Genomic DNA, 56,821 nt, shown 5'->3' with positions numbered 1-56,821 from the left:
GTTTACAGGTTGATAACTGTGTAATTACTGTGGCCGGAGACGTAAAGGAAACTAAAACTGTAGCGAAAGCTTCAACGGAATCAGCAGTTACGCCGGTTGCTGAAAAAGTAAAAGCTCCTGCAAAAAAAGTTGCTGTAGTAAAAGAAAAGACAATAGCGTCAAAAACGGCAGCTCCAAAAGCTATTTCAACTAAAACAAAGCCAGCCGATAAGAAACATGGCCAGATATAGAGTCAGTTAATACAAATATTTGCAGCCAGATTATGTTTCTATGTTAATTATCAAATAATTTTTATAAATCATAGGTCTCCGTTTTACGGGGACTTTTTTTATCGGTCAATAACCAATAAATTCGCCCTACAATTTCTTAATTTGATAACAATCTTAGATAAACAGCAATTACATCTTACTATTTTACGCCTGTCAAACCAGTTGATGGAAAATCATTTACACTTAAATGAACTGGTGTTTATAGGTTTACAGCCCCGCGGTGTGCAGGTAAGCAAAATGATGGTAGATAATATTCAGCAATTGTATCCGGGTGAAAAAGTTGCTTACGGAATATTAGACATAACTTTTTACCGGGATGATATCCGGCAGGAATTAAGGGTAGCAAGTAAAACGGAAATCCCTTTTTCAATTGAAGGAAAAAAAGTTATTTTAATCGACGATGTATTGTATACCGGACGAACCATCAGGGCTGCACTGGATGCACTGCAGGATTTTGGCCGTCCGCAAAAAGTTGAATTGTGCGTGTTGGTTGACAGAAGGTTCAACAGGGAATTGCCTATTCAACCTGATTATTTTGGCAAAGCCATTGATACTGTTTTTTCACAAAAAGTAAAAGTTGAGTGGGATAAAGAACAGGTTATTTTATATTAATAGAAGTTAAGCTGCCGTAATATTTTAAGCATATCGCCCTTAGCCAACGATGCTAAAAATTTTCTTTTGTTTTTCTTATAAAAAACTTATTCAGCAAATTTGTGTCATTCAATTCCTCTAATTGAAACAAATCTATTAGCTTTGACGCTTAATGCAACTATCTACCAAACATCTATTGGGCATTAAAGAGCTTACAACAGAAGACATCTCTCTTATTTTATCTACTGCAGCTCAGTTTAAAGAAGTTTTACAAAGGCCTGTAAAAAAGGTTCCTTCATTAAGAGATATTACCATCGTAAATCTTTTTTACGAAAGCAGCACCCGTACAAGAATATCTTTTGAATTGGCCGAAAAAAGGTTAAGCGCCGATACCATTAATTTTACTGCCTCAGGCTCGTCAGTATCTAAAGGTGAAACCTTGCTGGATACAGTAAATAATATTTTAAGTATGAAGGTTGACATGGTGGTAATGCGCCATAATGCAAGCGGAGCACCTCATTTTTTAGCAAAACATATACCGGCTGCCATTGTAAACGCGGGCGACGGAATTAATGAACATCCAACGCAAGCTTTGCTGGATGCATTTTCTATCAGAGATAAATTGGGTACACTGGAAGGAAAAAAAATTGTACTGGTGGGCGATATCATGCATTCAAGGGTGGCGTTGAGTAATATCTATCTTTTAAAAAAAATGGGTGCAGAGGTAATGGTAGCCGGTCCACCTACATTGATACCGAAATACATAGCCGAAGCCTTAAAGGTAAAAGTAGAATACAATCTTAAAAAAGCGCTGGCCTGGTGCGATGTAGCCAATGTGCTTCGCATACAACTGGAAAGACAGAACCAGGTTTTATTTTCGTCGCTTCGGGAGTACAATCTTGCTTATGGCGTAACTAAAAAATTACTGGATGAATTGCCAAAAGAAATTGTGATCATGCATCCGGGTCCCATCAACAGGGGCGTGGAAATTGACAGCGATGTTGCAGATAGTAAACAATCGATCATTTTGCAACAGGTAGAAAACGGAGTGGCAGTAAGAATGGCCGTACTATATCTTTTATCGCCTAAAAGCACCTTGATTAATTGATAATGGATTAATGGAAAATTGATAAGGATGCCAGTTTAAAAGGAGTTTAAATTTAATTAGTTTTAGCATTGAAAAATTAAAGTTCAATTTATTAAATCATCTATCAAACTTAGGATTTCCATTTTTTAATTTCTTATAGCATCGAAAAAAATTATCAACTATTAATTATTAATTAAAATGCGTATTTGCCTCTTTCCCGGAACCTTCGACCCTGTTACACTTGGCCATATTGATATTATCAACCGCGCCATACCTTTGTTTGATAAAGTAATAGTGGGCATCGGGCGCAATGTAAATAAAGTGCCGATGTTTAGTGAAGAGCAAAGGTTACAATGGGTAAAAGATATTTATAAAAATCAACCAACGGTAGATGCAGTAGTATATGATGGTTTAACAGTGAATTGCTGTAAAAGTGTAGGGGCCAATTTTATATTAAGAGGCATTCGTTATGTGAACGATTTTGAATACGAAAAGGCTATTGCAGATATGAACCGTAGCCTTGACGGTCATATTGAAACCGTGTTTCTTACCTGCCTTCCGCAGTTTACTTCTGTAGCATCTACCCTGGTAAGGGATGTATTTAAAAACGGGGGAGATGTATCACAATTTTTACCTGCGGAAGTTAACAAAACCATTGTAAAAAAATAACATGTTTCAATCAGTTAAAAATAAAACTATGGCTATCTGGTTTAATAAATCCTTAAAATTGGAGGGGCTGCTTGCTAGTGAACTGGGCCCAATGGATACTCTGCTGGGTATGGAGTATGCTGCAATAGGAGAGAACTACTTAAAAATAAAAATGCCGGTTGATGAGCGTACCAGGCAGCCATACGGATTGTTACATGGTGGGGCCAGTTGCACACTGGCTGAAACTACTGGCAGTATGGCGTCTTCGCTGGTAATTGATCCCGACAAATTTATTTGTGTGGGGCTGGAAATTAATGCCAACCATGTAAAAAGTGCACGTCAGGGACACGTTATTGCTACGGCTACCCCTTTACATCTGGGTACCAATACGCATGTGTGGGATGTAAAAATTCATGACGACGCCGAAAAACTGATCTGTGTGAGCCGTTTAACGGTAGCTATTTTAAAGAAAGCATTTTAAAAGGCAGATGGCTGATTTTTTTACGTGTGAAATTATAAATGAAAGCTAACACGGTTGTTTATTTTGAAATTATTTATGAATAACAGTTTCATCAAAAAATACCGAAACAATATCTTTAATTGAAGGATAGGTATTGCTCAATGGCTCCTGAATATTTTTAGGATGTACCCATTGAATGGCTGCTATATCTTCTTCTGTTTGTGGCACCAGTTTTTGTTTAGAAGAACAGGTCATGTAATACCAGTGAGTAGTTTTAATAAAATGTTTTCCATAAGCATTATAGGTATGATAGGTTTCACCTGTTTTATTTCGTACGGTTAAATGTGTAACACCTGTCTCTTCGATTACTTCCCTCATCGCACAGGTTTGCAAGTCTTCACCTTTTTCTACTTTTCCTTTCGGCAAATCCCATTTATTGAGCCTGTAAATAAACAGTAATTCCTTTTTACTATTTTGTACAATTCCGCCAGCTGCTTCAATTGGAGTAAAGTTTTTAAAAAAAGCCTTTTTTAAATCTTCCAGTTTATCATGTAACAGTACACCCGCATGAAAATCCGGTTTGTTTATTTCATGTAACAAAGATTTAATGGCTGGCCCCGAAAGTTCATCTACGAATATTGCATCCGGATGATGTAGAATTTCCTGCAACTCTTTGGTTAATTCATCGCAAAGAAAAACCGGTTTATCATCGAAGTAAATTTTGATATACATATAAAATCTGTTAAAAAGATGATGAAATCTGCAACCTGATTAAAGCAAATATCTTTTTTTAAGATAGGTTGCTGATAGCTTAACGCTTTGTTTTAATTTGCAGCATGACAAATGAAAAAGCCGTAGCGGAAAAGCTGTTACAAATTAATGCAATTAAATTGAGTCCACAACAACCCTTTACATGGGCAAGTGGATGGAAAAGTCCTATTTACTGCGATAACCGCCGGGTATTGTCCTTTCCTTTTATCAGAGATTTTATAAAAAGCGAAATGTGTAATGTAGTTTTTGAGCAGTTTCCTCAGGCAGAAATACTGGCAGGAGTGGCTACCGCAGGATTACCATGGGGAGCCATGGCTGCCGACCAATTAAAGCTGCCTTTTATTTATGTAAGGCCAAAACCTAAAGAGCATGGTTTAGGCAACCAGATTGAAGGTTTTTATGAAAAAGATCAAAAGGTACTGGTGATTGAAGATTTGATTTCTACCGGAAAAAGCAGTTTGGAAGTGGTAGAAGTTCTTCGTAAGGCTGGTGTTGAAGTGGTAGGCATGGTAAGCATTTTTACCTATAATTTTGATGTAGCGGCCAAAGCTTTTGCAGAGGCAGGAGTAAAATATCAGTCATTAACCAATTATGCTGCACTAATTGAACTGGCTGTTGAAAAAGGAATTGTTACCCCCGGTGAGCAAAACACTTTGTTAAACTGGCGTCAGGATCCTTCTAATTGGAAAGCAAATTAATAACTTTATAAAAATTTCATTATGAAAAAGATTACGCTAAGCCTGCTGGCTGTTATTGGTTTTGTAACCCTGAGTTTTGCCCAGCAAAAAGCAGTAGAAAAAGTAGTTATAAAAACGCCCACTGTACAGTGCGAACAATGTAAAGAACGTATTGAAAGTTACCTGAAACGGGAGCCAGGTATATCCGCCGTAAAAGTGGATTTTAAGAAAAAAACAACTACCATTACTTATTTAACGGACAGGAATAATATCGAACAATTAAAGACGGCAATTGCCAATGCAGGGTACGACGCAGATGATGTGTCGGCTGACGGGGAAGCATATAAAAAACTACCTAAATGTTGTAAAAAGCCTGCAGGAGCGATAAATACTAAAACTTCTGTACCTCAATAGAAAATACATTTTTTTTATATAACCACCTTTCGGTGGTTTTTTATGCCTAAAAAGCAGTGAACTGTTGCTTGCCTTCGTAATTAACAGTAATTGTTTTAAACACACTTAATTTTCCTACTCTTATGGTTCCGGTTATTTTTACCATTACCTCATTGGTTAAAAATGTAGCAAGACCATTCTTTAATAAATTCTTCATATCCACATCAATTTTAATGGGTATAGCAAATTCTTCCCTTTTCGGAATAGATACCTGGTACACTTGTTCGGTTCTTCCAAGGTAATTATTATTAATATAAACGTCCAGATCTGTCCGGTTTAGTTCCAGTCCAAAATTGTTTGGGTTGTAATAAATCAGATCCATTTTTAAGGAAGTAGCAGAAAAACCAATTTTCTCCACAACAAGATTTTTGAAATCACGGTATTCTAATTCTTTGGGTGCCGCACAGGAAATCAGCAAATTTGTCAGTAACAAAAAAGATAATAGGGTAAGTGTGTATTTATTAAACATACAAATGGTTGAACGATGAATTTGAGGTAAGATAGGACTATAACATAAAAAGTAAAAATTAATTTATGTTAAAAATTTACTAAGTAAATTAGTTATTTGATACGATCGAAACGATAAATCACTCAAAATTTATTACTACTAATAATAGTAAAAAAAAATAACAATAAATAATTAGTAATCATTAAATTACAATTATAAATGAAATATTAATTTTAGTAAAAAAAATACCTTTTTAGGTAATATTTAGTATAATATTAAATTTAAAAGATTAAAAAATTAAATATCTAATATTATGATGTAAATTACTGATAAAGAGCTAAATAAAAATTTTTGTTTTTATTGTACTTCAATAAAAAAATATGATATAATTTTAAATTATATCATCTTGGATAATTTTGTCTAAAAGAGATTTAAATTTTTAACTTGGGTACACTTAATCAAAAAAATATTAAACGCGTTCTACGACCGTTATTTTCATTTTACGGGATGAACATTTTTTTTCGCAATAAAATGCTATAATGGCAGTATCAAGAATGTGGGTTTTTGAAATCCCACTTGACGTTTTTCAAGGCTTGAAAAAATATTTTAACTTGTAAAATTGCAGACATAATAAAATTAGAAAATTTATCTATATATCATTTAATGCCTCCACCAAATGATACAAAATATTTAAGTAAAAACAACTAGCCTGTATTTATTACAGGTTAAATTATAGTAATTCGTTTCAATATTTTTATTAAGCAAATATTAAATTATTATATAACTTATTTTAAATTTGATGGGGTAAAGAAGTCAGAAATTGGGATTTTCAGAATTTTATAAATGCAGGTTTTTATTTAAATTTTTAAAATTTATACTTCTTCAAATGGCATATCTATAATCAAAAGATGATTTTACAAAATTTTGGATTTAACATTTTTTTTGAAATAATAAAACATATAAAATTTAATTTAATGTAAATAAATAGTATGCTTACCACTGAAATGAAATCCGGGTTTAGTAATCGAAATTAAAAACTTTCAGCAGGTGCAAATACTGAAAAGGAATAGCGGAACACAAAAATTTGCCTGAACCTGACCCATGCATTTTCAAAAAACAGCAGTGTTCTTTAAATAATTTTTCGAAAAAAATCTTCAAAATTCAAATAATCTGGGTGTGCGTAAAAGAGATATTTTAGTTCGAAATATACTTTATTGATTTCCAGTGTAGCTGTGGGAGCCAAAATATGTCGAAGATTTCTATTGAATATTTAAGAAGTATTGTCTTTAAAATTGCAGATGTTAATGATATCTTGCTACAGAATACTAATTTAAGAAGGTTAATAAAAATATTTTTCTATATAAATAAATCATCTGGCAAAATAATAAGGAACCTATTGCGTTTATATCACAACCTCAGGTAATAACCGCTTGTGCTTGGTAAACAAGATGTTTTCTTTGGGGGTTACAGAACCAAATTAGGTTCGTAAACGAAGACCCGATTTCTATCGGGTCTTTTGATTTTTATATTTATTGGTTTGTATATTTCTACCGGAAACGAAAGTAAATTGGATATAGTTATGTTGTAATTCTTTTTTTATGGTGGGTTCCTTTTAAACTGTTTTTCTGTTTGGCAGCTTTATATCTCTTTATAAAAAGCAACGGTTTAATATCTGTTTTGCCCTTCTCCTTGTTTAACTTAAAGTAGTAGGTATTTACTTCTTTTTTGCCTGATTGTTCTTCTTCCACTTTTACAAAAAGGGAAAGTATGCTATCTTTTTCATTACTGGAAACTGCCACAGGCATCCATTCTTCGGTATTACTTTTATCAGTTAGTACATCCTCATTAATCATTGCCAACACATAATCATCACTGTTGTTAACGGGGCGCTTTTTTATTGGTTTAGGCTTCAATATGCCTGCTTTTTTTAAAACCGGCACCCCCGTATTTTTTTTGAAAACCATCGCTGCTGAATATTCATTCCTGACTGCTGTGTTGTAACCTTCTTTAGAAATAACTCCCGTTTTTGTACTGATGACATAGATCGTTTTCTGTTGATTAACCTGGTTATTGATAAAGGAAGGTAGCAAACAAACTCCGGTTACCAGCAATACGGTTAAGCCATGAAGTTGAAATTTTTGTCGCCAATTTGTATTTGGCTGTAATTGGTGTGGAACGAATAACCGCTTTATCCGTTGCAATAATATCTTTTTGTTATTGGTGGCTGATAAAGCCAATACAAGTTGCCGATGCCGCTGCTCTTCCAATATTAGCAAGGCTTTTGCATATTCCAACCCGTTACATTTAAAGTTTAGTACCCAGTCATCACAGCAATTTTCTCTTTCTTTTTTTGCAATACTATGCAACCAATAAACAAACGGGTTAAAGAATAGGAGCAGTGCAATGATGGACTGTATAAAATTCAGTAAAAAGTCATTTCTTTTTATATGTGCCAATTCATGTAACAGAATGGTATTTACCTGCTCAATGCTTAAATGATTGATAACAGCAGCGGGTAAAAGTATGATTGGTTTAATAAAGCCTGTTACCGAGGGCACATCAATGTATTCGCTTAACCAAACCTGCACCTTTTTTTTAATACCAAGATGCAGTGCAGTATTCGCAACGAAAATTCTAATATCAACAGGGGCTTTTAATAAACCATTGGTACTAACAAATCTAAGCTGCAGGTAATGCCGAATAAACCGCAAGGTATAAAAAAGCAATATTCCTAAATATGCGAGAGCTACAAATGGTAAAGCTTTATTTACTTGTAGATATTGCATTATCCGGTATTGGTTAGGCGCTTTTTCTGCGTGTAGCAGTAAGCTATAATTTTGCACCGTAGTAAAACCAAACCAGCAGGCGCAAATATAAATCAGCAATAAACTGAGCTGGTATTTTACTACAGCGGGTAATTTTTTATTTAAATGAACAGTAGTATGGTAAAGTATCCATAGGGTAGCGGCTTGCCAAAAACTATTGATAATTGCCCATCCAATGGACTGTAAAAAATATGCGTTGTCAAAAAAGAAGGTTGCCATACACATCCGTTTATTAAATGCTGTTTAAATAATTTCTTATTTCTTCCAGTTCTTCTTTAGACGTTTTATGATTGCCTAATGCCTGTATAACCAATTGTGCAGAGGAGCCTGCGAAGAGTGATTCGATCATCTTATTCAAAAACAATTTCTGTGTTTTTTCTTTGCTTACTGCGGGTTTGTAAATATGCGTTTTATGGGTACTGTCGCGGGTAACCAGACATTTTTCAAACATTATCTGCATCAGCTTTAGCGTGGTAGTATAACCTGCATTTTTTACTTTTAGCAATTCTTCATGTACGTCTCTTACTGTAGCAGATTGCCGCTGCCATAACACTTGCAATATCTCGAGCTCGCCTTCGGTAGGTTTATTATTTTTTATTAAAGTCATAATACGATATTTTTCGTATGTAAATGTAAAAATTAATTGCTAAAAAAAATAAAATATTCGCAGAAGGAAAATATCAGGGATTAAGGATCCATATGGTGTATTTATTGGTTTAGCAGGCTTTCTATTAAATTAAAAAGCCCCGATGTTTATCATCAGGGCTTTTACAATTGGAGTTAGTTTTGGTAAACTATTTTTATAACTTTTATGTCAATTTCAATTAATGTTTTGTATTGTCACTATTCATTTTCATCATGGTTTCAATTTGCGCTTTTCTATTGGTTACAATTTTATCGTGGTGCAATTTGGCAAGAGTAGGAGCAATAACCAATGATACAATACTCATTAATTTAATCAAAATATTCATAGATGGACCAGAGGTATCTTTAAATGGATCGCCCACTGTGTCGCCTGTTACAGAAGCCTTGTGGGGATCAGATTTTTTATAGTACATGGTACCATTGATATCAACACCTTTTTCAAAAGATTTTTTGGCATTGTCCCAGGCACCACCGGCATTATTTTGAAAGATGCCCATTAATACACCACAAACGGTAGCACCTGCTAAAAATCCGCCCAACACTTCAGGTCCAAAAATGAAACCAATTAAAATCGGAGTTAGTAAGGCAATAGCTCCGGGCAACATCATTTTTTTAAGCGAGGCTTCTGTAGAAATAGCCACACATTTATCATACTCTGGTTTGCCGGTACCTTCCATAATGCCGGGAATAGTGCGAAACTGGCGGCGAACTTCTTCTACCATTGCCATGGCCGCTTCCCCCACCGCACGAATGGCCAGTGAAGAGAAGATGAACGGTATCATTCCTCCTACAAATAAACCTGCCAACACATCTGCATGATAAATATCAATGCCGTCAATACCGGCAATACCAACAAATGCTGCAAACAATGCCAGTGCAGTTAAAGCTGCGGAAGCAATGGCAAAACCTTTACCACTTGCGGCTGTGGTGTTACCCACCGCATCCAGGATATCTGTTTTTTCGCGAACGTCCGCAGGTAATTCACTCATTTCTGCAATGCCGCCTGCATTATCTGCAATAGGACCAAAAGCATCAATAGCCAGCTGCATAGCGGTTGTAGCCATCATTCCTGCAGCTGCAATGGCCACTCCATATAAACCTGCGCAGGCATACGATCCATAAATTCCGGCAGCTAAAACCAGTATGGGTAATAAGGTACTTTCCATACCAACTGCAAGTCCGCCAATAATATTGGTTGCATGACCTGTAGCCGATTGACGAATAATACTCATTACCGGCCGCTTTCCCATGGCGGTATAATATTCGGTAATGATGCTCATTAATGCACCAACACCCAACCCAACCATGATAGCGCCGAACACACCATTTTTTGTAAAATCATGACCGCGTAAAGTCATATGTTCCGGTAGTAAAAAATTAACGAGAAAATAGCAGCCAATGGCAGTTAAAACCATGGAACCCCAGTTACCCATGTTTAATGCATTTTGTACTTTATGTGTACTAAGCCCGGCATTTTCAGAAATACGGACAAAGAAGGTTCCGATAATAGAAAATATAATTCCCATTGCTGCAATCAGCATCGGTAATAAGATCGGCGATAGTCCGCCAAATGCATCACCTGTAGCAGAGGTTTCTCTACCCAAAACCATGGTGGCCAAAACGGTGGCAACATAGCTACCAAAAAGATCTGCACCCATGCCTGCAACATCACCTACATTATCACCTACATTGTCAGCAATGGTGGCCGGGTTTCGGGGATCATCTTCCGGAATGCCTGCTTCTACTTTACCCACAAGATCAGCTCCTACGTCTGCAGCTTTTGTATAAATGCCGCCACCTACCCGGGCAAACAAAGCAATCGATTCCGCACCCAAAGAAAAACCGGTTAATATTTCGATCGCCTTTTCAAGCGCCAATCTATATTCTTCTGAACCAACTGCATAGCCAGCTACAAAAGTGGTATATAAAATGATGAACAAACTTCCGAGACCTAATACCGCTAAACCAGCTACTCCCATACCCATTACACTACCGCCGGTAAAGGAAACAGACAAAGCTTTGCTTAAGCTTGTTCTTGCCGCCTGGGCTGTACGAACATTGGCTTTGGTAGCCACTTTCATACCAATGAAACCCGCCAGGGCACTAAAAAATGCACCTATTACAAATGCAAGCGCAATACTCCAGTGGCTGTTGGCATTGCTAAATCCCATAATAGCCAATAACAATGCACCGATGATTACAAAGTACATCAGAATTTTATACTCAGCTTTTAAAAAAGCCATAGCACCTTCAGCAATATAAGTGCTGATCTCCTTCATGCGTTCATTACCGGCATCTTGTTTAGATACCCAGGCAAACTTGATTAAAGTATACAAAAGGCCAACAATGCCCAATGCAGGAACTACGTAAAACAATTTGTCCATAATAAATATAATGTTAAAATTTGGAGGGCAAAAATAGGGGAATTGCTGCAAAAACAGTCAAAAATCACTAATTATTGAAAATAGATCGAATTTGTTCAATGTTGGTTTATTGCCCGGTTGCTGCAATATGTTTTGCCAAGATGAGATGGAATAAAATGCTAAATCTTTTCATAGTTGTAACTGTATTAACAACCGGCTAACAAACTGTAATTTTAATAACCTTACATTTGAATTACTATTAAAAAAAAATATAAATTATGAAAAAATTATTGATTGCATTCTGTATGATGTTGGGCGTTGCCAGTGTTGCCACTGCACAGCAAGCTGCACAAAAACCAGCGGCAACCAAGTCGCCCGCGATAAAAGCTGTAAAAAAAGATGCAGCATCTGCTAAAGTGGTTCAAATGGATAAAACCAAGCCGGTGACATCATCTGGTCTTAAAGCTGACGGTACTCCGGACATGAGGCTAAAAGAAAATAAAGCCAAAATAAAAGCGGCACCCGTTGCAGGCCCTACCAAAAAAGACGGTACACCTGATATGCGTTACAAAGCAAATAAAAAGAAAAATTAAAAAGCATTTACTAAATTAAAAAAGCACCAGCTAACAACTGGTGCTTTTTTAATTTTCAGGCATTCATGTAAATATGGTCTTAAACAAACTGTCGCCAGCCTGGCTAAGCAAATTCAATATTATTTCCTGCTATTAAATAAAGTATAAAACAAGCTGATCTGTATAACGCCATTCTTAAAATTGGGATTTATACCGTTGGCAGGTTTAAAATCACCTACTTTGGAAAGACCTGCGGTATAGCGTGCTCCTATGCCTAAGCCGATTTTGCTATGGTAACCTATACCCCCGGCAATAGATAAATCAGTAGTTTTCGCAAGACTGTCAATACTACTACTTGATTCACTGATTTTAAACCCAAGTTGCGGACCTGCTTCAATATAAAATCCACTGGTACTTCTTAATTTTAGCATTACAGGAACATTGATGTAATTGATAGTAAGATTTTCATTGTGGGTAGCATCCTGATATTTTGCGCCTTGTGAAGAAAATAATACTTCGGGCTGAATGGCGAAAGTATTACCAAGAAAAAAGCTAACAAAGCCGCCAGCATGAAATCCAACCAGTGAGTTGGTTTTTGCATTTTGCCAGTCGCTATGTCCTGTAAAATTACTAATGTTAACTCCGGCTTTTGCGCCAATTTCAAATTTTTGTGCAAAGGCGGTCGTCGTAAGAAACATTGCACTTATGATCATAATTTTTTTCATAAACAATTTTTTTAAGGTGTGAATTAAAGAGAAATAATGCTGTTTATAGCAGTCAATCAAAATTACTGCCAGAATAATTACAATAATTTTAAGCCATGTTAACGAAATGCAATCATTAAAAGTGAATTTTTTTTCCATAATGGGAATTTTTCGCCACCACAAATGTTTTTTCCGGTATTTTTTTGTAAACAAAATAGCGGGCATATTATCCGGATAGGAGGACTAAAAAATATCGGTTATTCAAAATGTGTGAAGTATACGCTATTAGTAATTATTAGCGTAATATCAATCCATTTTAATTTTGGTTGCAGGAATTGTAGTTGTAAACCCAATGATTGCAATAAAGGTAAGGACCAGCGCAAACCCGCAGCCTGTAATATTAAATATATCAATGGCTGCCCCGGTAAAAGTTCCAAAAATATCAAGGTGGAAGTAGCTGCCATGGCTGTTCAGGAGAAATAGCAATTGATATTTCGGTAAGCCCGAACGTTAACGCACTATCGAGTACACGCCAGCATCAACCAATTAAAAGCAATTGTAACCAATGATAAATAGAAAAGTTAGGGCTTTAAGAAATTCATTTTAGATAATGATTTCACTTATTTGTACCAATTGCTTAACCTCAAATTTGATAACCAATAAGTCAGCCACAAAGAGCCCTTTTGCCATTGAACAGATATAAGTAATATAGTTTATCGTTTTTAGGTAGCAAGGTGTTTTAAAAACTTTCTTGTAATTAACACCGCACCAGTCAAAACGCTCAAAAGGAAATCTGCCAGCGAAAGGCCGGTTTTTAAATCTGCGGGCAATGATCATCACTCCCTAAATCTGTATCGCTTAAATAAAGGTTGTTTTTGATGGCCGGGGCTTCAACCCGTCTATCAAGCAAACACAAACCTGGATATAAAAAAATAAACTTATCGCAATACGGTAAATACTAATAATAGAAACAGGAAGGGTTAAAGACATATCAGGTGACTATAATGAAATAAAAAGTCAGACAAACTGTTCCATCAACTGTTGTAGGTTATATGTTGCACTACACAACGATACAAGTTTGCTGATTACACCTTCCACCAATGCGTCCGGGCAACTGGCACCACTGGTTAATAAAATTTTTACCGGTTGTTTTGAAGGTAAAAAACCTGCAGTGGTAAACTGTTGCTTTGTATGCAAATTATAATGCATAATTTCTGTTGATGAAAGTATATTTTCTTCACTGCTTATGAAATAAGTGGGTAGTTTGTGTTCACACAATTCAACCAGGTGAGAAGTATTACTGCTGTTGTAGCCGCCCACTACGATGGCAAGGTGTGCCGGGGTTTGTAAAAGACCATATACTGCCGTCTGGTTATCGTTGGTGGCATAACATAAGGTGTCCTTTGTATCTGCAAAATAGGTTTCAACGGTAGCTTCTGTTAAACCATATTTTTTCATCACCACTTGTTTTAAAAAATCTGAAATAGCCTGTGTATCGCTGGCTAGCATAGTGGTTTGGTTTACCACACCAAAACGTTGCAAATCTTTTGTAATGTTAAAGCCTTCAGAAAAACGGCCCGCAAATTCTGTATAAAAACCGGCAGCAGGTTTTTGGCCGGTGATATACTCACTCAGCGAAATTGTTTCCTGCATATCATTTACAACAATAGTGGGTGTGTTAAAAGCTGCATGCGAAAAAGTTGCACGGGTTTCTTCATGGGCAGGTTTACCATGCACCACCACACTGTAATTTTTAGTGGCAATCTGTTCACTTCGGTTCCACACTTTTTCAACAAAAGGGCAGGTGGTATCATATTTTTCAACAGGAATGCCGATGGCTTTTAATTTTTCTTCAATAAGCAGTGTTGTGCCAAAGGCAGGAATGATCACGACGTCATCTTTTGTGAGCGTTTCAAAAGGCACTAGCTGTTTGCCCGTGGGATCTTGCAAAAACTCAACCCCTCTTTGCAGCAGGTCTGTATTTACCTGCGGATTATGAATCATTTCACTTAATAAATAAATTTTTTTACCGGGGTTTTCGTCAATGGTTCTAAAAGCTATATCAATCGCATTTTCAACGCCATAACAAAAACCAAAATGCCGGGCTAAATATATTTGCAGGTTGCCAAAATCGAGCAGGGAAGGAGTATAATCTTTTTTCATTTTATCCTGCTGCCTGCGCTTATTTTTTACAGCCGCAATTAAAGGGCTTCGGTAAATGATGGGAACATTAAATTGTTTCATTATTACAAAGGTACATTGTTTGTGAATTTTTTTACTCCGATAGCTTTTTTATGGCTCAGGTTTGCAGTGATGCGGGTGGGTTGTTTGTAAAGCGGTAATGGTTGTATTTTACTAATGGGGTATAATCATCATTCTGTCTTACTTTTGATTTGTAAAATTGCCTGTCTGAAAATATTTTTTGCCTGCCGGTATTTCTCCGGTTTTTATAACACAATACGAAATCAACTGTAAAAATAAACCGCCGATATGAGTTTTAAAAAAGCTGCCTGGATAAACAATACCGATGTTTATGAAGTGAATGTTCGGCAATATACACCTGAAGGTACTTTCAATGCTTTTGCAAAAGAGTTGCCAAGGCTTCAGCAAATGGGTGTATCTACCTTATGGTTTATGCCCATTACACCCATTGCCCAGCAAAATAAAAAAGGTAGTTTAGGCAGTCCGTATGCATGTAGTGATTATACCGCCATTAATCCCGAATTTGGTACCCTGAATGATTTTAAGAAATTGGTAAAACTGGCACAAGGCATGGGTTTTAACGTAATTATTGATTGGGTTGCTAACCACACCGGATGGGATCATGTGTGGACAGTAACCAATCCGGAATATTTTAAAAGAGCCGAAAATGGTGATTTTAAAATTGCCAGTGGAATGAGTGATATTATTGAACTGGATTATCAAAATCCGGCGTTAAGGAAAGCCATGATTGATGCCATGGAATTTTGGGTAAAAGAATGTGATATTGATGGATACCGCTGCGACCTTGCATTTTGGGTACAGCTTGATTTTTGGATGGAAGCCCGGGCAGCACTCGAAAAAACCAAAACACTTTTTTGGCTGGCAGAAAGTGACCCGTTGGATCATCCGGATTATTACCAGGCTTTTGATGCCTGTTACACCTGGACCTGGATGCATAAAACAGAAGAATTTTATAAACAAGGACAGGATAAATATTTGTTGGATGAAGTGGTGCACCGGTACGACACAAACGGGGGCCCGGATGCTATCCCGCTTTGGTTTACCAGCAACCATGATGAAAATACATGGAACGGTACGGAATATGAAAAGTATGGTGATGCTGCCAAAGCCCTTGCTGTATTTAGTTTTACAAGAAATGGACTGCCTTTAATTTACAGTGGCCAGGAATTACCCAATTATAAAAGATTACAATTTTTTGATAAAGACCAGATAGACTGGAATGGAAAATATGAACTGCATGATTTTTATAAAACTTTGCTCACTTTGCACAAAAATAATACAGCCTTACGTGCAGGGGATGCCGCAGTAACCACCTATAATTTATCCATGAATAACGGAGATAAAGTAATGGCTTACCTGCGAAAAAATGGACAAGCTGAAGTATTGGTTTTATTAAACTTTAGTAAAGAAGCTTTAAGCTGCAGTATATTGGATGAACACCTGAACGGTAAATTTATCAATGTATTTGATAAACACGAAGAAGACTTTACAGGATTAAAAATTGTTGAATTACAGCCATGGCAATACCTTGTATATGAAAAATAATTTTATAATAAACAGTATGAAAACGATTGTAAAATTGACCAGTTTAAGCCTTGTTGCCTATGTTGCTTTTTTTACTGCCACTGCTCAAAAAAGCGCAGTAATAAAGGTTATAAAAAGTGGTACAGAAAAGAAGGTGGAAGTATTTGCAGGCGGTAAAATATTTGCCAGTTTTTTATATCCGGATTCATTGGAGAAGCCCGTGTTGTTTAATATACATGCTGCCGACGGAACCATTGTTACCAGAGGCTTTCCTTTAAACCCACAACCCGGGGAGCCCAATGATCATCCCCACCACATGGGTATGTGGTTTACTTTTGAAAATGTAAACGGCCTCGATTTCTGGAATAATTCTTACGCAATACCGCCAGAAAAAAAACATTCCTACGGCTGGATAAAAACAGATCATATTATTGAAACAAGCAGCGGAACAAAAGGTATTCTAAGCTATCATGCCAACTGGACAAATCAGCAAAATGAGGTCTTGCTGGAAGAAACTACCCGTTTTGAATTCAGCGGTACAGATCATCAGCGCATCATTGACAGGGTAACAGTTTTAAAAGCCAATACCAACCTGCTTTTCGCAGATGCTAAAGATGGTCTATTAGGAATAAGAGTGGCTCATGCATTACAAATACCAACATCCAAAGACCAGCAATTTACGGATGATAAAGGAAACGCAACCGTTGTAAAAGGTGGTTCCGATGCGATTGCAAATGGCAACTTTATTTCCAGCGAAGGAAAGCTGGGGGACAGTGTATGGAGCACCAGGGGCAGGTGGTGTAAAATGTACGGCAGAATGGGGAAAGATTCAGTGAGTATTGTAGTGATTGATCATCCGCATAATCCCAACTATCCTACTTACTGGCATGCCCGTGGGTATGGATTATTTGCGGCTAATCCATTGGGAGAAAAAATATTTACCAATGGCCAAAAGGTTAAAAATCTTTCCATTAAAAAGGGGGATAGTGTGGCTTTTCGTTACCGGGTAATTATAGATGAAGGAATAAATTCGTTATCTCTTAAAGAAATAAATAAACAGGCAGATGAATTTGGGCGGCAAAAATAATGTAGCATTTATTTGCCTGCACTTATCGGAATGGTAAGTGCAATAAAATTTTTACCTGCAGTGTCTTTTCCAATCTGTAATTTCCCTTTTAATATTCCAATTCTGGTAATGGTATTGTTAAACAAAATGTCTTTTTCGCGGAATTCAAGAGAATCTGTTACACAGTCGTCAGTAAATACAACCGACAATGTTTTCGTTTTTTTTATCTTAATAGTTATGTTTTTTGCTCCGGAATTCAGGGCAATTTGTATCTGATTCTCTATAATTCTAAAAATAGTAAGGCCTGTATTGGTATCAAAACTCCCAAAATTTTTCGTGTAAAAAAATTGAATATTAATGTTATTGTCTTTACCAAACTGGATTGCCATATCCTGAATAATATCTATGTAATTGTCATTATCCATCGTGGTAGGAACAAGGGTTTTTGTCAAATCTCTTACCTCTCTGATTAATTCGGTAATATGCCCTTTACTTTTTTTCAAAAAATGTCCGGACATTTCTTTAGACTCTTCTGCAAACTCTATATATAATTTAATGGCTGCCAGTGTTTGTGCAAAATTTTCTTGTAATTCATTGGCAATATGGCTTTTTTCTTTATCATAATTTGTAAGGGTAAGTTGTGCAAATTGCTTTTCTGCTTCTATAAGTAACTTACTTCTGTCAATAATTAATTTATTTTTTAGTCTTAGCTCCAGCAGTTTACTTACCTGGCCTGCGATAATTTCTAAAGCATGTTGCTGTTGAACAGAAAAAATATGTTTGGCCTTTGTATCAATTACGCATACAGTACCCACAGCGAACCCTGCTTCACTAATGATGGGCACGCCTGCATAAAAAGAAACGGCTAAGTCGCCGGTAACAAGCGGATTATCAAAAAACCGCTCATCCTTGTGCATATCATTTACTACCATCACCTCATTTTTTAACATGGCGTGTGAACAAAAAGAAATGTTTCTGCCGCTTTCTTTTTCGGTTATATTTTTTTTTGCTTTAAACCATTGCCTGTCTTTATCAGTAAAAGATATCAGCGCAAAGGGGCAACCGCTGATATGTACTGCCAGTGTAGCAAGATCATTAAAATCCTTTTCTTCCGGGGTATCAAGTATTTCGTACGACAAAAGATTTTTAAGCCTTTGTTCTTCATTATCTGGTAATATAGCGAACTGCATATTTATATTAGTGCATTTTATGTAAATTCAATAATAATAATGGTTGTAATTAAAAGAAAAAGGGATAGAGAAATAATTGAACCATTTTTTGATTATGCAAATAAAAAGTAGTTTTTTTATTATCTGCAAGTTAGAACTCAGGAATAATGTATACACTTTTTTTGCTCCTGTTCTGTAGTAATAAAAATACTAAATCTACCGTCGTATTTTTACTAAAAAAATGTTATTGTATTTCAAAGGTGAACAACAAGTTGTAACAACTATTTACGCAGGTACCTCAAAATTTTCTATATTACTCATTAAAATTTGACCCAAAAATAAGTCAGGTACATCCGTGATTATTTTTTAAAGGAGTAAATCTGCCATAAAATGTTTAGAAATTTACCAGCCTTCAGTTATTTGTTGTTAACCTGTATTTTATTTTTCAGCTTTTTTATTTGTACCAGTTTTGCCTGGTTGCAACCATTACGAATGATTATAAAAACTAAAACATATTATCTTGCATCAACGGGCGATGATAAAAACAAGGGAACTATTAATAGTCCATGGAAGACGATTAAAAAAATAAATGAAGTACATTTATTACCTGGAGATAAAGTGTTATTTTTAGAAAACTTACAAGGGTGCAGGCACATGACAATGGGTTTGCAGGCATTGCGGTTTTAGGAGCCTGTCAATTAAAAGAAAGCTGTAACAATATTTATATCGGTTATTGCAATGTAATCAACAATCAAGGCAGCCCTGTAGTGTTAGACCTTTGTCTGTAAACAGTATTGGCGCTTGTTTTGCAAATGAATAGTGCTCCGGTAACTCCGCATCATAATTTTTTATGAGATAAGTGAATGCTTATTTTTTGATGTATACATTTTAAAAACAGCTCGGTAAAGTTATGTAGCAAAAGAGTGCGACGCCAATAAAGTTTAATTAAAAAATAAATGCCTGGCTAAAAAAATCAACTCAGCTATTTATACTCTCCAAAAACCTTTCTTAGTTCGTCAGAAATTTCGCCGAGGGTGCAATAATTTTCAACAGCGTTAATAACAAAAGGCATCAGGTTTGAATTATTTGTTGCGGCGGTATGTATTTGCAGCAAGCATTCCGCTACTTTTTGATTATCCCTTTTTGCCTTTAATAATTTTAATTTTTGGCATTGTACTTCCCTGATACTGTCGTCAATTCTAAAACCAGGCACGGTATTTTTTTCATCCACTTCAAACTTATTTACGCCTACAATTATTTTTTCACCGGTTTCTATCTGGCACTGGTATTCGTAGGCGCTCTTGGCAATTTCATCCTGCATAAACCCCTGTTCAATGGCATGTACACTGCCGCCGAGGGCATCAATTTTTTTAATTAATTTCCACGCTTCGGCTTCTACCTCACCGGTAAGGTTTTCTATAAAATAACTTCCTGCCAAAGGATCAACCGTGTCGGGAACTCCACTCTCAAATGCTACAATTTGCTGGGTACGCAGGGCTATTCTTGCGGCCTGTTCGGTGGGCAGGCTCAGCGCTTCATCGTACCCGTTGGTATGCAAGCTTTGTGTACCGCCCAACACTGCGGCCAGCGTTTGGATAGTTACCCTGGTAACATTGTTTAAAGGTTGCTGTGCGGTTAGCGTGGCTCCGCCGGTTTGCGTGTGAAAGCGCAGCATCATTGCTTTGGGATCTGTAGCGCCCAGGTCTTTCATTATTTGTGCCCACATTTTTCTTGCTGCCCTGAATTTGGCAACTTCTTCAAACAAATTATTATGTGCATTAAAAAAGAAGGAGAGGCGTTTGCCAAAAATATTAATATCCATACCTTTTTGCAAAGCAGCCTGCACGTATGCCTTGCCGTTACTAAGTGTAAACGCAATTTCCTGTACGGCGGTACTGCCTGCTTCACGGATATGGTAGCCGGAAATAGAGATGGTATTCCACTTGGGAATTTCTTTGGTACACCACTCAAAAATATCAGTGATGATGCGCATGGAAGGTTTTGGCGGATAGATGTATGTTCCTCTTGCGGCGTACTCTTTTAAAATGTCATTTTGGATAGTGCCGGAAATTTTCTGCAGATCGGCACCTTGTTTTTTTGCCAGTGCAACATAAAAAGCCAGCAAAATAAAACCGGTAGCATTGATGGTCATGGAGGTGGTAATGTCCTGTACTTTAATACCATCAAACAATCGTTCCATGTCTTCCAGCGAATCGATGGCTACGCCCACTTTTCCCACTTCACCGTCTGATAGTTCATGGTCACTGTCGTACCCAATTTGCGTGGGTAAATCGAACGCCACACTTAGTCCACTTACGCCTTGCGATAGTAAATAGTGGTATCTTTTATTGCTTTCTTCCGCAGTGCTAAAGCCTGCGTATTGCCGCATGGTCCATAGTTTGCCGCGATACATGTCGGGTTGAACGCCCCTTGTAAAAGGGAATTCACCCGGTAATTCGTTGTTTGGTTTTGCATCTGCGGATTGATATAATTCTTTTATTTCAATACCCGAATCAGTGAATATATTTTTTGTATCTTCCATACACAGGGTTTGAGAATTTTATAAGAAAAGTAATAATAATGATGTTATCAGATTAGTTTTTTAACCTCGTATTGAATGGCACTTAAAACAATGCTGCTCAGTTCAGCATTGTCTGCTGTGGTATATTGAAGTATGGTACGGCTAAAATCCAGCGCACTTGCATCGGGGGGCAGCGAAGCAGTAAGTTCATTGATGATGTAAATATTTTGTTCCTTTAAATTTGTTACCGCTTTCCATACTTCGGGGTTCACATAGTTTTGCTGGGTAATGTTGTGTTCATATTCGGTGCGGATGGTTTCTATTAAACCGGCAGCCAGTTCGGTAGCGGAATATTGTGTGTCGTGCATTCTTGTAACCAGATTTTTTAAAGACATCCGGTCAGCAAGTAGCGTAAGCCTTTCGTAAGCCTGTAAACGTAACAGGCTATTATCAGGTGCAGCAGGTCGTTTCAGGTCAACAGTAGCTTTAAGGCTTTTAAATTCAGACATTAAATACACCAGTATTCCCAGCAGCATTACCAGTACAATACCAAAAATGATCAGGATGGTTTGCATGTCCTGCATTGTTATTTCCAATAAAATCATTTGTTATTTTTCTACAAAAGTAAAGGAAACTACTGCCAAATATTTCCTGCTTTCGAAAAGCTTTGGCAATAAACGTTTTTTAAAATTAGTTACCTTTGTTTATAAATTATTTCAGATGGAAACTATTACAGCCATAGCGCAACCCGTAAGTTTTACCAGCAGTGCCATAAACGAAATCAGGCGACTGATGGGTGTGGAAGGATTTGACACTACCCATGTTTTAAGGGTAGGCGTAAAAGGCGGTGGTTGCAGTGGCATGACTTATATACTTGGCTTTGATGCACCTGCTGATAAGGATGGACATTTTGAAATTGAGGGAATTCCCTGTATTATGGAAAAAGCGCATGGGATTTATTTAACCGGTATGCAGGTTGACTGGCAGGGCGGTTTAAACAGCAGGGGCTTTACTTTTAATAATCCCAATGCCAGCAAAACCTGTGGATGTGGTACTTCGTTTGCTGTGTAATATTTAGCGGTTAATTTTAATCTACAACGAATATTTTATCATCCCTCACTCATGAAAGTATGATGGGCTTCGTTGTTATTAATTACCTGGTAAGGCATTTCTGTTGAAATTATATATTTTCTGCCACCCAGCTTTTTGTGCAAAAATAATTGGCTTTTATTGCACCAACGCTTCGCAAGAAAGCCTATAAAATATTCCACTATTTTTTATGCGGAAGGAGAAATATTTATTCTAGGGCTTTTAAGTTTCCTGAATAAAATATAAAATAAGCAGTGAATTTTCTTCTCTGCCAGATGATAATGTGGATGGATATAACACTGTTATTCTGTTGAACTAAACCCTAAAGAAAGTCTCAATACTATTGAATTTTAGAAAGCTTTCCACAAAGCTAAAAAAGTACAAGAGGGCGATGCAACAATGATCCACATTGCTTCTTAGCCCGGACAATAAATCTTAATGGCACAAAAAATAATTACAACGGCCAACCTTTACGCCAAATCTTCCACCCATTTATCCCGGTCTTCGGGGCTAAATTTCCAGGGGGCAAAATTATTTTCTATATTGCCAAACATGGTGTTCCATTCCTGTGGGGCATTACTGTCTTCCATAATGAGTGAGCGGCGCAATTGTACAATAATATCTAAGGGGCTGATACTTACGGGGCACGCTTCCACGCAGGCATTGCAGGTGGTGCAGGCACGCAGTTCCTCTACCGAAATATAATTGTTTAACAGCGTTTTTCCATCGGGCTTAAATTCCGTGTTGGCTGTAATATTTTTACCCACTTCGGTTAAGCGGTCACGGGTATCCATCATTATTTTTCGTGGGCTCAATAATTTGCCTGTGATGGTGGCAGGGCAGGCTGCGCTGCAGCGGCCACATTCGGTGCAACTATAGGCATCTAATAAATTTTTCCAGCTTAAGTCCTGCACATCTTTAGCGCCAAAGGTGGGCGTTTGTGCATTGCCGTCAGTGGGTGCCAGTTCGGGTTGCATCATGTAGGTTACTTCGTTTTGTACGCTGGGCATATTGGTCATTTTACCCGGCAGCGGCAGCCTTGCATAATAGGTATTGGGAAAGGCCAGCACAATGTGTAAATGTTTACTGTACGGTAAATAATTTAAAAAAGCGAGTATGCCAATAATGTGTATCCACCAGCATGTTCTTTCAATGCTCATTAAAGTAGTAGCAGAAAAACTGCTGAAGATGGGTGCCAGCAAACCGGAAAAAATAAAGTTACCGGTATTGTGATAATGCCCGCTGCCCTGCAGTTGCAATGCCCGGTCGGTGGCATTCATGGTGAGAAATAAACTCATCAAAATGATTTCGGCGATGAGGATATAGTTGGCATCGCTGTGTGGCCAGCCATCTAAATCTTTGCTAATAAAACGTTTGAGCTTTAAAATATTTCTGCGGCTTAGGAATACTACACAAACAATAATAACACCTGCTGCAAGTATTTCAAAAAAGTTAAGAAGAAAAGTATAGAAGCTTCCAAGGAAAGGAAAGAATAAACGATGTGTTCCAAAAATGCCGTCCAGCACAATCTCCAATACCTCCAGGTTGATGATGATAAAACCGGTATAAATCACCAGGTGCATCACTGCTACCAAAGGATTTTTAAACATTTTTTTTTGCCCCAATGCCAGCAGCAAAAGGTTTCTCCACCGTTCCGGTTTATTATCGTTGAGGTGTTCTGCAACGCCTAAAAAAATATTGCGGCGTATTTGCAAAATGTTTTTTGTAAACAACCAAACGGCTGCTGCAAGTATTGATACGAAAATAATTTGTGATACAATATACATGACTTTCATTTGTGTCGCTAAGGTAATTATCAAAAACCAACTACACTAATTATGTGTAATTATTGATTATTACTATACTTTCGTGCTACACAAATGGAGGTATCAGCATGGCAAATAAAAAATATATCCTTACAAAAGAAACAGCCGAAAAAAAACTTCGCCGTATGGCACTGGAAGTAGCAGAGCGTAATTATGGCGAGCAGCAATTGGTACTCGTAGGCATTAAAGACAGCGGCCTGATTATTGCCCACAAGATTAACCATTATTTAAAGGAAGTTTTTAAAGGCGAGGTAATTGTAACTGCTTTAATTATGGATAAAAAAAATCCATCCACCATTGTAATTGAGCCTGCCATTGACTTTAACGATAAAATTATTTTACTTATTGATGATGTTGCCAATACCGGCAAGGCAATGCTGTATGCGTTAAAACCTTTCCTGGAAACGCATCCTAAAAAAATACAAACCCTGGCGTTGGTAGAACGTACCCACAAATCGTTTCCCATTGATGTGGATTATGTTGGCCTGTCTTTTTCCACCACATTGGATGAACATATTTATGTTGAGGTGGAAGGCACCGAGGTTCTGGGGGCGTGGATGGCGGAACAAGCACTTGCCCAACAAATCATCCCCCGGGAGTAACAATTGTAGCATAAGCTAATTCGCTGTTTCATTCTTTTTTTGTGTCAACTTTTTTTTTGCTTTGGTTTTAAAAGTGAAGCGCATGCACTTTAAACTTTCCGTTGCTAAACTCCAGGCTGGGCGTGGGAAATTTGAAGGCACTGAATACAGTTAGCAAAAACCGGATTCCTTTTTTATTGGTTTTTATTTTAGTGAGGTCAATGTCAGGCGCAAAGTACCATTGGCGGTAGCGTTTAATATCGCTGCGGTCGAATGCGATGTTTCCTTCTTTATCTTTTGCCACATTATTTCTTGCGCCATACATACCTTCTGCGCCATAGCCCACTGCCACGCCTAACCAGGCGGGTAAATTGCTTTTAGGTAAAAAAGATTTCAGGTTGGCACTGGCCCAATAGGTTTGTGCATTGTAATCTTTAATCAGCCGTTGTGCAAGCGTTTTTCCATAGAGGTCATTGGCACGCTGGTTTAGTTGTACATCGCCATAATTATTTTTATGAAACGAAAATTTTATTTTTATTCGTTGGTCATCCCAGGCCAGCTCTTGTCCGACGAGTAAGGCACTGCCCGCAACATTCGCACTAAAATCTCCCCAGCTAAATCCCCATTCTGTACTAAACCCATCCATTACCTCAAGGGCAGTTTGGTACACTACACCGCTTAAACCTCCCAGCCAGATCCGCTTTTTACGATTAATGCCAGTCCAGCGCCACAGTTCCATACTGGTCCGGCTTTCAATATAGGCACTGTAAAAATGCCCCACTTTATCAACCTGCAGCCACTCTGCATTGTCATTAAAAAAATGAAAACTGCTGCGGGGATAATCTTTATACCACGCGGTATTTAAAGCCACCAGTATGGAGCCATATGCCGCAACATTGGCTATGGCAACCGCTTTTACTCTTTTTTTTATTTGCTGTGCCGTAAGCTGCGGTTGGTTTATCAATCGTACCGGCCCTTCATTTAATGTATCGTAAGCAGTAAGTTTTAAACTATCCTGCGAAAAAACCTGCAGTGAAACAACAAGGATGATAAAAAGGAGTAAGGTTAGTTTTTTCCCGATCGAATATTCATTGACTTTATGTTGTTCAAAAACCTGCCTGTCCCATAAAAAACATCTCATAAAACAAAAATAATATTATCTGACGTTAATGAGATACGAAACATTTATTTTTGAGGACTTAAAATAAGAAACCATGGATATAAATATTCAACACAAAATTGACGGCTGGTTATCCGGCAACTACGGGCAATCTGTAAAAGACGCCATCAATCAATTGCAAAAAGATAATCCGGATGAACTGGCGGATGCGTTTTATAAAAATCTTGAATTTGGCACGGGTGGCTTACGCGGCCTGATGGGCATTGGAACCAACCGCGTGAACAAGTATACCGTAGGCATGGCAACACAGGGTTACGCCAACTATTTAAAAAAATGTTTTGCAGGTGAAGTAAAAGTGGCCATTGCGCACGATTGCCGCAACAATAGTCGTTTTTTTGCTGAAACAACGGCCAATGTTTTTGCAGCCAATGGCATAAAAGTTTTTTTGTTTGAAGCCTTACGTCCCACGCCGGAGTTAAGTTTTGCTATCCGTAGTCTTGGTTGCAAGGGTGGCGTGGTTTGCACAGCTTCTCACAATCCAAAAGAATACAACGGGTACAAAGCATACTGGGATGATGGTGCACAAATGGTAACGCCGCACGATGAAAATGTAATTATTGAAGTAGATAAAATTACTACCGTAGATGAGGTAAAATGGAGTGGGGGCGAAGCCAATATCACTGTCATTGGCAAAGATATGGATGCAGCCTACCTCGCTATGGTAAAAGGTTTAAGCGTTTATCCCGAAGTGTGCGCTGCGCAACACGATCTTAAAATAGTGTATACACCCATCCATGGTACGGGTATTACTTTGGTGCCGCAGGTGCTGGCTGAATTTGGTTTTGATAATGTGCATATTGTAGAAGAACAAAGTACACCTGATGGTAATTTTCCAACTGTGGTATATCCCAATCCTGAAGAGAAAGAAGCCATGAGTATGGGGCTTGAAAAAGCCAAACAATTAGATGCAGATATTTTGCTGGGTACAGATCCTGACAGCGACCGTGTTGGCATTGGCGTTAAAAATACAAAAGGCGAATGGGTGTTAATGAATGGCAATCAAACAGCAGTGCTTGCATTTAATTATATGATTGAGGCCCGTAAAACAAGGGGCATCAATCAACCCAACGATATGGTGGTTAAAACTATTGTTACTACCGATATGATTGATGGTATTGCCAAAGCAAGTAATATTGCCTGCTACAATGTACTTACCGGTTTTAAATGGATCGCCTCTCTTATAAAAGAAAAAGAAGGTAAAGAAAATTACATAATTGGTGGCGAAGAAAGTTTTGGTTTGATGGTGGGAGATAAAGTAAGAGACAAGGATGCCATTAGTGCTGTTGCATTGTTGTGCGAAATGGCCGCTTATGAAAAGAGCAAGGGCCTTAGTTTATATGCCAAGATGATTGACCTTTATGTGCAGTTTGGATTGTATAAAGAAAACCTGGTAAGCATTACCAAAAAAGGAATGAATGGTGCAAAAGAAATTGCGGATATGATGGAAGGTTACCGAAGCAATCCACCTGCCACCATTGATGGCGTTGCAGTAGCGGATTTGCTGGACTATGAATTACAGGTAGGTAAAAATTTGCAGACAGGCGAAACTTATCCCATTAATTTACCTAAAAGCAATGTGCTGCAGTTTGTGCTGAATGATGGTACAAAAATTTCAGCAAGGCCCAGCGGTACCGAGCCTAAAATAAAATTTTATTTTAGCGTAAACACCCAACTTTCTGATGCTGCAGATTTTGAAGCAGCCAATCAATCGCTGGATGAAAAGATTAAAAGGATGATTGATGAAATGAAATTGAAATAGGTTTAATTTTTTTATTTTACCCGGGTGCCGAATTTTATTCCGGCACTTTTTATGGGTAAATAAAAAACGATCACCTTAACCAATTAAGTCTTTTTGTTTTATTGCTAAAAATTGGTGTAATTCGTGGCAGTTAAAACAGCTATGAGAAATTACGAAGATACTTACCGTCATAAAGGCCTGCGAAAAAAATTAATGGATGTTTTAAGAGATAAAGGCATTACAGATGAAACTGTACTTGCGGCGATGAACCAAATTCCCCGCCACTTTTTTTTAGACAGTGCCTTTGATGAAATTGCTTACGAAGACAGGGCTTTCCCGATCAGTGAAGGACAAACAATTTCACAACCTTATACTGTGGCTTATCAAACGCAATTATTGCAGGTAAAGCCGTTTGACAAGATACTGGAAATTGGTACGGGTAGTATTTACCAGGCAACAGTGCTGGCAGAAATGGGCGTAAAAGTGCTCACCATCGAGCGGCAAAAAGTATTATTTGAAAAAACAAAAACTTATATTTTTAAATCAAAGTATCCCAATCTTAAATTTTTTTTTGGTGATGGATATGAAGGCCTGCCAACATACGCTCCATTCGATAAAGTGATCATCACTGCGGCAGCGCCGGCGATACCACCTAAATTAATTGATCAGCTAAAGGCAGGTGGTAAAATGATTATACCGGTTAACGAAGGCGAACATCAACGCATGTTGCGGATAACAAAAAATGCAGATGGAAGCACCAGCGAAGAGGCATTTGATAATTTTTCTTTTGTACCTATGCTAAAAGGAAAGCAGGGATAATCTTATCATTAAAAATGCAATCTGTAAGATGAAATTTTTTGCAAAACTTGTTTTTATATGTAACTGTTGTTTTATAGTTGCGGTAATATTGCGCCTGGTAGAAAATGCGCATAAAAAAGAGGGCGTTTTTAACGGCAGCATAAAAATACAACCCCTGGAGAGCATGTTTGTTATACTGGGCTATGGAGCAATTTACATCAACTTTGTTTTCAATATTTTTTTACTGATTTCATTAGTATCCAGGGGTAAAAAAACTCCTTTGCCCTGGTTGTATGTGGTTAACTTTTTATTTCTGATTGTACAGATATATTATTTCTTTTTTAGCAATTATTAAGTAAAACAAAGCATATTACGCTGACTGCCAAATTATGTTGGTTTTTACTTCATTTTTTGCAGACTAGGCATCGGCTGCTGATGTTGATAATTTGTATGTTCAACTAAACCTGAAATTTTTCCAGGGGATTATCCTGGTTTCATTAATAACTTTGTAGAAAAATAAATTACAAAATATCCTTTCCATAAAACTTCTTACAAAATGATTTAAGCCGCCATAGGCAACGATACTGCCGAAATAATTTTGCATTCAATTATAACTCAACCCATGTGTGGTCTGCCAATAGTTTCACCGGAGCTATAAATTTTTTATATGGCCCGGCGCCACCACCAAATTCTTTCGCACTTATCATTGACAGAATATGCGTATCATCCGATTTTTGATACAAATAATAAGTATGGCCTATTACAGGCACAAAGCTTAGCCTGGCATTGTATATCAGCATACTTAACTCTTTGCGCATTTGTATTTCCTGCGCCTGAATAGCAAGTAATTCAATTTGTCTGCGTATCTGGCTAAGCTGCATGTTTGTTTGTTCTTCCATTGCAGTTAAAGCTTTGTGACGAATTACACCCGCTTCATTCGGTTTAATTACGGCTCCGCTTACCGAAGTAGAGTAGGGCATCACGCTTAATTGCTTATGGTAAATTTCTGTGTTGGTATAGGCGTTACCGTCTGGCATTGTACCACTGAGCACTGTTTTTAAATATCCGTTGGGCAATAGTTCGTTGTGTACCTTTAAAACAACCTGTTCGTTTTTGATAAATGATATTTCGAAATTAAGCGCATCTGAAAAACAGGTTTTGGTAAAATTTGCAAGGGCTGGTTCGTCGAACCGAAATTGATCTTCTTCCCCACTTAGTGTATAAGAAGAATTAAATGCTTCATTTTCCAGGGAAACCCAATTGATACTGACGTTAATTTGATTTTTATTTTCCGCACCCTCTATTTTGTATATGCCGGATTTTGGCCTGTCGCCAAATTCATATATTCCTTTCTCCGGAAACAGTTGCCACGACCCGATGAAATTGTAAGCTTGAATCATATTATGCTAGTACTATTTTTTAAAAAGAAACTTAATACAAATTCGAAAGGTGTTTTGTTTGTATCAATGCAAATTCAATGAAACCTGGTGTTGCAATGCCGTTGGATTATGTCTGCTATGAAAAAAAAAAGCATGGCTTTTGCCATGCTAAAAAATCTGAAAGAAATTATCGCTAATTAATAAATTATCAATTATAACGTCTTCTCATTTGTAAAGACGTTCGTTGCTTTTTTTTAAGATTCCACATGTCGATTGACCCAAACGTGCGGTTAAAATCTTCTTGTCTTGACTCTGTTGCAACTGCTTCATTTAATGATTCTTTCAGTTCACCATTTTTGATAGAGGCACCATTACCTGATGTATCACTTTTCATATCTCTAATTTTAAATTACTAAATAATATCGCCGGGATCAGTTTTTTAAAGCACTTTCCGGAGATTTTCCTTAGCAAGCAATAGTTAGAGGGACAGTTTAAATTACGTAATTACTGTTTTGCGCCGCAAAGATACGACACATTGTTTTATTACATTTCTTTATTTAATGTTTAACCGTTAAATTTCCTGTTAAAATATTACAAAAGCAATTTATGCAGAGCAGCGATATTCAATTTCAAAATCTCCATAATAAAATGCAAATTGTGTCTTCAAGTTTAACTAAAAACTAAAAAATAAAAAATGAAAACGATCGGACTGATTGGAGGAACATCCTGGTATTCTACCGTTGACTATTACCGTGTAATAAACGAAACTGTCAACAAGCAATTGGGAAGTAATGCTTCGGCAAAAATTTTACTGTACTCTGTAAACTTTGAGGAAATTGTAACACTTACAAAACAGGATAATTGGGCTGGTATTGAAAATATTTTAAGTACTGCTGCTAAAAAACTTGAAATAGCTGGCGCAGATTGTATGCTGCTTTGCGCCAATACCATGCACATTGTTGCAAGCCAGGTGCAGGCTGCCATTGGTGTGCCGCTTTTACACGTTGCAGAAGTAGTTGCGGGCGCACTTAACCGGCAACAAATAAAAACGGTGCTTTTACTAGGAACCAGATATACCATGCAAGGCGATTTTTATACATATTGCTTTCAAGAGCATGGCATTAAAATTGTCATTCCAAACAAAGCGGAAAGAGAATTGATCAACGATAGCATTTATAATGAACTGGGGAAAGGTATTTTATTAGAGCAAACAAAAAAAATGTACCTGGATGTAATAGAGAAAAATATTATCGAAGAAGGTATTGAGGGAGTCATTTTAGGGTGCACGGAAATTCCGTTGTTAATCAAACAGGTAGATTGTACAATACCGGTATTTGACTCAACATTGTTACATGCAACTGCCGCAGTTGATTTTGCTCTTAGTCTGTAAAGTTGTTACTTATCACCAAAATCTGTTAAATTTAATCAAATCAATACCTTTATAAAGTAAATTTTAAAGTGCAACGATGTTAAAAAAGGCTTTGCCGGTTATTTTTTCATTACTTGTTTTTTCTTTTTTTTCATCCGGTCTATTAGCCCAGGAAGTTAAGGAAAACAAGGATACTTTTTTTTTAGCTAAAAAGGGAGGCTTACTAGGCAAATTAGCAAAAAGCATTGCTACCGATCCTCCGGCAACGGATGCTGTTATGGTGGTAAATCCATTTATTATCCACACAGGTAAAATAATCCGGAATATTGAATTTCTGCGGCTGGGGTTTGAAAGAACCATTTTTGATACAACGATTATCAGAAATAATTTTGGTGCCATTGTAGCCAATGGTTTTCATAAAAAAACTATCCTTAAAACTTTACACAATAATTTATTTTTTAAAGAGGGTGATAAACTTCAACCTTATCTTTTGGCCGATAATGAGCGTAACCTCCGGCAGCAGGTGTACATACAGGATGCCCGTATTATTATTGACACCATTGCCGGTGTCAATGATTCGGTAGATGTAATTGTTATCACCAAAGATATCTTTCCTTTGGGTGGCAGTGTTGATATGGGCAGTGCTACAAAAATTGGTGTGCGGATAAAAAATGAAAATGTAGGTGGTTCCGGTTCCCAGCTTTCTTTTAGCAGTTTATATGACAGAGACCGTAATCCTGCATTCGGCTATGATGCAGGTTTTTTAAAGCGCAACATTATGGGGAGTTTTATCGACTGGAGTTTTGGATTTCAAAATTACAGAAATGCATTCAACAGTGGCAGGCCGGAGGAAACCTATTTATTTACTCATTTTGAAAAACCACTTGTAACACCCTATATTCCCTGGATAGGCGCGGCAGATATTGCATGGAATAAAACAAGCAATAATTATATTTCAGACTCATTGTACCAAAGTGATTTTAAATACAGCTTCCGCAATGTAGATGTGTGGTTTGGTTATAATTTCGGCAGCCAGCGCCTTTTGTTTAAAAACATGAAAACACGGGTTCGTAAATTTATTGCTATGCGAAATTTCTACCAGCATTTTACTGATATACCCGCCATTAATCATCAAATATATGATTACCGGTATGCCAATATCAGGGGTACTCTTGCTGCGGTCAGCGTATTCAGGCAGGAAGCATACAGGGCTAATTTTATTTATGGGTTTGGAAGAAATGAAGATGTACCCGAAGGTTTTAGTGCATCATTGATAGGCGGGTGGACAAGAAAAGAGGAAAGGAACAGACCTTATTTTGGACTGGATGCTTTGCGAAGTCATTTTTCAAAAAGGGGATTTTACACCACCTATACTTTTAAAATGGGGGGGTATATTTATAAAAACCAATGGGAAGATATTGACATACTATTTAACATAGATCATTTTACCAAACTAAAAAAATTGAAAGGAAAATGGCTTAACCGTAATTTTTTCCGTGGGGGTTTTACAAAACAAATTAGTCCGGTTTTAGATCAGCCTTTAAACATAAACAGTGTTTTTGGGCTTCCTTATTTTCGCGGATACCCGGGCCCATCAGATATAAGAAGCACTATTAAAGCAGAGTCAGTCTTTTTTAATATGCAAAAATTCTGGGGGTTCAGGCTGGCTCCTTTCTTTTTTGTAGACATGTCTGCGCTTACACCAACCAATCAGTCGTTTACCAAAACCGATTTGTATAGTGCAATTGGTGCAGGCGTAAGAACAAGAAATGAAAACTTAACTTTTGGTACGATAGAACTAAGAGGATATTATTTTCCCAGAACAGTTGCGGGAATGAAAAACTACAAGATAGAACTCGGTACCAATATCCGCTTCAAATATAATAACGTATTCATTCGCAAGCCGGACTTCATTTTGCCTAACTAATACAGAAAAAAATATTTTAAAAAAAGTTTGATAATAATTTGATTGGCAAGATAAAATGGTATTACTTTAGGATACAAAAAAATAGTTCTTCCGTAGAAACGGAAGAACTTTAACGATTGCTTGCCATATGAAATTCTTAGGTTATTTTGAAACTGATTATTAATCAGTTAATTTTCTTGATTATTGCAATTTGCTAACGATTGCTTGCCCACTTTTACGATTGCCTGCTATATCTTTAACACATCTTCACTTTCTTAAATCGAAAGTAGGGTGTGTTTTTTTACGTTCATAATCTTGTTATGAGCAGTTTGATTATGTCAAGAAGGGATTTATTTTTTAGAATCCTTATTGGTATTGTGTTATAATTAAAATTAAAAATGATGTCCAACCGATTTACAGATACATTATTTCAGCTTATCCAATCACTTGAAAAGGCTGAAAAAAGAAATTTTAAGCTTTATATTAAAAGAAGTTCAGGAAACGAAGACTTAAAGATCATAGAATTGTTTGATGCTTTAGATAAACTAACAGAGTATGATGAAACTGTTTTGCTTAAAAAGTTACCTTCTATCAAAAAACCGCAGTTATCTAATATTAAAGTTCACCTGTATAAACAATTGCTTTCGAGCCTTCGGCTTTTGAAAAGTACCGGAAGTATTGATTTGCAGTTAAATGAGCAATTGGATTATGCAAGGATATTGTACAATAAAGGATTGTATGTGCAAAGTCTTAAAATTTTGGAAAAATTAAAAGAAGTTGCAAAAACACATTATAAATTTAATTTTCTTACACAGGTAATTTCATGGGAAAAAAAGATTGAAGCCTTGCACATTACCCGCTCAATGCAAAACCGGGGCGAACAGTTGTCTATGGAAGCCGTGGAAGTAAATAACCGGGTAGATAATGTAGCAAGGATGTCGAATTTAGCACTGCGTTTATATAGCTGGTATATTAAAAATGGCCATGCCCGTAATGAAAAAGATGAAAAAGATGTAAAGAATTTTCTGTCGGATAATTTACCTCCCGGTGCACATTTTCAAACTGGTTTTTATGAACGGCTGTACCTTTATCAAAGTTATTGCTGGTATGCTTTTATCCGGCAGGATTTTTTAATGTATTACCGGTATGCACAAAAATGGGTTGATATTTTTAATGAACAACCCCTGATGATAAAAGTAGAAACGGGCTATTATATCAAAGGCATGCACAATTTATTAAATGCTCATTTCGACCTCAGGAATTACCAGGGTTTTGAAAATGTACTAAAAGCTTTTGAAGCCTTTTCTACCACAGAACTTGCCATGCATCACGACAATCACCGCATACAAACCTTTGTGTACATCAGCGCATCAAAAATTAACCAGCATTTTATGCTGGGAACATTTTCTGAAGGATTAAAAATAGTAAAAGGCATTGAAGAAAAGCTACAGGAATATTCACTTTACATTGACAATCACCGGCTGCTGGTTTTTAATTATAAAATTGCGAATTTGTATTTTGGCGCAGCCAAATATGGTATCTCAATTGATTATCTGCAAAAAATAATCAACGGCAATGTAGAAATGAGAAATGATTTACAGTGTTATGCCAGGCTGCTGCACCTGATGGCCCATTATGAACTCGGCAATTTTGATATCATTGAATCACTGATAAAATCTGTTTACCGTTTTATGGCCAAAATGGAAAACCTTACCGTAGTAGAAGAAGCAATGTTTAAATTTTTACGCAACTCGTTTAAGTTATCAAGGCAAAAATTAAAGCCAGAACTGGAGAAGTTTTTACAAAGTATAAAAGGGCTTGAAAAGAACCGTTTTCAAACGCGGAGTTTTGCTTATTTGGACATTATATCCTGGGTGGAAAGTAAAGTGTATCAAAAACCTTTGAGTACAATTATTGAAAATAAATATTTGCAACAAAAAAAGCGGATTTATATTTCCGGTTAATGCTACAAACGGTCAATCAACGTTTCCAGGTAATGCGATTGTATTCCGAAAAGCAATTTTAAACCTGCAACCTTTTCAAGAAAAAATTGAGTTGGATGCAATGGCTTATCTTGTTTTACGCCAACAATCAACACATTTTTTGGTGTATGTTCAGTAGCGATAAATTCAAACACCCTGGTTTTATATCCATGTGCTTCCAATAACAGTGCTCTTATTGCATCCGTTGTTATCTCTGCCTGCCTTTCCAATAAAATACCATGCTTTGTTATTGACTTTAATTCATTTTCCGGTGCCATTTGTTTTCTTATCTGTTTGTGGCAACAGGGTGCACAAATAATAATTTTTGCATTTACTTTAATACCGCTAAAAATGGCTTCATCAGTAGCGGTATCACATGCATGAAGCGCAATTAAAATATCTGTATTGCTCAAAACGGCATTTTCTATTGTGCCGCTTTTAAATACAAGCTGGTTGTATCCTGCGGCACGGGCAATATTGTTACATTTAGTTACCAGTTCTTCTCTTAATTCAATGCCGGTAACAGCGGCATCCCGATGTAATTTATTAACAAGATAATCGTACAAAGCAAAAGTGAGGTAACCTTTGCCACTGCCCATATCTACTACCTGCAGGCTTTCATTAAATTGAAGATCTTTTATTATTCCATCAATAATTTCTACATAGCTGTTAATTTGTTTGTACTTATCCTGCTTCTCTTTTTTTACAATACCTTCCGCCGTAGTAATGCCTAATTCTTTTAAATAACCGGCATTGGTAGCTTGTATAATCCGAATCTTTTCTTTATCGTGTTGAAGTGCGTTTGCTGTAGATTTTAATGATGGACCTTTGCTTACAATTTTGGCAGTATTATTTTTTTGAAAAGCAAAATGAAAATCATTTTCTGTTGTAAAAATATCTGCATTATAAAATTCATCTTGCAGCAATTTTTCTATTAAAAAGATACTTTCTTTTGCGGGGAAATTACTGGTAATATCTTTTGTCGGATATCGGTATACAAAAGATAATTTTGGAATATTTTTTATTAAAACAGGTTTGATAAAAACATTTTTAAGATCAGACGATTTAATCCTTCTGTTTCCTAAAGTAATTTTTATTAATGTTTGTTTCTCAATATCATCACTCAATTGTTTAAGGAAGCTTTGTAAATTTCCCGGCATGGATATAATAGTTGTTTGGCTGTAGACAACGACACAAATGTAAATGCATATTTACAGATATTACTTACCTTAAAACTATATTCTTTTACTGAAAAAAAACTTAGTACGGGCTACATTAATTTAAAAATTACGAAAGCTTTAGTTCTTCCTCAATACTTTCGTGAAAATTTGTTTCATTTTCCAGTATCCATTGGGGCAACGGTTGTTTTATAATCTTCCATAAATTATCTTCTTTTTGCATTTCAAACAGTATACGGTTATCGCGGTTGTCCACAACATTAACTGAAAAGATAGCTGGCTGAAGCTGGTTACCGGAATTATATCTTCTGAAATTAAATTCCCTTAAACGTCCATCCGCTTTTATAAGCTTAGTAAACTGTATGTTTTTTATAAAGGATAACTGCATATATAGGTATTAAAAGTGAATAGTAAAGCAATAAACATGCTACATACCATGAAGCGGAAAGATAATTTTATTGTACTGAACTTTGAAAAATAATAATTATTTTTTAGTAAAATTAACAGAAGTGTTTTGCCTGAAGATTGGCCACCGTAGGGGATATACTTTAAAAATGTTTTGGCTAAATCATTTCGGGTCGTTTGCAAAAATATTTATCTGCCGCTGTAAAAAATGCAGTCTTGGCGGTTACACGTACGGGTTTTTGTCAGTAATGTCTGCCAAAATTTCTTTGTTAATTTTACCCATTAAAATAATTTACAAAAGCAGCAATTGTTTAAACAGCAGTTTTAACGAAGTGATGCAATGATTTTCGTTGTAAGTGCCAAATAAAAACAAAGCCTGCTGCAATTTTCTTACACTTATGGTAACAATTTTTATTTTACAAGCTAAAGTGTTCAATAAAGAATATTTGATTGCTGCTGCTGTTAAATATCTTACACAGAGATATACGGTTATTTTCAAGAAAATGTAGTGTTGTTAAATAACAATTGTTCTGCTGTTTTACACCAACAATTCCCTGTAGAAAGAAAAAATGGTAAAAAAAAGATTGGAAACTTTCATTGATGAGATAATTTCCGTGATACACACGATAGTCATTCTCGAAATAAAAATACCGGATGGAGTCAATATATTTCCAGGGAAGAGGAAATAATATAAAAGTAGACCTTTCAATCATTCAAAACAGTAATGTACTTCTAAAAAAACAAAAGAATTTTGGATATATACCAAAACTCTTTTATTTCTGCTTCTTTGCATGTACCTAAGGCAAAACAGCCAGGAGCAATCGATATGTTCTCAGTTAAAATTTATTCAACTTTACATCATCACTTAAAGAAGATTTACAAGTGAAATTTCTAAAAATATGCCATAAAATGTTAATTATCCTAAAATATTATTAGTCAATAGGTTAGAGCCCCAAGAGTCAATAATTAATGAGAAAATACTTCTACAATTTAGCCAGGCACGAGTAATCTTTTAATCTTGCGGGGCCTATTTTTCAGGAGCTTACCTTATATTACAGCATAAAAGTTTTATTATGAAATATGCATTTTTAATTTTTCTACCATTCGTTTGTATTTTATCAATGGCTCAAAAAAACACCCTAACAGATAATAAAGATGAACTGATCCCCACAGGTATTACTGCCACCATTACAAAAAACTCGGTCTCTTTAGCCGGCGGAAAAAAATTAGAATATACCGCGTTCACCGGATATTTAAATTTACAAAACGATACCGGAAAATTAATGGCGAAAATATTTTTCACCTATTATAAAAAAGAGGGGGAGGAACCAGGTAAAAGGCCCGTTTGTTTTACATTTAACGGGGGGCCTGGATCATCTTCCGTTTGGTTGCACATGGGAGGTTTGGGGCCCAAAAGAGTATTGCTACAGGATGATGGTACCGCGCCGCCACCACCTTACCAAATTATTAATAACGAATACACCTGGCTTGATAAAACGGATCTTGTTTTTATAGATCCGGTATCTACGGGTTTTAGTGTACCTGCAGTTGGCGAAAATGCGAAACAATTTCATGGTTTTGTAGAAGATGTTCAAAGTATCGGCGCATTTATCCGTAGTTTTTTATCAAAGTATCAGCGTTGGTCATCGCCTAAATATTTAGCTGGCGAAAGTTATGGTACTACCCGTGCAGCCGGGCTTTCCAAATTTTTAACGGACAATTACCGCATTTATATCAATGGTATTTTATTGATTTCTCCGGTGCTAAATTTTGGCACAAATGACATTGCTGTTGGTAACGACCTGCCGTATGTTTTGTATATACCATCTTTTACCGCCGCTGCCTGGTATCATAAAAAACTAGCAGCCACCTTGCAGGCCGATCTGCAAAAAACTTTGAAAGAAAGTGAGGATTTTGCGATGAATGAATATGCCCCGGCTTTGCTTAAAGGCGAATGGCTGAGTGATGCAGACAAAGATCGCATTGCAGAGAAACTGAGCTATTACACCGGAATTAGTAAAGCATATATTTTGCAAGCCAATTTAAGAGTTTCTGACAGTCGTTTTTATAAAGAACTGCGCCGCAAAGATGGATTAGCTGTTGGCCGGCTTGACAGCCGTTTTACTGGACATAATTTTGATAATGCAGGCGAAGGAGCTGACTTCGATCCTTCTTTTATAAATATTGACGGACCTTTTACCAGTGCTATAAATGATTATTTTGAAAGGGAACTTAATTTTAAAGAAGAACGGGCCTACAATATTTTTGGAAATGTTTATCCATGGAATTATAATAATGTGCAAAACCAATACCTGAATGTGGCAGAAGGTTTACGCGATGCAATGACAAAAAATACTCACCTAAAAGTGTACATTGGCAGTGGTTATTACGATTTTGCCACCCCTTACTTTACCGCCAATTACGATGTGGCACACATGTTTCTTGAACCGGAATTAAGAAAAAATCTCCGGCATTATTATTATGAATCCGGCCACATGTATTATATAAATAAGCCTTCAATGATTCAGTTTAAAAAAGATGTAGATAGTTTTTTTGACTGGAGTAACAATGTAAAATAAATGGCTGCAAGATACTGCAGCAAGTAATGTTATTGTATGTATTCAAAACAACCGGCAACATTGGTAAGGCAACAATTCTGGACAGCTTTTGGTCAATATATGCGGCCGGTAATTTCTGCCGGAGGTGAAAAAATTAATTGGGTAAATTATAAAACCGGTATAAAATTTATCCGCATCAGTATGCAATGTGAAGATGGAGTGGCTTTTATAAGGATTGAATTATCGCACCCGGATACCGGAATACAAGGTCAGCAATTTGATGAGTTATTAAAACTTAAAAAGCAATTTCAGGAAAGTTGTGGTACAAATTGGCAATGGCTGAAATTGAATTCGGTTGGTGATAAAAAGTTCATCAGCTCCATAACAGCCTGCCTTCAAAATGTACATGTATTAAATCAATCAGACTGGCCCGCAATCATCTCTTTTTTAAAACCAAGAATAATTGCATTGGATAAATTTTGGAATGAATATCAATTTGCGTTGCAATAAAACTTACTTCAATGCAGGCAAAACTTGCAAAACAAATCATTAATTTTTGATAATCGCAGTTATAAAAATTTGTTATTGGTATTCAATTCCATTTGGTTAATTGCCCGCTGCAGTTTTCCAGTTGCTTTGCCGGAAAATCAAAATCGAGATTTATAGGGCCGCTGCTTGCTTTGGCTTTTTTGTTTTTATTATTTTGCTCAGGTACTAACTTTTTTAACCCGGTTATTAATTTCTTTTTATCTGATGGATTTAATTTATTCAGTAAAAATAAAATTTTAAATTCGCCTTCTCTGCCACACCCACCTAACTGCCAAGCCTGAATGGTAACTTTGTTTTTACAATCAACCTGCTTAATAAAATCCACCAAAAAATCATCAGAAACGGTTCCGCAACAGATACTGCCGAACGAGACCACCACATCGTATTTTTCAGTCTTACCTGAAATCGGTTGTGCATTTACAAAAGTATTTATCTGTGAAACTAAAAAAAGCAGAAGAATTTTTTTCATTGTTGAATTTATTTCAAAAGTCATAATAAATTAATAAAAAATGGAGCATATACAGTAATTATACATCGATGCTTTGTTGCGGGTTACGTATGGGAATTGGTAATGCTGCGCAATTTTGACGAGGATGTAATCTGCAAAATAAAAGGAGCCGGATAAAAATCCGGCTCTGTTTTTTTCTCTTAATACTCCTTGAAACTTTTGAAAAGCCTTAAAAATTTTTAATATTTTTAGTATGATTGATTTAACTACTGATTGATTGCTAAAAATAATATCTTTCAGATTAAATATTTTATTGTTTTAGCAACTGGAAGCTTTAAATACGCAAACGGTAATCACGGGTGTAAAAATGGCATCATTAAATTCAAAAAGGCGGTATTTTTTAGTAAATCTTCTAATGACATCATTTTGAAAGCAGTAATATCTTTTAAAATAAATTATACGGATTTACGACAATTCCTGCATTGAAAAATACATTTAATATTACCGGCTAACTTCGGGAATAACCGGTAAACTTTCGTTTCCATTTTCTCCCACAGCCTGAACTGCAAAAAAATAATTATCTTTCGAATAGGGTAAAATTATTTGTAACTGCGGGGTAAAAAATTTCTTTTGCCAGAAAGCACTGGTGGTTTCACGCATCATAATATAGTATCCTTTTACCTTACCTGTTTTGGGTGCATGCCAATTAAGGTTGGTTGTATTGCCTAACCTTTTTACATCAATTTTCACAGCTTCAGGCATAGCCGGGGCTTTGGAAAGATTAGCCAGGTTGCACAGGTTGAGAGCTGTATTTTTACGCAGGTATTCAAAGTCGATGTGCTCCAGTATATCACCATATTCAATACCGTTTTCCTTCCGTACATCCTGGTGTTGCCGGGTATAATTTTCATTCATTTCTGTAATCCTTACTGCGGCAAAACCATTTTCTACATAAGGCGTATGATCTCCTCCCCGTAAAAAACGGTCATTGCGGTATACCATTACTACCTGTAAATTGTCCACATACCGCTCCCCAATTTCTTTTACATACCTTGCCAGTTGCCGGGATATTCCATCATTCTCTAACCCAAGCTGGCGAATAGTACTGGCATTTTTTTCTAAATTATAAAAAGGTAAACCTTCGCTAAAAACCCGTACCTGTGTATTATTGATGATATTAGTTTCGCTGCTATTATTGCTTCCCATAATATCATTGTTTAAAACAGCTTCAATATTCAGGTGTTGGGCTTTCAATTTGTTTGCCATAAAATATGCGCCCAATAAACCCTGCTCTTCGCCGCTTACCGTTACAAAAATTATTGTGGCGGAAAATGAATGCTTGCACATTATCCTGGCACATTCCAATACAGCTGCACAACCACTGCCATCGTCGTTTGCACCCGGTGCATCACCCGTACGATCCAATACATTGGTACGCATATTATCAAGATGCCCGCTGATAATAAATATTCTTTTATCAGCACTATCTGTACCTTTTAAAGTAGCTACTACATTGCCTAATAATAAAACACTATCTACTCTTTTTCCATCCGGCGAAAGAGTAGTGGTATCAATAAAAGCTACCAGGCGCCCATTGGATTTTTTAGCAAATTCAGTAAACTTATTTAACACCCACTTTCTGGCAGCACCAATACCACGCCGGTTATCAGTCTGTGTACTGAGTGTATTCCGGGTGCCAAATGCTACCATTGTTTTAATATAATTTTTTAACGAGTCCGGGGATACTTCTTTAACCATCTGTTCTATCTCAACGTCTCTTTCAATTATTTGCTGTGCTATGGTATGTTGAACAAAACATCCGCTGAGAAAAAGAAATAACATTTTTTTCATAAAAATATCTTTGTATTAAAATTAGCGCATTCGTGTATTAAGGTGATAGTTTAAATTATCCTGGTTACTTTTCATAAAAAAATATCTTCACTATTATGTTTTTTCCTAATTAGTGAGGTGTATAAGCTTATGCAAATGCTACCTTTCTGCAATAACTCAATTAAAGAAAATTTGCAGAGAACTCTATAAATTATGAAATAGATTATTTATCTGCCGGAATAAATTTTAAGGAAATAGAATTTACACAGTGCCTGGTATTTTTAGCGGTTAACCTTTCACCGGTAAATACATGACCCAAGTGAGCATCGCAATGGGCACACACAATTTCCGTTCTGCTGCCATCTGTATCCGGCAAGTGCTTTACTGCGCCGGGTATTTCATCATCAAAACTAGGCCAGCCGCAATGGGAATCAAATTTATCTGTTGAATTGTACAAAGGAGTGTTGCACCTACGACAAACATAAGTGCCGGTTGACTTATTGTTATCATACTCCCCTGTAAACGGCCGTTCGGTACCCTTATGAACAATCACATATTCTTCTTCTTTCGTTAACTTATTATATTCCATTTTTATAAAATTTTTATTTGAATGATGCACCATCAATAGCTGTTACAAGTTGTTGCAAATTTACAATGTAAACAGGTATTCCTGTTTTATTTCTAACCGTATAATATCACCAATCATAACATATTAAATTGCCGAATGGTTTATTTTGGCATCTTTACTATTTAAATTAAATTTCTTTGCCGGGCCAATGATTGATAAATTTGCAGCAATTAATGGGTCGCAGGAGGGAATTAAAACATTAACATAAAAAACCTACAGCGTTGAATGATATGATCCGTTTAAAAATACCGGCAGAAATTTCCGGTAACGACGGTGCCATTCAAAGGTCTCAGATTATGTTTGTAATAAATCTGGCTCAGCCTACGGTAAATCAGCATCTTTAAATACTTACAGAAGCCGGACTATAAAAACCGAAAAAAAGAAAAGTTCCTTCAGCAGTAGTATAAGCATTGCTTTGCGGAAAGAATATATAAAAAAAATTGCTTTATTTAAGGCATAATGAAATTTTGAAGATGGTTACCCATCTGATAAATCGATGCCAATATTGATTGCCCGTTCAGTATTAAAAATTATTACATAATGAATAGAAGTATATATTTACTAATTGCATCAAATACAAAGAATAATTGGAAAATGAATAGATTAAAAGTTTATAATTGTATTTCTGCAAAATTTTCCATCAGCGTCGGTTTCTTATTATCTCCCTTTTTCCTGTTTTCACAATCTGTGTTAAAAGATAGTTTGTTGCAGGAAGTAACATTAAAGAGTGCCGTTGATTACGCCATTGTACATCAGCCACAAATACAGCAGTCGTTGATAGATCAGCAATTACTGGAAACCACTATTAAAAGTAAACTGGCTGATTGGTATCCCCAGATCAATTTTAATTACAACCTGCAGCATAATTTTATTATACAAACTACTGTCATTGGTGGTAATCGGGTAAAACTGGGTGTTAATAACACTTCGGCCGGATTGTTTTCAATTTCACAGGTTCTTTTTAACAAAGATGTTTTACTGGCAAACCGTACAAAAACAGATGCCAGGTTGCAGGCAAGGCAGCTTACCAGTAACAACAAAATTGAACTGGCTGCAGAGGTTTCCAAAGCCTTTTACGATGTACTTTCTACCCAACAACAAATTAAGGTTTCAACAACAAATATTCAACGCATTGAGCAGAGTTTAAAAGATGCCTACAATCAATACACCGCGGGTATTGCCGATAAGATTGATTATAAAAGAGCTACCATTGCATTAAATAATTCGATGGCTGCTAAAAGAAGCAATGAAGAGTTATTAAAAGCAAAAATGGAAACCCTTAAAACACTGATGGGCTACCCGGTATCAGCCAATTTAAATATTGTGTACGATAGCCTGCAGATGGAAAAAGAGATCCTGCTGGATACTTTGCAAAAAGCCAATTATGCTGCAAGAGTTGAATACAAATTACTGGAAACCCAAAGAAGATTGCTGCAGTACAACTTGAAATATAATAAGTGGAGTTACCTGCCAACGGCATCTCTCAACGGTGCCTACAATCTTTCATACCAGAACAATAATTTTTCCAAATTGTATGATAACAATTTTCCAAATTCTTATGCTGCACTTACTTTGGGATTTTCCATTTTTCAGGGAGGCAAAAGAAAAGCAGGAATACAGGCTGCAGAGCTGGAATTAGAAAGAAACAACCTGGACATAGTAAGTTTTAAAAACGTTGTGAATAATGCATATACACAGGCATTGGCAAACTATAAAAGTAATCTTGAAAATTTTAAGGCTTTAAAAGATAACCTGGTGCTGGCAAAAGATGTATACGAGATACTCCGTTTGCAATACCGGTCTGGTATTAAAGCATACCTGGAAGTAATTACTGCTGAAACGGATTTAAGAACAGCCGAAATTAATTATTACACTTCTGTATATCAATTACTGGCTAGTAAAATAGATGTGCAAAAAGCGCTTGGACAAATTGTTTATTAATTTAACTACCCGATATAAAATTTAAATACTATTTGTATGTACATAAAATTTCTTTTAAAATATACCTCTTTTGCTGCCTTGTTTTTTATAACCGCCTGTAACGATACAAAGGAGCAGACTGCAACTGCAGTTCCGCCACCAGTAAAGGTTACAGTGCAACCCGTACTAAAGACAGATGCTGTTTATTACGATGAATATCCTGCTACTGTTAGTCCGCTTAAACAGGTAGATCTCCGGCCACAGGTAAGTGGTTTTATTTCAGGTGTTTATTTTAAAGATGGTGACAGGGTTAAAAAAGGACAGTTGCTGTATTCTATTGATGGGCAATTGTACGCTGCCAATTATCAACAGGCAGTAGCCGGATTAAAAGTGCAGGAGGCCAATTTAAATAAAGCACAAAAAGATGCCAACAGGTTTCATGAACTGGATAAAATGGATGCGGTGGCAAAGCAACTGGTTGACAATGCCGATGCAGCATTAGAAGTAGCTCGCAAACAGACAGATGCTTCCCGTGCCAATATTCAGGCTGTACAAACCAATGTTAAGTATACAAAAGTATATGCACCTTTTGATGGGGTTATCGGTATCTCCGCTGTTAAAATTGGTGCCGCTGTAACTGCTGGTCAAACGCTGCTCAACTCGGTATCATCTGATAAAGAACTGGCAGTTGATATTAATGTGGATCAAAAAGAAATATACCGTTTTGCAAAGCTGTTAAATGAAAAGCGAAAAACAGCAGATACTACTTTTTCATTGGCATTTGGGAAGGACGTTTATCCTTATCCAGGTAAAATTTCTTTGCTCGACAGGGCGGTTAATGCACAGACAGGAACCATAAAAGCAAGGTTAATTTTTCCCAATAATAAAAATTTGCTGATAGCCGGTATGAATGGAACGATACGGATAAAAAACAATTCATCTGCCCAGGCCTTAATAATTCCATATAAGGCAGTAACTGAGCAACTGGGAGAATTTTTTGTGTATGTTCCGAACGATAGTAACAAAGTATCGCAACGCAAAATATCCGTAGGCAAACAGATAGGTACGAATGTGATTATAGAAGATGGATTAAAAGATGGAGAACAGGTTGTGGTGGAAGGCGTTCAGAATTTACGGGAAGGTTCTGCCATTAATACTACACCGGCAAAACCGGCTACAACTGAAGCAAAAAAATAATGTTTAATATTTCGATATGCAACCGGTTAGCATGGAGCTGAAATAAAATCTATAATTAACGGCATAAAATTAATACCGTAGTACGGGTTAAATAATAATATAATGATAGCAGAAACTTTTATAAGAAGGCCGGTAACAGCCATTGTGATATCCGTTGTAATTGTGCTGGTGGGCATTATCGCCATGACAAATTTACCGGTTGCCCAATACCCCGATATTACCCCCCCAACAGTTTCCATATCGGGGAACTTTATAGGAGCTGATGCAGAAACAGTAGAACAAACTACTACCACTGCTATTGAAACACAGGTAAACGGTACGCCAGGTATGACCTATATTTCAAGCAACAGCAGCAGTAGCGGGCAAAGTAGTATTAATGTAAATTTTGAATTGGGTACTGATGTAAATATTGCGGCACTGGATGTACAAAACCGTGTTAGCATTGCCCAGCCAACCTTACCCGATGCTGTAAAGCGTTTGGGCCTTACCGTTCGTAAACGTGTTCCAAGTTTCATGGTAGTATTGGCCCTTTATTCACCCAATGGAACACATGATGCTACATTTATAGGCAACTATGCCAACATCTATTTAAAAGATGCATTGCAGCGGGTAAAAGGAGTAGGAGATATCGTTTCCAGAGCGGATGATTTTGGTATGCGTATTTGGTTAAGCCCCGAAAAATTAGCCAACCTTGGCATGACTACTTCTGATATTCTGGCTGCTTTAACTGAACAAAATTTGCAGGTAGCTGCCGGCACAATTGGCGGAAACCCACAGCCATCGGTGCAAAGTTTTGAATACAGCGTTTTAACCAACAGCCGCATCAATACCAAAGATCAGTTTGACAATATTATAGTACGCACTGTACCCGCAACTGGTACGGTGGTTTATTTAAAAGATGTTGCCAGAGTAGAACTGGGAAAATTTGATTACGGCAGTAACGCCTATGTTGATGGAAAACCAGCCGCATTTATATTGATATACCAGGCACCGGGCGCCAATGTATTGGAAACCTATGAAGGAATTAATAAGGCATTGACAGAGTTGAAAAAAACATTTCCAAAAGACATTGATTACAGCATGCCGGTTGAAACTGTTTCTGTTGTTAAAGTATCCATCAGTGAAGTGTTGCATACGTTGGTAGAAGCTCTCGGTTTGGTAACATTGGTTGTATTTCTTTTTCTGCAAAACTGGCGGGCAACTTTAATTCCTCTATTGGCAATACCGGTTTCATTGATTGGTACATTTATTTTCTTTATACCATTTGGTTTTACCATTAACACCTTAACGCTGTTTGCATTTGTACTGGCAATTGGTATAGTGGTAGATGATGCTATTGTGGTGGTAGAAGCAGTGCAGCATTATATGGATCATGAAAAAATCTCTGCCAAAGAGGCCACGCGGAAGGCAATGAAAGATATATCCGGACCGGTTATAGCCATTGCACTAATACTCGCTGCGGTGTTTGTTCCTGTAGGCTTTATACCTGGTATTGTGGGCCGTCTTTACCAGCAGTTTGCTATTACCATTGCAATATCTGTAATTATTTCAGCCTTTGTTGCCTTATCACTTACACCTGCCTTGTGTTCCATTATGCTAAAGCGATCCAAGGATGAAGCGGCTAAAAAAAATTGGGTAGAAAAATTCTTTGCATGGTTTAATAAAGGTTTCGGTAAAATAACCAGTTCTTATACATCAGGCGTAGGTAAATGGATAAAGGCTACACCATTTGTTTTAATAATGCTGGTATGTTTATTTGTGGGACTGTTTTTTTTATTTAAAAGTAAACCCACCGGCTTTATACCTAGTGAAGATGAAGGCCGGTTGTATGTTACCTACGAAATGCCCGAAGCTACTTCTACTAACAGAAGTAAAGAAATGTTGTTAACGATAATGCAAAGAGTTTCCGCCATACCGGGTGTAAAAACAGCAGGGGGCCTGGCTGGTTTAAATGTTATCAGTTTTTCTTTTAAATCCAATGTAGGAACCATCTTTGTAAATCTTAAACCGTGGGATGACCGAAAAACAAAAGAGCTACAACTGCAAAGCATTATTGATGCAATACAGCAACGTACAAGCGATCTTAAAGAGGCCAGGATATTGGCGATAGCTCCGCCCGCAATTCCAGGATTGGGCGCTACTTCGGGGTTTACTTTTGAATTACAGCAAACTACCAGTACTGATAATATTCAGCAATTTGAAAAGGTAGCAAGAAAGTTCTTAGCAGATGTAAATAAACGTCCGGAAATAGGCCGGGCCTATACTTTTTTCACTACCCATACCCCCAGCTACCAGGTAGATGTTGATAGGACAAAAGCAAAGCTTTTGGGAGTAAATGTTGCAGATGTTTATAGCACCATGTCAACATTGCTGGGAAGCAGCTATGTAAATGATTTTAATTTATACGGACGAAATTTTAGAGTGGTAGCACAGGCAGACAGTACGTACAGGTCGTCCATAAGTGAATTGGGAAAGTACTATGTACGCAATAGCCAGGGTGGAATGATTCCACTCAGTTCCCTTGTTATTTCCAGGGTAACAGAAAGTCCTTCGTTGATTACGCATTATAATATTTACCGGTCAATAGAAATCAACGGATCGCCCAAACCCGGTTTTAGCAGTGGCCAGGCAATTGATGCTTTAAAAGAAGAAGCTAAAAAATTGCCAGCGGGTTATGGATTTGAATTTAGTGGCCTTAGCCGGGAGGAAATAAAAGCAGGCAGCAGTACAATAACCATCTTTAGTATTTCAATAATCTTTGTATTTCTGTTTCTTGCTGCATTATATGAAAGCTGGTCAGTACCATTTTCTGTATTGTTCGCTGTACCAATCGGCGCTTTTGGATCTATCCTTACATTAATGTTATTGCCAAAAATTTCCAATAATGTATATGCCCAGATTGGATTGATAACATTGATTGGACTTGCCGCAAAAAATGCAATTCTGATAGTTGAGTTTGCTAAAGAAAGGGTAGATCGCGGCGTTGACATTGTTCACGCAACATTACAGGCGGTGCGATTGCGTTTACGCCCAATCGTTATGACGTCGTTTGCTTTTATTTTAGGGGTATTGCCACTAGCTTTTGCAAGCGGTGCCGCAGCAGAATCTCGCAAAACAATTGGCTGGACAGTATTTGGTGGAATGCTGGCTGCCACTACGCTGGCTATCTTTGTAGTGCCGGTTTTATTTGTGCTGATCACCAAATTATCTTATGGAAAAAAGCTAAATAAATTAAGTAAAGAAAAAGAAGATGAGGACAGTGTTGACAAAACAATATTTGAAAACAATGTTGGGTAATGTACTTTTCTAAATGCTGTTTTTAATGATTTAAAAATGAATTTGTATGATGACCAATAACGATATACTAAAAAAATTAAGGGTAGCACTTTCACTGCGCAATGATGACATTATTGAAATACTTTCGCTGGTAGATTTCGAAATTACAAAAGGAGCATTGGGCGACCTTTTTAGAAACGAAGATCATCCTGGATATATTGAGGCTGGTGACCAGGTATTACGCAATTTTTTAAACGGGCTAATCATATACAAGCGCGGAAAATTACCCATACCAAAAACAGGAATTAAAGAGGATGAGGATGAAATTCCAAAATAAAAAGGAGATGAGTAAATTGTAATCTTACATAAAAAGGTATCTCTATTTTTAATTGACTCTATAAAAAATGCCTCACAATACAGATATTCTGAAATTGTAAGGCAAATATTTTTAAAAGAGAATTAAAGGTAGATAATATTAGTACCTGCGATCCCTGTTAAACCCACCGCTGCTATTGCCACCACCAGGCCTTGAATTTGGCCCGCTCCCGGGAGGTCTCGAATTACCTTCTTCTGCTTTTTTAACTACCAGTGGTTTTTTGCCCAACGAAATATCATTGAGACTTTCAATTGCATCCAATGCTTCGGCATCGTTTTGCATTTCTATAAAACCAAACCCTTTACTTTTACCGGTTTCTTTATCCATGGCAACTTTGGCCGAAATAATAGTACCAAATTTTTCAAAGATTTCTACTAGTTCGTCATCATCCAGATCGTATGGCAGTCCGGCAACAAAAATTTTCATCAGGTTATTTTTTTTGTAATTGTAAAAAACTTATACGGATTATCTTTTGTAGTATCAATTTCATCAACAAACCGTAAGTAGTAAAAGTAGTATATTTTTATATTTAAATGTGAATTAGTTGATGATACAATCAAAAAATAATAAAAATTCTGAACTGTTGCGCAATATTCTTTTCTTTTAGCAGTTAATTGTACATCTGAAACCCTAAACCGTTACCCCATGACCAATTATGTCATCAACACTTCAATGCTGTTGAACTTCACGCTCATTCTTTCTGTAGCTTCCCTTGTTTACTTCGCGGTAAAGCTCGCAAAGCATTCTCCTAAAAAAATATAAAGAAAAGGAGAGTTCAAGTAATTTGTGGAGTATCATTTAAACCTGGTTTAAATGATACTCCATTTTTTTTAATACAGGTAGCCCTTTTATTTTTTCTTTCTTTTAAAACTGTTGAAAAAACTATTTTTTTGTTACTTTCATTGATCAAATAACTGTTATGATAAGAAAAAATCCGGGTGTAGATATTATCAATGATATTTTGCAGTTAACAATGTTAGCCTACCCTGCATCTGATTTTATAAAAAGTTTGTTATTTCAATATCAGGAAAGAGGTGGCCTTAGTAAAAAGCAATTACAGGATCTGCATGTCAAAGCCTCTAAAGTTTCGGGTATGCCTGCGGGTAAATTAGCTACACTGGAAGCGGTTATACTTAAAAAACCAACCCGTTATAAATCTCCATTACCTGTTGCTGCACCGGTTTTTACAAAGAATGAAAAATCGGGCGAATATATCAACGAAATTCTGGCGAAATATCCCGGGCATAAAATGGTGTTGTTTCTTAAAACTAAATTTGATAACAACGAAATGCTTTCAGTAGCTGAAACCGCTGAAATTGAACGGTTTTATAAATTACTGATTAAATAAAAAAATGAAAATTATTTCCACCCTTCATCGCCATTTATTAGAATAATTTTTTAGTACTCAAATTTTTCTATAAAGTCAGAAGGATGAAAACTGCCGTAATCGTTGCAGACAACTTTCCAGGCAACCGCTCCGAATACAGTACTTTCTTTCACGCTGTTGATGATCATTCTGTTAACCTCAGCGGTTTCCGGACAAGAGTATTCTAATACAATTTTTCTTTTAATGTCTGCTTCAGAGGCTTAACTGCTACAACTAAAAATAGCAAACTGCCAAACCCATTTAATAAAAATTATTTGCTATGCATGTTTTCCAATTGATTTATTACTCCTGATGAACCCTCCTTTAATTGCTACCATTCCACTACAATCTTACCGGTACTTTTTCTGTTTTCAAGATAATCATGGGCTTCACCAGTAGCTGTTGCAGGAAATATTTTGGCGATGGAAGGCCTAAACACACCGGCGCTGTAAAGTTCCATCACCTGCTGCAGACAACGTTGAATTACCTGCGGCTGGTGATCTGCAATCTGCAGCATGTTAATACCAATAATAGATTTAGAAGGCATCATTAACATGGCAGGATGATAAAATCCAAATTGCAATGCAGAAACTATTTTACCAAAAATATTTTTATTCGTTAGGGAAGATGCTCCATAGCAAACCAGCCTTCCTCCCGGTGCCAGCAAGCGCATTCCTTTTTTTACACTTTTTCCTCCAACGGCATCAAAAATTACATCCACGCCTTTTTGTTGAGTACCATCTTTTATTACCTTTTCAAAATCATCTTTATTATAATTAATGGCATACTGTACGCCCAATTCTTTTAAATAACTTAATTTGTTTTCGCTGCCTGCAGTCGAAAATATCTCGCATTGCATATGTGTTGCATATTGTATCAAGGCCGTACCTACACCACCTGCACCAGATTGTATTAAAACCCTGTTGCCGCTGTGTAAATTCACCATTTCTGCTGCTGCATACAACGCGGTACAATACTGTGTAGTTAAGGCTGTAGCAGTGGCAGCATCCAATTCATCCGGAATTACCGCTACAGCACTGGCATTGGTTACAGCATATTGTGCATAGCCACCAAAACGGGTCATTGCTGTTATACGATCACCTCTTTTAATATGCACAACACCTTCCCCAATTTCTTCAATGGTACCTGCCACATCATAACCCAGAATGGCGGGTAAAGGCGGAGCTTCTTTATACATCCCCCTGCGGGCCATTACATCTGCAAAGTTTAATCCAAAGGCCGCTACTTTTATAAGTACCTGGCCTTTGCCAACCACCGGTTTTGATACTTCCCTTATTTCAAATGCGTTGAGGGCAGCACCATTTTTAATCAATACAACTGCTTTCATAAATAATTATTAATTTAAGATAAGCAGTAAATTTTATAAAAATATTTTTTTGATGAGATGTTTTATTTGTCCTGCAATTGAATTATAGCTTACATGTTTTGTAAATTTCCTTGTCGTATTATTACCACCTATATTAAATCAGCAGGGAAGTCAATTTATAACGACACCGTCTTCTCCAAAAAAAGTATGCCTTGCAGTATTATCGAAAATAGAAATGATACTAAAACTTTATATTCTCGTTAATTCAATATTTTTTTCACAAAATAATTTAATTGCCTGGCATGGGTACGGAAGGTAATTTGGCTAATTTAGCCTCATCTTCGGAAATTTTCATTTTTAAATCTTCTATATTTTTCTCCGTAGCAGATAATTTCTTGGCCGCTTTTGCGGCTTTCTTTGCGTTCTTTTTTGCGTCACCTGCCTTATTTTTTGCTTTTGCCGCTAATTTTTCATCAAGTGCATTGTTACTCAAAATACTTGCTGCCCTATCATTATTATCAGCAGATATCTGTGCCTGCTGTGCAGTATTTTGCACCTCAAGGGTTTTCTTTTCCACACTGTTTTCTAATTTTGCCAGGTCTAATTTTCGCTCATTTAATTTTTTACCGATTTTAAGCGCTTCTTTTTGTTGTTTCAATATATTAATAGAATCCTTTGAAACAGCCTGTGCATTCAGGTTTATACTTAGCAGTACCCCGGCAACTATGCTGAGTATCCATTTTTTTTTCATAAAGTTTATTTTTATAAATTGCAAATATGCAAATAGTATGCCCCGTGCAGCCAGTAAAACTATCAGTATAATATTTACACCTCCTTACACAATTATTAACAGCAAACAAGCAAATAGTTATTTAATTTTACCAATTAAATAAATAAAAATGAAAAAAACTTATTGCTGGAAATGTGTAGTGTTGCTTGCGAGCATGTATTCTGTTATGCAGGCTTTTTTAAGCTGATTGTATCTACAATATCAGTATAATATTGAGAATATTTTTCGCCTGAAATATAATTTAAATAGTATTTTCCATGGTGATAGAAGGTGGGGAGTATCAGACTTTTTTTACTGTCTGGTGCTGCTGCGCTTTGTAACGGGCAATCGTATTTTGCGCATCCAGTAATTGCAGTTTTAATGCATGCAATGCTGGCTGGCCCTCTTGCAATAATGCTTCGGTTTCTTCATTGCTTTTTTGAAGTAATAAAATATCACTGTCGAGTACATTGTTTAGATGGTTGGCTTGCTCCAGTCTTTTGTGGCAATCCATTTCAACTACCTGTTTTAACTGGTGTACCTGTATATTTTCTTTTTGTAAGGTTTCTTTTTTAAGCAAGGCACTTTCAAGGTAGCCTTGTGTGCTTTTAAGTGCTTTATTAGTTTTGGCTATAGAGAGGGTGCGTAATATCCAGGCAATAACAAAACCTGTTATAAAAGCCAGTGCTAAATATATATATATGTATGTCAATGTGATTAATTTTTAAATTGCAATAATTCACTCTGATCTTTCACTCATTTGTAAACCACAATTGGAAGGCAATAATCTAACCAATTATTTTTACAAAGATAATTTTTTTATAGTTTGAATACCGACTGTTTTTTTAAAATATTAAAAAAAAATAATTAAGTAAAAGTCTGCAAATAAAATCTGTAGCCATAATATTTTTCCTTTGCTAAAACTATAACACCTTAATTATACTATTTTAAATTAAGCTTTACTACCATGATCCAGTAAAGTGATCAGTCGCTTTTTACCAGGCCATCGTCGGAGTAATTTTCCATTTTCCTATCTATTATTCTTTATTCATGCTAAATCCCGTATCTGAAATGCGACAATTTTTTCTTCGTTCAACCAATGCTACAAATATCCTTTATTGACAATAATCTTGCTGGTATTCCATTTGCTCACTTGGTTTAGTTTATCTCTGCTTGGGTTAAATGCATGCCACAGTATCCGCCGTTATTTTGCCAGCATCTTTTAAACCGCATTTGTATAGATTGCAAAATACTACAAGTTTTATGTCAGGAGTTTTTAAGGCGGTAACCATATCCTGTTTGTGCATGCCTCCTACACCAATAAGCGCAATATTTATTGTATCGTTGGTACCGAAAGGAGTACGCTGAGATTTTTAAAAATAAGTATTTTTAGTTGCGGTGGCAAATGCAGCATTCTCTCCCCCAACAGAAGCTGAAGCAGTAGCCATTTTTTTAATAAAATTTCTTCTGGATGATGGGGAGATATTTTTTATGCATAAAAATTATATTTTATTGATTAGTTAAAAACATAATTATTTTTCTGATCAGTGAATAAAAAATCTATTTAAAGAAAATGTATTTTGGTACTACAATTCCTTGATGCGGATGTTTTTCCATCTTACTTTTATTCCGCCGCCATCATGTATTTGCAAAGCTATGAAGCCTTCTCCTTTACCAATCTTTTCATCTTTAATAAACACCATCTGATGCCCATTAAGCCAACTGGTAATTTCGTCGCCATTTACCAGAATCTTCATCTTATTCCATTTGCCCATTTTTAACCATTTTTCATCCTTAGGTTTTGGTTGTTTCAGCCAGCCCCGGCCGTAAGATTCGTAGATACCACCGGTATGTAAATTTTCCGGTGCTACTTCTATCTGCCAGCCACTTATTTTAGTGCCTTCAATAGAGGAGCGGATAAACACGCCGCTGTTGCCATTGGCTTCCTGTTTAAATTGCAAAGTAAGCTCGAAATTTTTATAGTTTTTTGTGGTGGAAAGATAGCCATACTGTTTATCGGGGCCGCTTTCACAAACCAGTTCTTTTTTATCAACATACCATTTTTCAGTACCGTTATTTTTCCACCCGGTTAAATCTTTGCCATTAAAAATGGATTTAAAACTTTGAGCAAAACCTGGTACCGATAAAAATAGCAGGTAATAAAAAACCAATAATCTTTTCATTCTTAAATTTTTTATGTGAGTAAAAAGTTGTTTTGCAATGGGCAGAAGCGAATAAAAAATATTAGAATTTTAAAAATAAGGATGTTTTTTTATTAATATGGCTTCTGTGCGCTTTACTTCAATGAGTTGTTTTAAGAGGGTTGCCTCAATAGTGCAATTACAGGAAATTTTGAAGTGTTATATTATAAAACTTTAAAGTACTTTTTGTCCGGTAACGGCACAAGTGAGAAAGCAGAAGTTACCTTAAAATACAGCGTGGAAGAGGGCGATGCTGATAAAATTAAAATCGGCTGTCCCTTTTATTCCGCAAAGCAAATAACCCGGATATATGATCCTCGATTTAAGAAAGGAGATTTGATGCTTTGTTATTAATTGACTTTTATTAAACGCAAAATGATTACTGTTTAAGAAAAGAAAAATTATCCAATCGGAGCTGTTGTTTGAATGAAAAACAAAATTAATTTTCTCCTTATTTTATCTCTAACCAATTCTGCCCTATATTTGCAACGGCAAGTCTTATACGGCCAGCTCCTGTTGAACTCCCCCAGGACCGGAAGGTAGCAAGGGTAAATGGTTGAGCGGTGCGATGTAAGTAACTTGCCATTTTTATGCCCTTTATTTTTCAGGGCTGCCACAAATTTTACCCATCTTTCAATAACGCAAATATTTTAAAGTTTAGTGTATCAATTATTTTACTTTTGCGTTACATAAAAATTTATCACAATTAAAAAGCTAATCCTCCTTTTGGGGATAGAAATATGAAATTTTTTATAGACACAGCCAACCTGGCACAAATTAAAGAAGCCAATGATCTTGGAATTTTAGATGGCGTAACAACCAACCCAACATTAATGGCTAAGGAAGGCATTAAGGGAATTGAAGCTGTTACCAATCATTATAAAACTATCTGCGAAATGGTGGATGGAGATATCAGTGCAGAGGTAGTTTCGACAGATTTTGATGGCATTGTTGCGGAAGGAAAAAAACTAGCTGCTATACATCCAAATATTGTTGTTAAGGTACCCATGATAAAAGAAGGCGTAAAGGCAATTAAGTGGTTTACCGATAACGGCATCCGCACAAACTGTACCCTGATATTTTCTGCAGGCCAGGCGTTATTGGCTGCAAAAGCAGGTGCCGCTTATGTTTCACCATTTATCGGCAGGATAGATGACAGCGGTTGGGATGGCATGGAACTGATTCACCAGTTGCGCCAGATATTTACCATACAGGGATACAAAACAGAAATCCTTGCGGCATCTATCCGTTACCCAAATCATATCATAAAGTGTGCTGAAGCTGGGGCAGATGTTTGTACCTGTCCGCTTGACTCAATTCTTGGATTATTAAAACATCCCTTAACAGATATCGGACTTGCTAAATTTTTAGAAGACGCCAAGAAGTTTGCGTAATATTTTTTGCTTTATCAAAGGCAGAAAAAATAAATCCCGGTTAATTGTACTTTCAATTAACCGGGATTTTTTATTTATACTATTGCTGAAAAATTATGCCCTGCTATTTTTTTTACGGGACTGTTTCATCTCATTTAAAATTTGTTCTGTAGTTTTTAACTGTTCGTTATCGGGCTTTTGTTTGATGTAAATATCAAATTCTTTGTATTGCCACGGATTGCTTTTCAATACAACTTTAATAGATACTTTTTCTTGTTTAAAATCTTTGTCAATCCATAAATTATTTCCTTTAAACTGGCCTGCAGATGCAGTAAAAATAAGGTCGCTGCTATCCAGGGGAAGCCATCTTCCATTTGTTAAATGTCCGTCAATATTGATATAATTGTAAGTTCCTTTTTTTAGACTATCGGTGTAAAGGTTTACAAATATGCTGTCAACTTTCTGCGCTTTGGCAAAGTTGCTTCCGATAATAAAAGTCAAAAGTAAAAGTTGCTTCAATTTTTTTATAAAGGTGTAAATAATTGTGCCGTTTTAT

Annotated in this window: 53 protein-coding genes and 1 other RNA gene; 29 read left to right on the top strand and 25 right to left on the bottom strand. The window is 36.5% G+C overall.

What is annotated here, in order from left to right:
- From H7254_RS10370 to H7254_RS10350, 5 genes are all read left to right on the top strand, one after another.
- Nucleotides 1-230 (top strand): hypothetical protein (locus H7254_RS10370; RefSeq protein WP_301932898.1); only part of this gene is annotated, 230 nt, incomplete at its 5' end.
- Between the two features lie 141 nt (nt 231-371).
- A complete protein-coding gene (gene pyrR, locus H7254_RS10365; protein ID WP_301932897.1) occupies nt 372-881 on the top strand; it encodes a bifunctional pyr operon transcriptional regulator/uracil phosphoribosyltransferase PyrR in 510 nt (169 codons plus the stop codon).
- Between the two features lie 151 nt (nt 882-1,032).
- Nucleotides 1,033-1,968 carry an aspartate carbamoyltransferase catalytic subunit gene (locus H7254_RS10360; RefSeq protein WP_301932896.1) on the top strand — a complete coding sequence of 312 codons (936 nt, stop codon included), beginning with the start codon at nt 1,033-1,035 and terminating at the stop codon, nt 1,966-1,968.
- A 177-nt stretch (nt 1,969-2,145) separates the two neighbouring features.
- On the top strand, nt 2,146-2,616 hold the full coding sequence (gene coaD / locus H7254_RS10355; RefSeq protein WP_301923415.1) for a pantetheine-phosphate adenylyltransferase: 471 nt from the start codon (nt 2,146-2,148) through the stop codon (nt 2,614-2,616).
- 1 nt (nt 2,617) lies between these two features.
- Nucleotides 2,618-3,076: a hotdog fold thioesterase gene (locus H7254_RS10350; RefSeq protein WP_301932895.1), complete on the top strand. Its 459-nt coding sequence runs from the start codon at nt 2,618-2,620 to the stop codon at nt 3,074-3,076.
- Nucleotides 3,077-3,145: 69 nt separating this feature from the next.
- On the opposite strand, the gene H7254_RS10345 is transcribed toward H7254_RS10350, so the two are convergent.
- Nucleotides 3,146-3,787, bottom strand: coding sequence for an NUDIX hydrolase (locus tag H7254_RS10345; RefSeq protein WP_301932894.1), 642 nt, complete (start codon nt 3,785-3,787; stop codon nt 3,146-3,148).
- A 104-nt stretch (nt 3,788-3,891) separates the two neighbouring features.
- On the opposite strand from H7254_RS10345, the gene pyrE reads away from it, so the two are divergent.
- Together pyrE and H7254_RS10335 are read left to right on the top strand one after the other, a co-directional pair.
- Complete coding sequence (gene pyrE, locus H7254_RS10340) at nt 3,892-4,524, top strand: orotate phosphoribosyltransferase (RefSeq protein ID WP_301932893.1); 633 nt, start codon at nt 3,892-3,894, stop codon at nt 4,522-4,524.
- 21 nt (nt 4,525-4,545) lie between these two features.
- Nucleotides 4,546-4,917, top strand: coding sequence for a heavy-metal-associated domain-containing protein (locus H7254_RS10335; protein WP_301932892.1), 372 nt, complete (start codon nt 4,546-4,548; stop codon nt 4,915-4,917).
- Between the two features lie 46 nt (nt 4,918-4,963).
- Here the strand turns inward: H7254_RS10335 and H7254_RS10330 are convergent, their stop codons facing one another.
- From H7254_RS10330 to H7254_RS10315, 4 genes are all read right to left on the bottom strand, one after another.
- Nucleotides 4,964-5,425 carry an LEA type 2 family protein gene (locus H7254_RS10330; RefSeq protein ID WP_301932891.1) on the bottom strand — a complete coding sequence of 154 codons (462 nt, stop codon included), beginning with the start codon at nt 5,423-5,425 and terminating at the stop codon, nt 4,964-4,966.
- Nucleotides 5,426-6,981: 1,556 nt separating this feature from the next.
- Nucleotides 6,982-8,448, bottom strand: a complete 1,467-nt coding sequence (locus H7254_RS10325; RefSeq protein ID WP_301932890.1) for a M56 family metallopeptidase — start codon at nt 8,446-8,448, stop codon at nt 6,982-6,984.
- 13 nt (nt 8,449-8,461) lie between these two features.
- Nucleotides 8,462-8,836: a BlaI/MecI/CopY family transcriptional regulator gene (locus H7254_RS10320; RefSeq protein ID WP_301932889.1), complete on the bottom strand. Its 375-nt coding sequence runs from the start codon at nt 8,834-8,836 to the stop codon at nt 8,462-8,464.
- A 217-nt stretch (nt 8,837-9,053) separates the two neighbouring features.
- Nucleotides 9,054-11,258 carry a sodium-translocating pyrophosphatase gene (locus H7254_RS10315; protein WP_301932888.1) on the bottom strand — a complete coding sequence of 735 codons (2,205 nt, stop codon included), beginning with the start codon at nt 11,256-11,258 and terminating at the stop codon, nt 9,054-9,056.
- Nucleotides 11,259-11,515: 257 nt separating this feature from the next.
- On the opposite strand from H7254_RS10315, the gene H7254_RS10310 reads away from it, so the two are divergent.
- On the top strand, nt 11,516-11,830 hold the full coding sequence (locus H7254_RS10310; protein WP_301932887.1) for a hypothetical protein: 315 nt from the start codon (nt 11,516-11,518) through the stop codon (nt 11,828-11,830).
- A gap of 119 nt (nt 11,831-11,949) precedes the next feature.
- On the opposite strand, the gene H7254_RS10305 is transcribed toward H7254_RS10310, so the two are convergent.
- Complete coding sequence (locus H7254_RS10305) at nt 11,950-12,534, bottom strand: porin family protein (RefSeq protein ID WP_301932886.1); 585 nt, start codon at nt 12,532-12,534, stop codon at nt 11,950-11,952.
- A 996-nt stretch (nt 12,535-13,530) separates the two neighbouring features.
- Complete coding sequence (locus H7254_RS10300) at nt 13,531-14,757, bottom strand: 4-hydroxy-3-methylbut-2-enyl diphosphate reductase (RefSeq protein WP_301932885.1); 1,227 nt, start codon at nt 14,755-14,757, stop codon at nt 13,531-13,533.
- Nucleotides 14,758-15,003: 246 nt separating this feature from the next.
- Between H7254_RS10300 and H7254_RS10295 the strand changes: the two genes are divergently transcribed.
- Together H7254_RS10295 and H7254_RS10290 are read left to right on the top strand one after the other, a co-directional pair.
- Nucleotides 15,004-16,281, top strand: a complete 1,278-nt coding sequence (locus tag H7254_RS10295) for an alpha-amylase family glycosyl hydrolase (protein ID WP_301932884.1) — start codon at nt 15,004-15,006, stop codon at nt 16,279-16,281.
- Nucleotides 16,282-16,297: 16 nt separating this feature from the next.
- Complete coding sequence (locus H7254_RS10290) at nt 16,298-17,347, top strand: PmoA family protein (protein ID WP_301932883.1); 1,050 nt, start codon at nt 16,298-16,300, stop codon at nt 17,345-17,347.
- A gap of 8 nt (nt 17,348-17,355) precedes the next feature.
- On the opposite strand, the gene H7254_RS10285 is transcribed toward H7254_RS10290, so the two are convergent.
- Nucleotides 17,356-18,516, bottom strand: coding sequence for a GAF domain-containing sensor histidine kinase (locus H7254_RS10285; RefSeq protein WP_301932882.1), 1,161 nt, complete (start codon nt 18,514-18,516; stop codon nt 17,356-17,358).
- A 471-nt stretch (nt 18,517-18,987) separates the two neighbouring features.
- Here H7254_RS10285 and H7254_RS10280 point away from each other — a divergent pair, with 471 nt between their 5' ends.
- Nucleotides 18,988-19,182, top strand: a complete 195-nt coding sequence (locus H7254_RS10280) for a hypothetical protein (protein ID WP_301932881.1) — start codon at nt 18,988-18,990, stop codon at nt 19,180-19,182.
- A 295-nt stretch (nt 19,183-19,477) separates the two neighbouring features.
- On the opposite strand, the gene H7254_RS10275 is transcribed toward H7254_RS10280, so the two are convergent.
- Nucleotides 19,478-21,037 (bottom strand): methylmalonyl-CoA mutase, encoded by a 1,560-nt coding sequence (locus H7254_RS10275; RefSeq protein ID WP_301932880.1) that lies wholly within the window; start codon nt 21,035-21,037, stop codon nt 19,478-19,480.
- Nucleotides 21,038-21,084: 47 nt separating this feature from the next.
- The gene (locus tag H7254_RS10270; protein WP_301932879.1) at nt 21,085-21,621 is read right to left on the bottom strand and encodes a hypothetical protein; all 537 of its coding nucleotides are present in this window, start codon (nt 21,619-21,621) and stop codon (nt 21,085-21,087) included.
- A gap of 115 nt (nt 21,622-21,736) precedes the next feature.
- Between H7254_RS10270 and H7254_RS10265 the strand changes: the two genes are divergently transcribed.
- Entirely contained in the window at nt 21,737-22,087 is a 351-nt protein-coding gene (locus H7254_RS10265) for an iron-sulfur cluster assembly accessory protein (RefSeq protein ID WP_301923397.1), read from the top strand.
- A 488-nt stretch (nt 22,088-22,575) separates the two neighbouring features.
- Here H7254_RS10265 and H7254_RS10260 read toward each other — a convergent pair whose 3' ends face one another.
- Nucleotides 22,576-23,892, bottom strand: coding sequence for a (Fe-S)-binding protein (locus H7254_RS10260; protein WP_301932878.1), 1,317 nt, complete (start codon nt 23,890-23,892; stop codon nt 22,576-22,578).
- Between the two features lie 107 nt (nt 23,893-23,999).
- Between H7254_RS10260 and H7254_RS10255 the strand changes: the two genes are divergently transcribed.
- Nucleotides 24,000-24,533, top strand: coding sequence for a phosphoribosyltransferase family protein (locus H7254_RS10255; RefSeq protein ID WP_301932877.1), 534 nt, complete (start codon nt 24,000-24,002; stop codon nt 24,531-24,533).
- Between the two features lie 67 nt (nt 24,534-24,600).
- Here the strand turns inward: H7254_RS10255 and H7254_RS10250 are convergent, their stop codons facing one another.
- The gene (locus tag H7254_RS10250; protein WP_301932876.1) at nt 24,601-25,653 is read right to left on the bottom strand and encodes a DUF2279 domain-containing protein; all 1,053 of its coding nucleotides are present in this window, start codon (nt 25,651-25,653) and stop codon (nt 24,601-24,603) included.
- Between the two features lie 73 nt (nt 25,654-25,726).
- Here H7254_RS10250 and H7254_RS10245 point away from each other — a divergent pair, with 73 nt between their 5' ends.
- From H7254_RS10245 to H7254_RS10235, 3 genes are all read left to right on the top strand, one after another.
- Entirely contained in the window at nt 25,727-27,451 is a 1,725-nt protein-coding gene (locus tag H7254_RS10245) for a phospho-sugar mutase (RefSeq protein ID WP_301932875.1), read from the top strand.
- Between the two features lie 141 nt (nt 27,452-27,592).
- A complete protein-coding gene (locus tag H7254_RS10240) occupies nt 27,593-28,249 on the top strand; it encodes a protein-L-isoaspartate(D-aspartate) O-methyltransferase (protein ID WP_301932874.1) in 657 nt (218 codons plus the stop codon).
- Nucleotides 28,250-28,277: 28 nt separating this feature from the next.
- Complete coding sequence (locus H7254_RS10235; protein ID WP_301932873.1) at nt 28,278-28,583, top strand: hypothetical protein; 306 nt, start codon at nt 28,278-28,280, stop codon at nt 28,581-28,583.
- A gap of 253 nt (nt 28,584-28,836) precedes the next feature.
- On the opposite strand, the gene H7254_RS10230 is transcribed toward H7254_RS10235, so the two are convergent.
- Together H7254_RS10230 and H7254_RS10225 are read right to left on the bottom strand one after the other, a co-directional pair.
- The gene (locus tag H7254_RS10230; RefSeq protein WP_301920725.1) at nt 28,837-29,628 is read right to left on the bottom strand and encodes a DUF2452 domain-containing protein; all 792 of its coding nucleotides are present in this window, start codon (nt 29,626-29,628) and stop codon (nt 28,837-28,839) included.
- A gap of 187 nt (nt 29,629-29,815) precedes the next feature.
- Entirely contained in the window at nt 29,816-30,001 is a 186-nt protein-coding gene (locus tag H7254_RS10225; RefSeq protein ID WP_301932872.1) for a hypothetical protein, read from the bottom strand.
- A gap of 300 nt (nt 30,002-30,301) precedes the next feature.
- Here H7254_RS10225 and H7254_RS10220 point away from each other — a divergent pair, with 300 nt between their 5' ends.
- The 3 genes from H7254_RS10220 to H7254_RS10210 all read left to right on the top strand — a co-directional run bounded on the left by H7254_RS10220 (nt 30,302) and on the right by H7254_RS10210 (nt 34,846).
- Entirely contained in the window at nt 30,302-30,997 is a 696-nt protein-coding gene (locus H7254_RS10220; protein ID WP_301932871.1) for an aspartate/glutamate racemase family protein, read from the top strand.
- 76 nt (nt 30,998-31,073) lie between these two features.
- Nucleotides 31,074-32,903, top strand: a complete 1,830-nt coding sequence (locus H7254_RS10215; RefSeq protein WP_301932870.1) for a hypothetical protein — start codon at nt 31,074-31,076, stop codon at nt 32,901-32,903.
- 377 nt (nt 32,904-33,280) lie between these two features.
- A complete protein-coding gene (locus H7254_RS10210; RefSeq protein ID WP_367875435.1) occupies nt 33,281-34,846 on the top strand; it encodes a hypothetical protein in 1,566 nt (521 codons plus the stop codon).
- Between the two features lie 2 nt (nt 34,847-34,848).
- On the opposite strand, the gene H7254_RS10205 is transcribed toward H7254_RS10210, so the two are convergent.
- Together H7254_RS10205 and H7254_RS10200 are read right to left on the bottom strand one after the other, a co-directional pair.
- Nucleotides 34,849-36,024 carry an SAM-dependent methyltransferase gene (locus H7254_RS10205; RefSeq protein WP_301932869.1) on the bottom strand — a complete coding sequence of 392 codons (1,176 nt, stop codon included), beginning with the start codon at nt 36,022-36,024 and terminating at the stop codon, nt 34,849-34,851.
- Between the two features lie 127 nt (nt 36,025-36,151).
- Nucleotides 36,152-36,430, bottom strand: a complete 279-nt coding sequence (locus tag H7254_RS10200; RefSeq protein ID WP_301920730.1) for a hypothetical protein — start codon at nt 36,428-36,430, stop codon at nt 36,152-36,154.
- Nucleotides 36,431-37,016: 586 nt separating this feature from the next.
- Between H7254_RS10200 and H7254_RS21485 the strand changes: the two genes are divergently transcribed.
- The 3 genes from H7254_RS21485 (at nt 37,017) to H7254_RS10190 (ending at nt 39,515) form a co-directional block, all read left to right on the top strand.
- A complete protein-coding gene (locus H7254_RS21485; protein ID WP_367875434.1) occupies nt 37,017-37,136 on the top strand; it encodes a TMEM175 family protein in 120 nt (39 codons plus the stop codon).
- A 384-nt stretch (nt 37,137-37,520) separates the two neighbouring features.
- Complete coding sequence (locus tag H7254_RS10195) at nt 37,521-39,026, top strand: S10 family peptidase (protein WP_301932868.1); 1,506 nt, start codon at nt 37,521-37,523, stop codon at nt 39,024-39,026.
- Nucleotides 39,027-39,062: 36 nt separating this feature from the next.
- The gene (locus H7254_RS10190) at nt 39,063-39,515 is read left to right on the top strand and encodes a DUF4268 domain-containing protein (protein WP_301932867.1); all 453 of its coding nucleotides are present in this window, start codon (nt 39,063-39,065) and stop codon (nt 39,513-39,515) included.
- Nucleotides 39,516-39,597: 82 nt separating this feature from the next.
- On the opposite strand, the gene H7254_RS10185 is transcribed toward H7254_RS10190, so the two are convergent.
- From H7254_RS10185 to H7254_RS10175, 3 genes are all read right to left on the bottom strand, one after another.
- On the bottom strand, nt 39,598-40,023 hold the full coding sequence (locus H7254_RS10185) for a hypothetical protein (RefSeq protein WP_301932866.1): 426 nt from the start codon (nt 40,021-40,023) through the stop codon (nt 39,598-39,600).
- A 480-nt stretch (nt 40,024-40,503) separates the two neighbouring features.
- Nucleotides 40,504-41,853 (bottom strand): M20/M25/M40 family metallo-hydrolase, encoded by a 1,350-nt coding sequence (locus H7254_RS10180; RefSeq protein WP_301932865.1) that lies wholly within the window; start codon nt 41,851-41,853, stop codon nt 40,504-40,506.
- 202 nt (nt 41,854-42,055) lie between these two features.
- Nucleotides 42,056-42,421, bottom strand: a complete 366-nt coding sequence (locus tag H7254_RS10175) for a methionine-R-sulfoxide reductase (RefSeq protein WP_301932864.1) — start codon at nt 42,419-42,421, stop codon at nt 42,056-42,058.
- A gap of 633 nt (nt 42,422-43,054) precedes the next feature.
- Between H7254_RS10175 and H7254_RS10170 the strand changes: the two genes are divergently transcribed.
- From H7254_RS10170 to H7254_RS10155, 4 genes are all read left to right on the top strand, one after another.
- Nucleotides 43,055-44,401 carry a TolC family protein gene (locus H7254_RS10170; protein ID WP_301932863.1) on the top strand — a complete coding sequence of 449 codons (1,347 nt, stop codon included), beginning with the start codon at nt 43,055-43,057 and terminating at the stop codon, nt 44,399-44,401.
- Nucleotides 44,402-44,437: 36 nt separating this feature from the next.
- The gene (locus H7254_RS10165; RefSeq protein ID WP_301932862.1) at nt 44,438-45,577 is read left to right on the top strand and encodes an efflux RND transporter periplasmic adaptor subunit; all 1,140 of its coding nucleotides are present in this window, start codon (nt 44,438-44,440) and stop codon (nt 45,575-45,577) included.
- 102 nt (nt 45,578-45,679) lie between these two features.
- Nucleotides 45,680-48,874, top strand: a complete 3,195-nt coding sequence (locus H7254_RS10160) for an efflux RND transporter permease subunit (RefSeq protein WP_301932861.1) — start codon at nt 45,680-45,682, stop codon at nt 48,872-48,874.
- A gap of 46 nt (nt 48,875-48,920) precedes the next feature.
- Nucleotides 48,921-49,190 carry a DUF1456 family protein gene (locus H7254_RS10155; RefSeq protein ID WP_301932860.1) on the top strand — a complete coding sequence of 90 codons (270 nt, stop codon included), beginning with the start codon at nt 48,921-48,923 and terminating at the stop codon, nt 49,188-49,190.
- A gap of 138 nt (nt 49,191-49,328) precedes the next feature.
- On the opposite strand, the gene H7254_RS10150 is transcribed toward H7254_RS10155, so the two are convergent.
- A complete protein-coding gene (locus H7254_RS10150; RefSeq protein WP_301923811.1) occupies nt 49,329-49,655 on the bottom strand; it encodes an RNA-binding protein in 327 nt (108 codons plus the stop codon).
- A gap of 493 nt (nt 49,656-50,148) precedes the next feature.
- Here H7254_RS10150 and H7254_RS10145 point away from each other — a divergent pair, with 493 nt between their 5' ends.
- The gene (locus tag H7254_RS10145; protein WP_301932859.1) at nt 50,149-50,577 is read left to right on the top strand and encodes a hypothetical protein; all 429 of its coding nucleotides are present in this window, start codon (nt 50,149-50,151) and stop codon (nt 50,575-50,577) included.
- Nucleotides 50,578-50,926: 349 nt separating this feature from the next.
- Here H7254_RS10145 and H7254_RS10140 read toward each other — a convergent pair whose 3' ends face one another.
- The 4 genes from H7254_RS10140 to H7254_RS10125 form a co-directional block, all read right to left on the bottom strand.
- Entirely contained in the window at nt 50,927-51,943 is a 1,017-nt protein-coding gene (locus H7254_RS10140; protein ID WP_301932858.1) for a zinc-binding dehydrogenase, read from the bottom strand.
- A 268-nt stretch (nt 51,944-52,211) separates the two neighbouring features.
- Nucleotides 52,212-52,673 carry a hypothetical protein gene (locus H7254_RS10135; protein WP_301932857.1) on the bottom strand — a complete coding sequence of 154 codons (462 nt, stop codon included), beginning with the start codon at nt 52,671-52,673 and terminating at the stop codon, nt 52,212-52,214.
- Between the two features lie 319 nt (nt 52,674-52,992).
- Complete coding sequence (locus tag H7254_RS10130) at nt 52,993-53,403, bottom strand: hypothetical protein (RefSeq protein WP_301932856.1); 411 nt, start codon at nt 53,401-53,403, stop codon at nt 52,993-52,995.
- A gap of 874 nt (nt 53,404-54,277) precedes the next feature.
- Complete coding sequence (locus tag H7254_RS10125) at nt 54,278-54,874, bottom strand: DUF1080 domain-containing protein (RefSeq protein ID WP_301923806.1); 597 nt, start codon at nt 54,872-54,874, stop codon at nt 54,278-54,280.
- 507 nt (nt 54,875-55,381) lie between these two features.
- On the opposite strand from H7254_RS10125, the gene ffs reads away from it, so the two are divergent.
- Nucleotides 55,382-55,480, top strand: an RNA gene (gene ffs / locus H7254_RS10120) — signal recognition particle sRNA small type.
- A 152-nt stretch (nt 55,481-55,632) separates the two neighbouring features.
- Nucleotides 55,633-56,286 (top strand): fructose-6-phosphate aldolase, encoded by a 654-nt coding sequence (gene fsa, locus H7254_RS10115; protein WP_301932855.1) that lies wholly within the window; start codon nt 55,633-55,635, stop codon nt 56,284-56,286.
- A 93-nt stretch (nt 56,287-56,379) separates the two neighbouring features.
- Here the strand turns inward: fsa and H7254_RS10110 are convergent, their stop codons facing one another.
- The gene (locus H7254_RS10110; RefSeq protein WP_301932854.1) at nt 56,380-56,784 is read right to left on the bottom strand and encodes a hypothetical protein; all 405 of its coding nucleotides are present in this window, start codon (nt 56,782-56,784) and stop codon (nt 56,380-56,382) included.
- Nucleotides 56,785-56,821 lie beyond the last annotated feature (37 nt).

This window comes from Ferruginibacter sp., from assembly GCF_014377975.1.
In the GTDB taxonomy this organism is placed as follows: Bacteria; Bacteroidota; Bacteroidia; order Chitinophagales; family Chitinophagaceae; genus Ferruginibacter.
This window is presented reverse-complemented; position numbering and strand designations above follow the sequence as displayed.

Coding starts and splice junctions, on each gene's coding strand:
- H7254_RS10300 (WP_301932885.1), bottom strand. CDS start 14,757: ATGAAACAATTTAATGTTCCCATCATTTACCGAAGCCCTTTAATTGCG.
- pyrE (WP_301932893.1), top strand. CDS start 3,892: ATGACAAATGAAAAAGCCGTAGCGGAAAAGCTGTTACAAATTAATGCA.
- H7254_RS10290 (WP_301932883.1), top strand. CDS start 16,298: ATGAAAACGATTGTAAAATTGACCAGTTTAAGCCTTGTTGCCTATGTT.
- H7254_RS10205 (WP_301932869.1), bottom strand. CDS start 36,024: ATGCCGGGAAATTTACAAAGCTTCCTTAAACAATTGAGTGATGATATT.
- H7254_RS10215 (WP_301932870.1), top strand. CDS start 31,074: ATGTTAAAAAAGGCTTTGCCGGTTATTTTTTCATTACTTGTTTTTTCT.
- H7254_RS10310 (WP_301932887.1), top strand. CDS start 11,516: ATGAAAAAATTATTGATTGCATTCTGTATGATGTTGGGCGTTGCCAGT.
- H7254_RS10320 (WP_301932889.1), bottom strand. CDS start 8,836: ATGACTTTAATAAAAAATAATAAACCTACCGAAGGCGAGCTCGAGATA.
- H7254_RS10210 (WP_367875435.1), top strand. CDS start 33,281: ATGATGTCCAACCGATTTACAGATACATTATTTCAGCTTATCCAATCA.
- H7254_RS10305 (WP_301932886.1), bottom strand. CDS start 12,534: ATGAAAAAAATTATGATCATAAGTGCAATGTTTCTTACGACGACCGCC.
- H7254_RS10155 (WP_301932860.1), top strand. CDS start 48,921: ATGATGACCAATAACGATATACTAAAAAAATTAAGGGTAGCACTTTCA.
- H7254_RS10280 (WP_301932881.1), top strand. CDS start 18,988: ATGATTATAAAAACTAAAACATATTATCTTGCATCAACGGGCGATGAT.
- H7254_RS10255 (WP_301932877.1), top strand. CDS start 24,000: ATGGCAAATAAAAAATATATCCTTACAAAAGAAACAGCCGAAAAAAAA.
- H7254_RS10170 (WP_301932863.1), top strand. CDS start 43,055: ATGAATAGATTAAAAGTTTATAATTGTATTTCTGCAAAATTTTCCATC.
- H7254_RS10240 (WP_301932874.1), top strand. CDS start 27,593: ATGAGAAATTACGAAGATACTTACCGTCATAAAGGCCTGCGAAAAAAA.
- H7254_RS10265 (WP_301923397.1), top strand. CDS start 21,737: ATGGAAACTATTACAGCCATAGCGCAACCCGTAAGTTTTACCAGCAGT.
- H7254_RS10315 (WP_301932888.1), bottom strand. CDS start 11,258: ATGGACAAATTGTTTTACGTAGTTCCTGCATTGGGCATTGTTGGCCTT.
- H7254_RS10150 (WP_301923811.1), bottom strand. CDS start 49,655: ATGAAAATTTTTGTTGCCGGACTGCCATACGATCTGGATGATGACGAA.
- H7254_RS10200 (WP_301920730.1), bottom strand. CDS start 36,430: ATGCAGTTATCCTTTATAAAAAACATACAGTTTACTAAGCTTATAAAA.
- H7254_RS10195 (WP_301932868.1), top strand. CDS start 37,521: ATGAAATATGCATTTTTAATTTTTCTACCATTCGTTTGTATTTTATCA.
- fsa (WP_301932855.1), top strand. CDS start 55,633: ATGAAATTTTTTATAGACACAGCCAACCTGGCACAAATTAAAGAAGCC.
- H7254_RS10190 (WP_301932867.1), top strand. CDS start 39,063: ATGTATTCAAAACAACCGGCAACATTGGTAAGGCAACAATTCTGGACA.
- H7254_RS10325 (WP_301932890.1), bottom strand. CDS start 8,448: ATGGCAACCTTCTTTTTTGACAACGCATATTTTTTACAGTCCATTGGA.
- H7254_RS10295 (WP_301932884.1), top strand. CDS start 15,004: ATGAGTTTTAAAAAAGCTGCCTGGATAAACAATACCGATGTTTATGAA.
- H7254_RS10285 (WP_301932882.1), bottom strand. CDS start 18,516: ATGCAGTTCGCTATATTACCAGATAATGAAGAACAAAGGCTTAAAAAT.
- H7254_RS10345 (WP_301932894.1), bottom strand. CDS start 3,787: ATGTATATCAAAATTTACTTCGATGATAAACCGGTTTTTCTTTGCGAT.
- H7254_RS10335 (WP_301932892.1), top strand. CDS start 4,546: ATGAAAAAGATTACGCTAAGCCTGCTGGCTGTTATTGGTTTTGTAACC.
- H7254_RS10175 (WP_301932864.1), bottom strand. CDS start 42,421: ATGGAATATAATAAGTTAACGAAAGAAGAAGAATATGTGATTGTTCAT.
- coaD (WP_301923415.1), top strand. CDS start 2,146: ATGCGTATTTGCCTCTTTCCCGGAACCTTCGACCCTGTTACACTTGGC.
- H7254_RS10225 (WP_301932872.1), bottom strand. CDS start 30,001: ATGAAAAGTGATACATCAGGTAATGGTGCCTCTATCAAAAATGGTGAA.
- H7254_RS10260 (WP_301932878.1), bottom strand. CDS start 23,892: ATGTATATTGTATCACAAATTATTTTCGTATCAATACTTGCAGCAGCC.
- H7254_RS21485 (WP_367875434.1), top strand. CDS start 37,017: ATGGTAAAAAAAAGATTGGAAACTTTCATTGATGAGATAATTTCCGTG.
- H7254_RS10360 (WP_301932896.1), top strand. CDS start 1,033: ATGCAACTATCTACCAAACATCTATTGGGCATTAAAGAGCTTACAACA.
- H7254_RS10235 (WP_301932873.1), top strand. CDS start 28,278: ATGAAATTTTTTGCAAAACTTGTTTTTATATGTAACTGTTGTTTTATA.
- H7254_RS10350 (WP_301932895.1), top strand. CDS start 2,618: ATGTTTCAATCAGTTAAAAATAAAACTATGGCTATCTGGTTTAATAAA.
- H7254_RS10135 (WP_301932857.1), bottom strand. CDS start 52,673: ATGAAAAAAAAATGGATACTCAGCATAGTTGCCGGGGTACTGCTAAGT.
- H7254_RS10140 (WP_301932858.1), bottom strand. CDS start 51,943: ATGAAAGCAGTTGTATTGATTAAAAATGGTGCTGCCCTCAACGCATTT.
- H7254_RS10275 (WP_301932880.1), bottom strand. CDS start 21,037: ATGGAAGATACAAAAAATATATTCACTGATTCGGGTATTGAAATAAAA.
- H7254_RS10180 (WP_301932865.1), bottom strand. CDS start 41,853: ATGAAAAAAATGTTATTTCTTTTTCTCAGCGGATGTTTTGTTCAACAT.
- H7254_RS10165 (WP_301932862.1), top strand. CDS start 44,438: ATGTACATAAAATTTCTTTTAAAATATACCTCTTTTGCTGCCTTGTTT.
- H7254_RS10125 (WP_301923806.1), bottom strand. CDS start 54,874: ATGAAAAGATTATTGGTTTTTTATTACCTGCTATTTTTATCGGTACCA.
- H7254_RS10330 (WP_301932891.1), bottom strand. CDS start 5,425: ATGTTTAATAAATACACACTTACCCTATTATCTTTTTTGTTACTGACA.
- H7254_RS10185 (WP_301932866.1), bottom strand. CDS start 40,023: ATGAAAAAAATTCTTCTGCTTTTTTTAGTTTCACAGATAAATACTTTT.
- H7254_RS10220 (WP_301932871.1), top strand. CDS start 30,302: ATGAAAACGATCGGACTGATTGGAGGAACATCCTGGTATTCTACCGTT.
- H7254_RS10230 (WP_301920725.1), bottom strand. CDS start 29,628: ATGATTCAAGCTTACAATTTCATCGGGTCGTGGCAACTGTTTCCGGAG.
- H7254_RS10245 (WP_301932875.1), top strand. CDS start 25,727: ATGGATATAAATATTCAACACAAAATTGACGGCTGGTTATCCGGCAAC.
- H7254_RS10270 (WP_301932879.1), bottom strand. CDS start 21,621: ATGATTTTATTGGAAATAACAATGCAGGACATGCAAACCATCCTGATC.
- H7254_RS10145 (WP_301932859.1), top strand. CDS start 50,149: ATGATAAGAAAAAATCCGGGTGTAGATATTATCAATGATATTTTGCAG.
- H7254_RS10160 (WP_301932861.1), top strand. CDS start 45,680: ATGATAGCAGAAACTTTTATAAGAAGGCCGGTAACAGCCATTGTGATA.
- H7254_RS10250 (WP_301932876.1), bottom strand. CDS start 25,653: ATGAGATGTTTTTTATGGGACAGGCAGGTTTTTGAACAACATAAAGTC.